This window comes from Lactobacillus hominis DSM 23910 = CRBIP 24.179 (assembly GCF_000296835.1).
Taxonomy (GTDB): domain Bacteria; phylum Bacillota; class Bacilli; order Lactobacillales; family Lactobacillaceae; genus Lactobacillus; species Lactobacillus hominis.
The window spans coordinates 1-57,671 of the sequence record NZ_CAKE01000002.1 but is presented as its reverse complement, the minus strand read 5'-3'; the positions used below and the strand labels follow the sequence as shown (position 1 = coordinate 57,671).

Genomic DNA, 57,671 nt, shown 5'->3' with positions numbered 1-57,671 from the left:
AGCGTAAGATTGTCGAAGCAAATGAAGATTTAATGAAAGCATTTGATAATCAAAAACTATCTAAAATGCCCCACTTTAAACGTCTACGTAAGTTATCACAATATGATACAGAAAATCCGTATCGCGTAAGATATTATGATCTGGACACAAACCATCATCTAACTAATAGTCGGTATTTTGATTGGATTATAGATAGTTTAGACCGCGACTTTTTAAATAGTCATGAACTTACTGCAATCAATATTACTTTTAAAAAGGAAGTAAAGTATGGTCAAATAGCTCAATCTAAGTTAAAATTAGATCAAGATAATTTGATTTCATATCATCTAATCTCGCACGAATCAGATATTTGTGCTTTGGCGGAATTAAAATGGAAGAATAAGTAATATAGCATGACTTGGGTCATGCTTTTTTAGAAAGTGTGATTCCAATGAGTGAAACTAAATTAAGATTAAATTTACAAGATTTAGTCATCCTTGCCTTATTAATTGCAATAAATATTGTTTTGCAAAAAATTCAATTTGGTCCCGCTTATTTAAAAGTGGGGCTTGGGTTTATTGGCTTAACTATGCTAGGCTATTATTTTGGCCCAGTCTGGGGCAGCATTGGAGCCGGCGTTAGCGACATTTTAATGTCGACAGCTTTTGGCGTTGAAGGGGGATTTTTCCCTGGCTTTACTCTTTCAGCAATGCTAGGAGCTTTAATTTACGGCATCTTTTTTTATAAACAACCAATTAAAATTTGGCGAATAATTGTTTCAACATTGCTAGTAACAGCATTAGTTAATGTCTTACTTAATACATACTGGCTTCATTTATTGTATGGATTAAATTTAAAAGCCGCCTTTTTATCTAGAATCTTAAAAGAATTAATTGTTCCCTGGATTCAGATGATTGTGATCTATATCGTCTTAAAAGCCTTACAACGTGTTAAAATAAAAAAGTAATTTTATTTGTAGAAGGAACATCTTAATGAAGATCTTAAGTATGACAACAGCAACTAATCATTTAAGTGTTGCTATCAGCGAAGATAATAAGTTAATCGCTGAAAAAAATGAGGAAGATCAAAGAAATCATAGCGAACATTTGGATCCTATGATTAGTCAAATTTTAAAAGATAATAATTTAACTTTAAACGATATTGATAGGTTTGCAGTAGCTCAAGGTCCAGGCTCGTATACTGGTTTAAGAATTGGAATTACAACTGCGAAGATGTTTAGTTCAATTTTAAATAAAGAATTAGTTGGCGTTTCTACTTTAGCAGCTTTAGCTCAAGGCGTACAGGCAGATGGCGTGATTGTTGCCGAATTAGATGCCAGAAATAAGAACTTCTTTGCTGGCATTTATGTTAAAGAAAACGGCGAAGTTAAGAATCTGGTTGAAGATGGTCACTATCATCTTGATGAACTAATTAAAAAAGCTAAGCAAGTAGCCTCCGTGCACAAGTTAATTTTTGTAGGTAGCGATATCGACAAATATCGTCAAGAAATCAGCGATTTGTTAGGAAACGATAATTTTATGCAGGCTAAAGATGTAAATCAAGTTAGTGCTAAAAATATCGGCTTATTAGCACTTGATGCTCAACCTATGGATCCTGATGAAATGATTCCAAAATATTTGCGCAGAACGCAAGCTGAGTTAGATTGGCATAAGAAGACAGGAAAAGCTTATGGACCTGATAGCGATTATGTGGAAGAAGTTTAGTTACTTTTTTCATCCAGATAAAATTGACTTATCTTTTTCACCATTTGCAATGAGGCTAAACGGTCAAACCTTGCAAGTGATGAAAGCAAGCGATGAAAATATTTCTGATTTGCTTGTTTTAGAGCAAGAAGTTTATTCAGGTAGAACCCCGTGGAATAAGTTTTCGTTTAAAAACGAATTGCAAAAACATACTAATTCGATTTATTTAGTGGTTTATGAAGGTTCTACTTTGGTAGCTTTTATTGGGATGCGCATGCAAGCTCAAGAAGGCCATATCACTAATATTGCAGTAAAGCCCGCTTATCAACATCAGGGTATTGGTACGTTTTTATTGAAGTTAATGATTGATTTAGCGCGAAAAAATAATGCTGTTCAAATGACATTAGAAGTACGTACTGATAATGAGCAAGCCAAGGGAGTTTATAAAAAATTGGGTTTTGAGCCTAATTTTGTAAGAAGAAATTATTATATCTCTGAACATGCGGATGCTTTAAGCATGATTTTGAAATTGTCCGATATTAAAAAGAAGGAAATTATAAAGTGACAAAAAAAGATATTCGAATTTTAGCTTTTGAAAGTTCATGTGACGAAACCTCAACTGCCGTCATTAAAAATGGACGTGAAATTGAAAGTTTAGTAGTAGCTACTCAAATCAAATCGCACCAACGCTTTGGTGGAGTAGTCCCAGAAGTAGCTAGTCGTCACCATATTGAAGTAATTACGCAAATTACTAAACAAGCTCTTGAGCAAGCCAAAGCAAGCTGGAAAGATATTGATGCCATTGCCGTAACTTATGGTCCAGGATTAGTTGGTGCGCTTTTAATTGGAGTTAGTGCTGCAAAAGCTGCTTCTATGGCAACAGGAATTCCTTTAATTGGAGTCGACCATATTATGGGCCATATTATGGCTGCCCAACTTAAAGATGAAATTGAATACCCAGCATTAGCTTTGCAAGTATCCGGTGGTCATACTGAAATTGTTTTAATGCATGATCCAATCCATTTTGAAATTATTGGCGATACTCGTGATGATGCTGCAGGAGAAGCTTATGATAAAATCGGCCGAGTACTAGGCGTTAATTATCCTGCTGGTAAGACCATTGATGAATGGGCACATAAGGGGAAGGATACTTTCCATTTTCCAAGAGCAATGATGGAAGATGATGACTATGACTTTTCATTTTCCGGATTAAAGAGTGCTTTTATCAACACTTGCCACCATGCAGATCAAATTCATGAAAAGCTGAATAAATATGATTTAGCTGCTAGTTTTCAAGCTTCTGTTGTTGATGTATTGAGTCATAAGACAATGAGAGCCATTAAGCAGTATAAGCCTAAGACCTTTATTTTAGGTGGTGGGGTAGCTGCTAACCATGGTTTGCGTGATCGTTTAGCTGAAGAAATTGAAAAATTGCCTTCTGACATTAAGCCAAAAGTAATTTTACCAGACTTAAAATTGTGTGGTGATAATGCAGCAATGATTGGTGCTGCCGCTTATAATTTGTATAATGCAGGCAAATTTAGCGATGAACATTTAAATGCAGATCCTTCGTTAGAATTACCTTATGCACAAAGTATGTTAAATTAAAAAATAAAGCTAGTATTCGCTAGCTTTATTTTTTCTCTGAGTGCTAATACTTATTGTTTACTTTGCTGGTTGGTATAATAAAGATGCATGTTACGAGACTAATGAGGAGGTAAGCAAAATGAAAGAATGTCCAAAGTGCGGGCAGAAAATGTCTGCAGATGCAAAGTTTTGTTCAAATTGTGGACAAGATGTAAGCGACGTTAGTTTAAATAAAGATGAGCAAGAGTCAATTGGTTATTGGAGATGGATCTACAGATCATGGCGTTATCCAATGAATAGTGAAGGTGGAGCTGCCCCATGGTATGGAATTGTAACTTTGCTTTGGGAAGACGCATTATTATTTATCGGAATGGCAATAGCGGGATCTTCTTTTGCAAATGCATTTTTTGGAATCCATCTATTTGGCTTGTTTGGTGCTCAAGTAACGAACTTGGTATTTGACTTAATTATTATCTTACTTTTATTCCAAGTAGTTACCATTTTATGTTCAATGGTCGGACATTTATTTATATTTGGTACAGTAAAAGGTTTCTGGCACTATGTAAATCGTGTTACTCAAGCAAGCAACTGCAATACTATAGTTGCTGTAATTGCCTTTATTTGCTTATTATTTACAGTAAATTCAGGAATTATTAGTGCTGGCTATAACTTATTCATTTTATTTGGTAGTTTATTTAGCTTAGGCTCATTTGTAGTAGCTTTACGTGGCAATCCTGATGACGAACCAGTAATGCACGATCCATTTTATGGTGCTGTTATTTACAGCGCAGCATTGGCAATTGCGTATGCATTGCTGTTTGCATTCTTTAGAGTTATTGCCAACTTTTAACTGAAATCAACAAAAAATCTCACTGCTTGAAAATTTGACAGTGAGATTTTTTGTTTATCTATTTATCGCCATCCATGATTGAGGATTTTACAATTACATAATCGACTAAACGAATTGCGTTTAAGTCTTTGCCTCCAGCGTAAGAAATTGAAGATTGTAAATCTTCTTGCATTTCTTGTAAGGTATCTTTAATAGAGCCACGATAAGGAACTAGCATTTGTTTTCCTTCAACGTTGCGATAAGCACCTTTTTGGACCTCAGAAGCAGAGCCCCAGTATTGTTTGTAAGTTTTACCGTCAATCTTGATAATATTGCCAGGAGATTCTTCATGACCAGCAAAAAGCGAGCCGATCATCACCATGCTTGCGCCAAATCGAACTGATTTAGCAATATCGCCATTATGACGAATTCCGCCATCAGCAATTAAAGGCTTGCTGGCTGCTTTGGAGCACATTCTTAAAGCTGCTAATTGCCAGCCACCAGTTCCAAAACCTGTTTTTAATTTAGTAATGCAAGCTCGGCCAGGTCCTACACCGACTTTGGTAGCATCGGCTCCAGCATTTTCTAATTCACGTACAGCTTCAGGAGTAGCAATATTACCTGCAGTTAAAAAGGAATCGGGTAATTTATCTTTAATGTATTTGATCATCTTAATTACAAAATTTGAATGACCGTGAGCCACATCAATTGTAATGTATTCAGGAACCAGGTTTTCTTTAGCTAGTTGGTCGATAAAATCGTATTCGCTATCTTTAATTCCCACGGAAATTGATGCAAATAAGCCTTTATCATGCATCATCTTGATAAAATTGGCTCTTTTTTCTGGATAAAAACGATGCATTACATAGTAATAATCATTTTCAGCAAGCCAAATAGCTAGCTTTTCATCAATAACGCTCTCCATATTTGCGGGAACAACAGGAATCTTAAATGTTCGGTTTCCAAATTTAACGCTTGTATCGGCTTCTTTACGGCTTTTAATGATACATTTGTTAGGAACTAATTGGATATCGTCGTAGTCAAATGCTTCCATACTAAAATAGTTACTCAAATTAAATACCTCGCTATTTGTAAATCACACAGGCTAATATACGGGTAAAAATATTAAAAGTCAAGATGAAAGTTGAACTTTATTTTGAATAAATATTTAAAACGTTCGGAAAACGATTGACTTAATTATTTTCGATTGTTAAACTAGATTTCGGTTTTGAGATTTTTAATTTTTTATGAGGTGAACTTAAATGACAGCAGTTGCAGTTGTAGGTAGCCAATGGGGCGACGAAGGTAAAGGAAAGATTACTGACTTTTTAAGTAAAGACGCTACTATGGCAGTCCGTTCAAATGGTGGGAATAACGCCGGACATACTATCGAAATTGATGGTAAAGATTTCAAGATGCGTTTAATTCCATCAGGTATTTTTGCTGCTTCCAAAGGTGCAGTTATTGGTAATGGTGTAGTTATCAATCCAGAAGTTATGTTTGAAGAATTAGATAACTTGGAAAAAAATGGTATTGATACTAGCAAGTTGAGAATTTCTAATCGTGCTCACATCATTATGCCTTATGATATCAAGCAAGATGAATATCAAGAAGAAGCTAAAGGTGCTAACAAGATTGGTACTACTAAGAATGGTATTGGACCAACTTATATGGATAAGGCTTCAAGAATTGGTATCCGCGTTTGCGATTTACTTGAAAAAGATACTTTTGAAGAAAAATTACGTGCTAATTTAAAAGTTAAAAACGAATTATTCACTAAGGTTTATGGTAAGCCTGCATTGAAGTTTGAAGATATTTTTGACAAGTATTATGAATACGGTCAAAAGATGAAGAAATACGTTACTGATACTTCTGTTTTAGTTAACGATGCTCTTGATAACGATGAAAAAGTATTGTTTGAAGGTGCTCAGGGCGTGATGCTTGATATTGACGAAGGAACTTATCCATTTGTTACCTCATCGAATACTATTTCTGGTGGTATTGCTTCTGGTATCGGTATGGGTGCTAATCGCTTGAATACTGTGATTGGCGTATGTAAAGCTTATACTACTCGCGTTGGTGCTGGTCCATTTCCTACTGAACTATTAGATGAAGTAGGCGATCGCATTCGTGAAACTGCTCATGAATATGGTACTGTAACTGGCCGTCCACGTAGAGTTGGCTGGTTTGACTCTGTTGCTTTACGTCATGCAAAACGCGTTGCTGGTATTAACGGCTTAAGTTTGAACTTGCTTGATATTTTCTCAGGCTTTGATTCAGTTAAGATTGCAACTGCTTATGAATTAGATGGCGAAAAGATCGATTATTACCCAGCTAGTTTGAAAGAATTATATCGCTGTAAGCCTGTTTATGAAGAATTACCAGCTTGGGATGAAGATATTACTCAAGTTAAGAAATATGAAGACTTGCCAGAAAATGCGAAAAAGTTTTTAGCTCGAATTGAAGAAGTGACAGGGCTTCCTTTGGTAACCGTTTCTGTAGGTCCTGATAGAGAGCAAACTATTGTTTTAAGAAATCCATGGGAAATGTAATTTATGTTAGAGCGTTATACTCGTCCAGAAATGGGCAAAGTTTGGACAGATGAAAATAAATATTCAGCTTGGTTGAAAGTTGAAATTGCAGCAACAAATGCTTGGGCAGAGCTTGGTGAAGTGCCAAAACAAGATGCTGAAAAAATTGCTAAAAATGCATCCTTTACTGCTGAGCGCGTAGCAGAACTTGAACAAGTAACGCACCATGATGTGGTTGCTTTTACACGGACTGTTTCTGAAAGTTTGGGCGAAGAAAAAAAGTGGGTTCACTTTGGTCTTACTTCAACAGATGTAGTTGATACTGCTCAAGGCGTATTGCTTAAGCAAGCCGATGAAATCATCAGAAAAGACTTGCATGAATTAAAAAAGACGATTGCCGAAAAAGCTAAGAAATATAAATATACGGTTGAAATGGGACGCACTCATGGCGTTCAAGCAGAACCAACTACTTTTGGCTTAAAGCTTGCTCGCTGGTATGCCGAAATTAACCGTGATATTGAACGTTTTGAACATGCTGCTAAAGGCGTTGAATCTGGTAAGATTTCCGGTGCCGTTGGAACGTTTGCCAATGTTCCACCAGCTGTTGAAACGAGCGTGATGAAACAATTAGGCTTAACTCAGCAGCCAATTACTAGTCAAGTTTTGCCTAGAGATTTGCATGCAGAATATATTGCGATGCTTGCTTTAATTGCAACTAGCATCGAAAATTGGGCAACAGAAATTCGAGGCCTGCAACGTAGTGAAATTCATGAAGTTGAAGAACACTTTAGAGCAGGTCAAAAAGGTTCATCTGCAATGCCGCACAAGCGTAATCCAATTGGATCAGAGAATTTATGCGGAATGGCTCGGGTAGTTCGCGGACATATTGTGACTGCTTATGAAGATGTTGCTTTATGGCATGAGCGCGATATTTCTCATTCAAGTGCTGAGCGTGTGATTTTGCCAGACACAACAATTGCAATTGATTATATGCTTCACCGCTTCAATCGAATTTTGACTAACTTAGATGTATTCCCAGAAACAATGCTCAAGAATATGGATCGGACTTATGGTTTGATTTATTCACAAAGAGTATTGCTTAAGTTAATTGATGAAGCAGGATTATCACGTGAAAAAGCATATGATATGGTGCAAAAGCTAACTGCTAAGTCTTGGAATGAACAAAAGCAATTCCGGCCACTTGTGGAAAATAGCGAAATTATGAATTATCTCTCTAAAGAAGATATTGATGATGCATTTGATTATCATTATCACTTGCGTCATGTGGATGATATTTTCAAAAAGTGTGGATTAGATTAAAAATTAAAGCTCCAGTGCTGATTTTGTTGGCACTGGAGTTTTTTGTATGAATTTGAATAGATAATTAACGAATTTGAAGTTAATGAAATAAGAAATCTAAAGCAGATATACTACTTACGAAATCAAAAATGGAGGTCGAACAAAATGATGATAGATTTAATTGTAATTGCCGCACTCATTATTATTGGATTATTGATAAGTAAAAATCATCCTGAAAGAATTTGGCTTGTTTTAGCAATTGCCTTTATGGGACTTGCCTTAATTAACTTTCTTTCGGTTTATTTATCAAAAGATAATTGGGATTTAGCGATGTATGCTGTAAGTTTTTATAGTCTTGTTTTGGGATTGATATTTTTGATTGTATTTTTAGTTAAGAAAAGGAAGTTAAAATAATGAAGATTAAAAAATATGTTTTACTTGGTGCTGCAACCTTAGCTTTTGCAATTATTAATGTAAACCATGTTCAAGCAGCAACGGTTCCACAATCTAGCCAACAAGTTAGTGATAATAGTTTATCGCAAAATGATATAAGTGAGATCGATCAATATGTTAATGTGAAAAATAATGAATTTGTTCTAAATATTCCAGAAAATACGAATATTTCAGTAAATAAAATCCGTTTAGCTCAACAATAAATTAAAAACATAAATAATGGAATTAAAAGTAATAATCTCCTAATTGATCCAGAAACTAAAGAAATTGTTCAATATAATCCGTATACTATGTTTATTCAAGGTGCATTTAGTATTAGACCAGGATTACAAGCTAAATGGTTCTGGTGGGGACAACGTTCATATTACAGTTCCAATGCAGCAGTAGCATATACCGTAAATAAATATAGTCATTATAATGATGTACTTGGTCTTATTAGTCATGTCACTAAATATAAAATTGCAACATTTGGTTCGTTGTATTATAAGGGGCTGGCCATGCAATTACAAAATTACAATAATACTCATAGAAATAAGAGAATATATATGGATATTAATTGGGCTTATGTTCCATCTTTTGGTACATGGTAAGATTAAAGAGGATGATTCACAATCATCCTCTTTTCTGTTGGCTTATTACATGGTATTCTAAGACTTATTTTAGAAAGCTAGGCTTAATAATGTTCGCAATTTTCAATTATCTAATGTATTTCTTTTTCGATGCATATCAATTATTACTTTTTTATAGATTAAACCAGCGTAAATTAAGTTTAAGAAAAGATCTCATCAAAATTATCATTGTTTTGGCAGCTAGTTTAGCCATCCCTGATTTTCTAATTAGTCAACTAGTCTTTTTGATAATAGTTATTTGCTTGTACAGTATGAAAAATAGGATAGTTACCACTATCAGCACTATTTTATTTGCAAACTTGTTCACTTATGCAGGAGATCTATTTTTAAGATTAATTGCAATGCTATTACCAGCACTTGCTGTATATATGGTCCCAATTGCTGTAATTTACTTTATCCTAGTTCTTGTCTCAATAGAAAAATTAAAACTTTATCAATTGTTTACTCGAGAAAACAATTATTTACTATTAGGGTTAATAGTTTATGCTTTTGCAGCCTTGCATGTAATTGGATTAATTATTATGCGAGCTGATCAAGATGTTTCTGGTATTTTAATTAGCAGTATGCTTTTATTTGTTCAATTCTTATTTATGATCTATGCTTTTTATGCTCAAAATAAAATATACAAGCGAAGCCTAAAAAATAAACTAAAACAAGAAAGAGAACAAAATCTTGAAGCCTATCTTAAAAATTTGGAATATAGTGAAGAAAAACTGCGTCGTTTCAAACATGATTATCAAAATATGCTTTTAAGTTTGCGGTCGCTGGCTTCACAAGAAGATAGTTCTAAGCTCTTAGAAAAATTAGACACTTATTCCAAAAAAGAGCTTGATCAGGGAAGTTTTGAAAAGTATAAGAATTTAACTCGAATTAAAGATCTACAAATGAAAAGTTTGCTCATTAGTAAAATAAATGAGATCGAAAAAAAGCACATCAAGTTTAGTTTTGAATGCAGTACTGTAATTGATAATTTGGATAAGTTCATTGATCCGTTTGATTTAAGTAGAATAATTGGAATTGTTTTTGACAATGCAATTGAAGCAAGTGAGAATAATTCTACTGCTGAAATAAAATCTTATATGTTCCAAAATAAGAACTCTTTTATTTTTGAAATTGAAAATAAGATGTCAAATGACATAGAAGTGTCTAAAATTCAACAAGCTGGATATTCCACTAAAAATAAGCATCAAGGATTGGGACTATCAAATATAAATCAGATTAGAGCAAAATATCCTAACTTATTTATTAATTATCAAGTGAAACAAGACTGGTTTATCTTTAAATTGAATATAATAGGGGATGAATAAGATGCGAACTTATAAAATAGCCATTTGCGAAGATGACGAAAATCAAAATGCTCATTTGGCTGAAATGATTCAAAAATCTTGCACTGTTTTGTCTGACGAAAATAGTAGGTATGAAATTACAGATAAGTTTTATTCTTATGATGATGCAATTAAAGCTCTTTCTTCGAATTGTGCTGATATTTATTTTTTAGACATTCAATTAAGCGATAATCCTGACGATGCCAATGGTATTGAACTTGCTAATTTTATTCGCAATCAACAAGAAAATGCTCAAATTATTTTTATGACAACGCATGATGAATTAGCATTGTTAACATTTGAACGTCAAATTGAGGCTCTTGATTATATTATTAAAAATGATAATGAAGAAAAAATTCAGGCAAAAATTAGTCGTGACTTAGAAAAAGCAAGTACTAAAATAACTGAATTTAGTCAAAGTCAAGCTGATCTATTTACTTACCAAGTAGGAAATGGTTTTTATCGAATAAACATTAATGATATTTATTACATTTCAACAACGCCTTTTCCACATAGATTAAAAATTGTGGCTAATAATGAAGTTGGAGAATTTACTGGCGATATTAAAAATGTCCAAGATGAAGTTCCTAAATTTATCAAAGTATCGCAATCATATTTAGTTAATATGGAGAATATTGCTCGTGTTGATTTGAAAAAAAGATTAATTATTTTTCCTTCAGGTGAAGAAATTCAATTTGCTTTTAGTGCGAAAAGAAAAATTAAACAATATTTTGAGAAGTAATGGAAGGTATATAATATAAGTGGAAAGTATATCATAGTTTGCTAGTCATTATGGAGGAAGACATTATATAATTTTTGGAATATTGATTTGGTTAATTGCACTATATTTAATTGTTAGTTTAGGGATGCTAATTTATGGAAAATTGAAAAGGATAAAATTGTCCTCCAGTAGTTATGAAAAATCTAATCTGGGAGTAGTAATTATTACCACAGCACTTTTGTTGATTACGTTGATAATATTTATAGAACCTAGCATTTTATCGTTTAAAACAATGTTTTTTCCAGAATTGTGCATGATTTTAGGGCAGTTGATAATAATTAAGAATAACGAAAAATAACGAGTAAAAAACCTCCAGCGCTGAGTAATATCAGTGCTGGAGGTTTCTTCTTTATTCAAAATTATCTAATTCATCAATTGCTTTTTCCCAAGCCGCATTAGCTTTATCTAGTTTTTCTTGAACTGCGGATAATTTTTCTTGCAAAGGCCCAAGTTTTTCAAAAGAAGCAGCAATATCTGGATTTGCCATTTCTTCTTGAATTTCTTTTTCTTGATTTTCAAGCTCTTCGATTTCTTTTTCGCTATCGCTAACTGCGCGTTCTAACTTACGCTTTTGAGAATCACGTGCTTTTTGTTCTTGATAAGAAAGCTTACCTTTATTTTCAACTGGATTAGAAGTTTGTGTAGTTTCAGTTTTCGCAACAGCTTCTTGAATCTGTGCTTGTTTAGTCTTTTCATCAAGATAGTAAGAATAATTACCTTCGTAGATCTTTGCTTTACCATCTTGAACAACCACGATCTTATTAGCTAGTTGGTTAATGAAGTAACGGTCGTGAGAAACAAAGAGCAAAGTGCCGTCATAATCTGATAAGGCATTTTCGAGTACTTCTTTAGCTTCAATGTCCAAGTGGTTGGTTGGCTCATCCATAAGCAAGAAGTTGTCGTGTTCTAATGATAAAACTGTTAAAGTTAAACGAGCTTTTTGACCACCAGAAAGTTGACCAACCGTTTTATCAATGTCTTTAGCAGTAAATAAGAAACTAGCTAAAATTGAACGCACGTCTTTTTCTGGCATTGTCTTGTGACGATCCCAAATTGTGTCTAAAACAGTCTTAGAGGGATCAAGTCCTTGTAATTCTTGGTCATAATAGCCAATCTCTAAGCTGGCACCATATTTAATAGAACCAGATTTGGGCTTAAGCTGCTTCATGACTGTCTTTAATAAGGTGGATTTACCAATACCATTTGGTCCAATGATAGCTACACGATCGTTTTTGTTAACTTGAAAGTCAATATCTGAAACCATCGTTTTATCTGGATAGCCGATAGTTAAGTCTTTTAGAATTAATACTTCTTTACCCGATGGGTGATCGCTTGAAAAATGAATTCTAACTTTTGACTTATGCTTAGGTGGTGTTAGACGTTCCATTTTTTCTAATCGTTTACGTCGACTTTGAGCACGCTTAGTTGTAGTAGCACGAACCAAATTCTTTTGGATGAATTCTTCATCTTTTTTGATTTGTTCTTGCTGTTTTTCATAAGCTGCTTCTTGTTGGGTGTTCATCAGTTCACGCTCTTTAGTGTATTGCGTGTAATTACCTTTAAAAGTAGTCAGCTTACCAAAATCTAATTCAAAAATTTGATTTGCTAAATGATCTAAGAAGTACTGGTCGTGTGAGACAGTAACAATTGCGCCTTGATAATTCTTCAAGAATGCTTCTAGCCAATCTAACGTATCTAAATCGAGATAGTTGGTTGGTTCGTCAAGTAAAAGCAATGGTGGCTTTTGCAAAAGCAGTTTTACAAAAGCCAGGCGTGTTTTTTCACCGCCGGACAAAGTACCGATTACTTTATGCCAGGTAGCTTCTTTAAAGTTAAAGCCGTTTAAAATGCTTTTAATTTCAGCTTGATAAGTAAAGCCACCTTCTTGCTCAAATTCATAAGACATTTGATCATAGCGCTTGAGCAAGGCTTGATCTTCAGGATGATCAGCAATTTCTTGCTGCAGAGCAGTAATCTTTTTATTTTTTTGAATTAAATCATTAAACACTGTCAGCATTTCATCCCAAATAGTCTTATTTTCATCCAGACCGTTTTCCTGAGCAATATAGCCGACTTTAATGCCTTTATTAATAGTAAATTCGCCATGGGTTGGTTCTTGTTGACCAGTCATGATTTTTAATAAGGTGGTCTTTCCGGCACCATTAGGCCCAACTAAACCAATTCTGGCGTTATCAGGAATAGAAAAACTAACTCCTGAAAAAATAGTATTTGCGCCGAAGCGTTGTTCTAGATTTTGTCCTTGTGCAATAATCATAATAATTTTCTCCTAGCAAATATTGTAACATAGGGCTTTTGTAGGCAAAATAACTTCTATATTGTGAAAAATAATAAAAAGCAGTCTAATTTTGAATATTTGTGAAAAATAATACTTGATTTTTCCTTAATGATACGCGTATTATTGATTTGATTAGTAAAGATTTCACATTCACAAGTGAGAAGGGGTATGTAGATGAACGAAGAAATAAAAATTCCCAAGGCAACTGCCAAAAGATTGCCACTATATTATCGGTATTTAATATTTTTAAATGATGAAGGTAAAGAAAAGGTTTCATCTACTGAATTATCAGAAGCTGTCCAAGTTGATTCAGCTTCAATTAGACGTGACTTTTCATATTTTGGTGCTTTGGGCAAGCGCGGCTATGGTTATGACGTTAAGAATTTGCTTAACTTTTTTAAAAAGATTTTGAATCAAGATACCTTAACTAACGTTGCCCTAGTTGGTGTTGGTAATATGGGACATGCGCTACTTAATTATAACTTCAAGAGAACTAATAATATCAGAATTTCAGCTGCTTTTGATATTAATCCTGAAATTACGGGGACTATTATGAGTGGAGTGCCTGTATATGATATGAGCGAAATGAAGAAACAATTGCAAGAACAGCAAATTACGATTGCTATTTTATCAGTTCCTCAAAGTGCTGCACAAAAGACAGCTGATGAAATGATTGAAGCAGGTATAAAGGGAATTATGAATTTCACACCACTGCGTTTATCAGCACCAGCAGATGTTCGGGTGCAAAATGTAGATTTAGCTACGGAATTACAGACGTTGATTTACTTCTTAGATTCAGATAAAGAAAAATAATTTATATATTTTTTTAAGGCCTCAGAGTTTTGCTCTGGGGCTTTTTTTGCCACTTGGAATAAATTTTTGACCACTTATTCAGTTTCACTAGATTTTAATTTAAATATCATGTTTAATATAAGCATCAAGTAATTGAGGAAGTGAAGATCGTGAAAGTTAATTTGGATTTAGATCCTGATCAAAATGATACTCAGATTACAATTCATGCAAAAAGTTTAACGCCTGAAGTTGAGCATTTATATCATTTGCTAACGCAAGAATCGAATCATCCTGATCAAATTGAAGGGTATATAGATGATAAAGCCTACTATTTGAACTTGAACGAGATTCTCTTTTTTGAAACTGACAGTAAGCAAGTAATGGCTCATACGAAAAGGCAGTCCTTTTTGGTTAAGCATAAATTATATGAATTAGAAAAATTGCTTGTGGGACAGTTTATGCGAGTATCAAAATCAACGATTTTGAATTTAGATCAGATTTACGCATTAACAAGGTCGATTTCAAATTGTCAGATTGAATTTTATGATTCTTATAAAACAGTCTATGTTTCAAGACGTTATTATCGTGAATTAAGACAAAAACTTGAAGAAAGAAGGCTTTCAAAATGAGTAGAACGCATAGTAAAAGAATTATTTTAGGCGTCGCATTATTATTAGCAGCTGTATTTTTAGTTTTAGATCAATTGCACTTAGTGGCATTGCATGTTGGTTTTTGGTCGGTTGTTTGGACAGTAGTTTTTGCAGTTGGCGCAATTTTTTCTTTAATGAATAAGAGTATTAGTGGAACAGTATTTTCGATAGCATTTTTGTTGATTATTTACGCTAAGCCACTTCATATCCAAGCAATTGTTCCTTGGACAGTGCTTGTAGCTGCAGCATTGATTTCTGTTGGGCTTAATATGCTTTTTAAAAGGAATTTTAAGCCAAATGTTGTAGTTAATGGCAAGAAAGTTAATGTTAACTGGTCGGATTTAAAGAATTTAAAATATGAAGTAAATAGTGATAAAAATGGAAAAAAGTCTCAAACTACAGTTGAGTCTAATGATGGAGAAAATGTAGTAATTTCTTCTAAAATGGGGGATGTATCACGTTTTATTCACTCTAAGAATCTACGCTCAGTCAGTGTAAATTCTTCGATGGGCGATGTGAAAGTTTACTTAGATGATGCCAAAGCAGCTGGTGATGTAGTTTATGCAAATATAAATGTTTCTTTGGGGGATGTCACTTTTTATCTGCCAGATAATTGGAAAGTTAGAAGCAATATTGACAGCGGTTTTGGCGAGATATCTATTCCAGATCGGCCAAAAAAAGATAGTGATGGTCCAACTTTAATTTTGCAAGGTAAGTCTAGTATGGGCGATCTTACGGTAAAATATATCTAGTACTAGATGAAAGAGGGTAATACGATGTCGAAGATGAGAATGTTTTTTAAAAATATGACAATTATCAGCTGGGGAATTGCCTTCATTAGCTTGATTGTTTATATCATTAGATATACAGCTTCTGGAGTTGGATTTTTATTTTCCTGGCAGCAGCCCTTTTTATGGGAGCTAGTTTTAGGACTTATCTTTTTATTATTATTTTTGTTTTGGCCCAAAGATAAGGAGAAAAAATGAGAATTAACGTTTTGCAGCACACTCCAAATGAAGGCCCCGGTTCAATTCAAACGTGGGCTCATGATAATCATCATGATATGTATATTTATCATCCGGCTCAATTTGGTAAATTACCAACTAGTTCTGAAACCGATATGTTAGTTATTTTAGGTGGACCGATGAGTCCTAATGATAATTTTGCATGGTTAGCTAAAGAGCGCAATTTAATCAATGAATTAATTAAGCAAGACAAGCCCATTATTGGTATTTGTCTAGGTGCCCAGCAAATTGCTAAGGCGTTGGGATATGAAGTTTTAGATGCACCGCATAAAGAAGTCGGCTGGGCACCAGTTTATTTAAAAAATAATCAAATTTTAGACATTCCTAAAGAAGTAGAAGTTCTTCATTGGCATCAGCAAATGGCGCAAATTCCTAGCCAAGCTAAGCTCTTATTTTCAAGCGATTTAGTTAAAAATCAGGGCTTTATTTTAGGTAAAAAAGTGATCGGCTTGCAGTTTCACTTTGAGCCGGAATTAGATAATTTAAGAGAAATTGTAGTCAACGACGGCTCTTATGCGCTTGATAATAATGATTTACATCAAACTCCACAAGAAATCTTAAATCATGGAGTCCCAGCGAAAAACAAAGAGATTATGTTTAGGCTGCTTGATTATATTAGTCAGTAAAATTAAATATTATGAAATTAGCACTTTTTTAAATAAAGTGCTAATTTTTGTGTGTAAATGCTTGCAATTATTTTGAAAACAAGTTACTATTTTAATTGTAAGTTAGCACTCAGCTTATGAAAGTGCTAAATATCAACATGATTATTAATAAATAGGAGGGACATAACGTGTTACAACCAATCGGTGATCGCGTGATCGTAAAAGTTAAAGACGAAGAAGAAGAAAAAGTTGGGGGCATTGTCCTGGCTTCTAACGCTAAAGAAAAGCCCCAAATGGGTGAAATTATTGCTGTCGGTGAAGGTAAGCGCAATGTGAATGGCGACTTAATTCCAATGTCAGTAGCAAAAGGTGAAACTGTATTTTTCGATAAATACTCTGGCACTAACTTGAAGTACGAAGGCGAAAAGTACTTAGTTCTTCGTGAAAGCGATTTGTTAGCAGTCGTTAAGTAATAAAAATAGATAAAAAGGTGGCATATAAATATGGCTAAAGAGATTAAATTTTCTGAAAATGCAAGACACTCATTATTAAAGGGTGTTGATAAGTTAGCAGATACTGTTAAGACTACACTTGGTCCTAAGGGTAGAAATGTTGTTTTGGAAAAGAGCTACGGTGCTCCTGACATTACTAACGACGGTGTAACTATTGCTAAAAACATTGAGTTAAAAGATCATTTTGAAAACTTGGGTGCAAAGCTTGTTGCTGAAGCTGCTCAAAAGACTAATGATATTGCTGGTGACGGTACTACTACTGCTACTGTTTTAACTCAAGCAATCGTTCGTGAAGGTATGAAGAACGTTACTGCTGGTGCAAACCCTGTAGGTATTCGTCGCGGTATTGAAACTGCTACTAAGGCAGCTGTTGATGAATTACATAAGATTAGTCACCAAGTAAGTACTAAAGACGAAATTGCTCAAGTTGCTTCAGTTTCATCAGCTTCTAAAGAAGTTGGTAACTTGATCGCTGACGCAATGGAAAAAGTTGGTCACGATGGTGTTATTACTATTGAAGAATCAAAGGGTATCGATACTGAATTATCAGTAGTTGAAGGTATGCAATTTGATCGTGGTTACTTATCACAATACATGGTAACTGACAACGACAAGATGGAAGCAGACTTAGACAACCCTTACATCTTAATCACTGACAAGAAGATTTCAAACATTCAAGATATCTTGCCATTACTTCAAGAAATCGTTCAACAAGGCAAGAGCTTGTTAATTATTGCTGATGATGTTGACGGTGAAGCTTTACCAACTCTTGTTTTGAACAAGATCCGTGGTACTTTCAATGTTGTAGCTGTTAAGGCTCCTGGCTTTGGTGATCGTCGTAAGGCAATGCTTGAAGATATTGCTATCTTAACGGGTGGTACTGTAATTTCTTCAGACTTAGGCCTTGAATTAAAGGACACTAAGATTGATCAATTAGGTAAAGCTGGTAAGGTTACTGTAACTAAGGACTCAACTACTATTGTTGAAGGTGCCGGCTCTAAAGAAGCTATCGCAGAACGTGTAGATCAAATCAAGAAGCAAATTGCTGAAGCTGATTCAGACTTTGATCGTGAAAAATTACAAGAACGTCTTGCTAAGCTTGCTGGTGGTGTTGCTGTAATCAAGGTTGGTGCTGCTACTGAAACTGAATTGAAAGAAAGAAAGTACAGAATCGAAGATGCCTTGAACGCAACCCGTGCCGCTGTTGAAGAAGGTTACGTTGCTGGTGGTGGTACTGCATTAGTTGACGTTATGAAGTCCATCCAAGGTCACGTGGAAGGCGACAGTCAAGATGCACAAACTGGTGTAAACATTGTTATGAAAGCTTTAGGCGCACCTGTACGTCAAATTGCTGAAAACGCTGGTAAAGACGGCTCAGTTATCTTAGATCACTTAGAACATGAAGACCCAGAAGTTGGTTACAATGCTGCAACTGACAAATGGGAAAACATGGTTAAAGCTGGTATCATCGACCCAACTAAGGTAACTCGTTCAGCTCTTCAAAATGCTGCTTCAATTGCTGCATTGTTATTAACTACTGAAGCTGTTGTTGCTGATGAACCAGAAGATAACAAGAATGCTGCTCCAGCTGCTCCAAACCCAGGTATGGGAATGGGAATGTAATTTAAGATTAATTGCATTAACTAATTTAAGCGAATTTAAAACACTCCATGATACACTTCATGGAGTGTTTTTGTGTAAAAGATAAAAATGATTTAATCAAAATTTTATTTAATGTGATATAATTTAATAAAATTATTAACCAAGGAGGATTAAAGGTATGCCAACGGTAGTATTAAACGCTCATCAAGATGAACAAATTACTAGATAATAGATGGGCGGAAAATAACTAAAATTCATTTTGTTAAATCCGTTCATTAAGGAGATTAGACAAAATGAAACATTTACAAAAATTTACTCAATATTTCAAAGAATTAATTCAAACTTATCGTTTATTCTTTAAATCAGCTCCTTTAGTTGCAACATTTGTTTTATTATTAACACCACTTCAAGCAGTAATTCCATTAATGGCTGTGGCTGCTGGTCAAAAGGTAATTGATCAAGTTACTAATCATTCTCCGTTTATGGAAATGATAGTTGTCTGGATTGTTGCTACTGCATTTCAACAATTTTTACCATCCCTTTCAACTATGGTTCAGGGAGTTCTAACAGATAAGTTAACAGGCTTCATCAATATTACCTTGATGAAAAAATCAGCAGACTTACAATCAATCAGTATTTTTGATGACAGTAAGTATTTTGACGATTTACAAATGCTCAGAGATGATGCAAGCTGGCGTCCAGTTAATTTAATTGTTTTTGGTGTATCGGTTTTGCAATCATTTCTAACGCTAGCTTTTATGTTAATTTATCTGGCACGATACAATTGGTGGCTAGCTTTGCTTTTATTAGTAGTCATGGTACCACAAAGTATTTCTTACTATCGTATCCAACAACAGTCATTTGAAACAATGGTTGAAAGAAGCAAGAACGCTAGGTATTTGCACTACTACAGTGGACTATTGCTTGATCGCAGGGATGCTAAAGAAGTTAGACTTTTTAATATGTTTCCTAAAATTATTGAAAAGTATACGACTTTATTTAAACAGACTAAAAGGGATGTTAATCAAATTCGTAAAAAGCAACTTGCGACTAGTTCACTGTTTGTTGTATTAACTGTCGGAGTGTTTGGCTATGGTTTTTATTGGTTTACTAATTCAGTAAGAACAGGTGCATTAGAAGTTGGCGTCTTATTGATGTTTGTTTCAGTGATCGGCTATATTTCTACTAGCATGGCGCGAGTAGTGGAAGACAGTAGTTTGCTATATGACTCATTGTTGTGGATTGAAAAATACTTTAATTTTCTTGGATATCAAGATGACTTTAAGAATGGTACGCAAAGTTTCCCCGATGATTTTAATGATATTAATGTTAAGAATCTGTCTTTTACATATCCATTTTCTGATACTGAGGTTTTGCACAATGTTAGTTTCTCAGTTAAAAGTGGAGAAAAGATTGCAGTTGTTGGAGAAAATGGGTCGGGAAAGTCTACTTTGGTAAAATTATTAATGCGTTTTTATGACCCGACTAATGGAAAAATTTCTGTTGATAACTATGATTTAAAAGACATTAATATCTTTGACTTACATAAAAATTTATCAGCTACTTTTCAAGACTTTTCTCGCTTTAAATTAACTCTTAAAGAAAACGTGATTACCGGATATTCATTCAATAAAGATAGGGTAAATAATGTTCTTAAAGCAGCTGGATTGGGTGATTTATTAGTTAATGATCATCTTAATCTGAATACGATGCTGGCTAAGGATTTTGAAAATGGAACTGATTTGTCGGGCGGTCAATGGCAAAAAGTAGCTTTAGCACGAGACTTATATGCTGATGGTAAGATTGAATTTTTAGATGAACCAACGGCAGCCTTAGATGCAAAAAGTGAATCAGAAATTTATCAACGCTTTTTGAAAGAAAATGATAAAAAGACAATTTTCTTTGTTACTCACCGATTGTCAGCAGTGAGGTTTGCTGATAAAGTACTATTTTTAGATCGTGGAAAAATTAGTGGTTTTGATACGCATGCTAAATTGTTGCAGACTAATCCAAAGTATAAGGAAATGTATGATTTACAAAAGAATGCATATCTGTAAGGTTAAATTTTGATAGATAATTAAATTCTTCATGCAAGTAAGCATGGAGAATTTTTTGCGTTTTAACAGTTAAGATTTTTTATCAGTTTTTACGTTATAATAGAACATAGGTTTTTGTAAGAAAGGATATTTGGTAACGTATGGCAGCAAAAGATACAACACCAATGATGAAGCAATATTATGAAATTAAGCAGCAGTATCCTGATGCATTTTTGTTTTATCGTGTCGGTGACTTTTATGAATTGTTTGAAGATGATGCAGTAAAAGGCGCACAGATACTTGAATTGACTTTAACTCATCGTTCAAATAAAACCAAAAATCCCATCCCTATGGCCGGAGTACCTCACTTAGCTGTGGATACTTATGTGAATACTTTGGTTGAAAAAGGCTATAAAGTAGCGCTTTGTGAACAACTAGAAGATCCTAAAAAAGCTAAAGGCATGGTCAAACGGGGAATTATTCAATTAGTTACTCCAGGAACGATGATGGAGCAGCGTCCTGATCAAGCTAAAGATACTAACTATCTAACTTCAGTTGTTTCCACAGCTAGTGGATTTGGATTCGCTTATAGTGATTTATCTACAGGTGAAACTTTTGCTACGCATCTAAAGGACTGGGAAGCAGTGGCTAATGAGTTGCTATCGCTGCAAACTCGCGAAGTTGTTTTTGACGGACCATTATCTGTGCAAAATAAGGACTTTTTGCAAAAGGCCAATATTACTGTTTCTAATCCAGTAAAATTAGATGAAGAACACGCTGAAATTTCTTACGTTGTGCAAAAGTTGTCCAATTCTGCCGAAGTTAAAGCAGCTAAGCAATTAGTTTCTTATCTTTTATCCACACAAAAGCGTAGCTTAGCTCACTTACAAGTAGCACAAAGTTATGAACCAACGCAATACTTGCAAATGTCGCACGTTGTGCAAACCAACTTAGAATTAATTAAAAATGCTAAAACTGGCAAGAAGATGGGTTCGCTATTTTGGCTATTAGATAAGACTTCAACTGCTATGGGCGGACGTTTATTGAAGTCTTGGATTGAGCGACCATTACTTTCAAGCAGTGAAATTAAAAAACGTCAAGATATGGTTCAAGCCTTATTTGACGATTATTTCACGCGGGAAAATGTTATTGATAGTTTAAAGGGCGTTTATGATTTAGAAAGATTAACGGGGCGTATTGCATTTGGATCTGTGAATGCGCGCGAAATGCTGCAATTAGCTCATTCACTGGCAGCTGTGCCGGTAATTTTAGATTCATTGAAGCAATCTAATAATGAGCACTTAGTTGATTTTGCTAAAAATATTGATCCATTGTCTGGCGTACAAGATTTAATTGAAAAAACAATTGTGGATAATCCACCGCTTTTAACCACTGAAGGCGGAATTATTCGTGAGGGTGTTGACGAGCAATTGGATCGTTATCGCGATGCTATGACGAACGGTAAAAAGTGGATTTCAGAAATGGAAGCTAGCGAGCGGGCTAAGACTGGCATCAATAATTTAAAAGTTGGCTTTAACAAAGTTTTTGGCTACTATATTGAAGTTACTAACTCAAATAAGACTAAAGTGCCAACGGATCGTTATACTCGAAAGCAGACTTTAACTAATGCCGAACGCTATATTACGCCAGAACTTAAAGAACACGAAGCTTTAATTTTGGAAGCCGAATCGCGTTCGACTGATTTAGAATATGATATTTTCGTAAAATTAAGAGAAGATGTTAAAAAATATATTCCTGCACTGCAAAAATTAGCTAAACAAATTGCCAGCTTAGACGTATTAACAGCCTTTTCAACAGTCAGCGAACAAAATAATTATGTGCGTCCAACAATGACTAGCGATGATAATGAAATAAATGTTGTGAATGGTCGTCACCCGGTAGTTGAGCAAGTAATGTCTGCAGGCAGTTTTATTCCAAATGACATCAAAATGACCAAAGGAACGGATATCTTTTTGATTACCGGTCCTAACATGTCTGGTAAATCCACTTATATGCGTCAGATGGCGCTGATTGCGATTATGGCACAAGTGGGCTGCTTTGTTCCAGCCGATAGTGCGACTTTGCCAATTTTTGATCAGATCTTTACCCGTATTGGAGCAGCTGATGATTTGATTTCTGGTCAAAGTACTTTCATGGTGGAAATGAGCGAAGCTAACGAAGCACTCCAGCATGCTACCAAGCGTTCTTTAGTTTTATTTGATGAAATTGGACGAGGCACGGCTACTTATGATGGGATGGCCTTAGCTGGCGCAATCGTGAAATACTTGCATGATAAAGTTGGCGCAAAAACTTTATTTGCGACTCACTATCATGAATTGACTGATTTGGACCAGACTTTAGAGCATTTAGAAAATATCCATGTTGGTGCTACTGAAGAAAATGGCAAGTTGATTTTCTTACATAAGATATTGCCAGGACCAGCTGATCAATCTTATGGTATTCACGTAGCCCAATTAGCAGGTTTGCCAAGAAAAGTATTGCGTGAAGCAAACACTATGCTGCATCGTTTAGAAAAACAAGGCGCAGGTAGTTTGCAGCCAGCAAGCGAGCAATTAGATCTATTTAACGAACCAGAAGTTGCGGACAGTGAACAAGATAGCATTTCAAGCGATGAAAAAGATGTCTTAGATGCAATTCAAAATCTTTACTTAGCTGATAAAACGCCATTGCAGATTATGCAGCTGGTAGCTGATTGGCAAGATGAATTGAAGGATAAAGATTAATGGCTAAAATTCATGAATTATCTGCTGAATTAACAAATCAAATTGCAGCTGGTGAAGTTATTGAAAGACCTGCTAGCGTTGTTAAAGAATTATGTGAAAACTCAATTGATGCCGGCGCAACGCGCATTAGAGTTAACTTTATCAATGCAGGCCTTCAAGAAATTAGCGTTCAAGATAATGGAAGCGGGATTGCCAAAGATCAATTAGATCTAGCTTTTACGCGCCATGCAACTAGTAAGATTTCAACTCAGCGCGATCTTTTCAACATATCCACATTAGGCTTTAGAGGAGAAGCGCTAGCTTCAATTGCAGCTGTTGCACATGTGGAAATTTTGACGAATACTAGCGGTGCAAATGGCGTTAGTGCAAAATTTGCTGCTGGTAAAAAATTGGGTCAAGAAGATGCAGCAGCTCCGCAAGGCACTAAGATCGTTGTGCGCGACTTGTTTTACAATACTCCAGCGCGTTTAAAATATTTGCGTTCAGAAAGAACTGAAATTTTAAAGATTGTGGATATTGTTGACCGTCTAGCTTTAGGTCACCCTGAGATAAGTTTTACTTTGACTAATAACAATAAGCCAATTTTGAAAACTGTTGGTCGCGATGATTTACGCTTAGATATTGCTAATATTTATGGGCGTCATTTAGCTGAAAAAATGATTAAAATTCAAGGTCAGACGCCTGATTTTAAAATTTCGGGTTTAATTTCAAGTGCGCAAGATACGCGTTCAACAAGAAACTTTATTTCATTTTTATTAAATGGACGCTATGTTAAAAATTATCAGCTTACTCAAAGTTTAATCAGCGGCTACGGCAGTAAAATTGCGGCCAAACGCTATCCGATTGCGGTGATCAATATTGAACTTGATCCATTGCTGGTTGATGTTAACGTCCATCCCACAAAACAAGAAGTCCGTTTATCAAAAGAGAAAGAGTTAGAGCGCTTAATTACGCAGACAATTACTGATACTTTGTTAAAAAATGAAACAGTCAGTTCTGGTGTAGATAATTTATTTAAACCAGCTAAAGATATGCCTGTTGATCAATTAAAATTTAACTTGAATAAAAATGTCGTTGATACTAAACGACCGGTAATTTTTACACCTGAAAAAGAGGAAAAAGATTTAGAGGTCCATGATCCTGAAAATGATTTTGTTAGTTTAGATAAACCGCGGAATGACGATCAATATGTCATTACTGCTACTTGGACTAAAAATGTTGAAGATCAAACAAAGCTTACGCCATTTTCAGATAATAGCATTTTTAATACGGTAACTTCTCAAGGTCAAGAAAATGTGAATTATCGTTTGCCAGAATTGAAGTTAATTGGCAAGATTAACACTTATATTTTGGCTAGTCATGAAAATGATCTATATTTAATAGATGAATTAAGTGCGCAAAGACGAATTCGCTTTGATGAAATTTTAAGTCAGCTGCAAAAACAAAAAAGCGACCAACAGGGCTTGTTGGAACCGTTAATGCTCGATTTTTCAAATGTAGATTATTTAAAAATTAAGCAAGATCTAGAATTTATCCAAAAGTTAGGCATTTTCTTAGAAGATTTTGGTCAAAATACTTTTATTTTAAGAACTTATCCGGTATGGTTGAGAAATAATGTTGAATCTGGCGTCCGTGAGATTTTAGATTTATTTTTAAACACTAAAAATCATGATTTAGACCAAACCAAAATGCAGCTAGCTAAGATTTTAGTAAATAAAGATGTTGTGCGCAGGAAAAAATTATCTAATATTGAGATGCAAGATTTACTAGATAAGATTATGCTAAGTTCAGATCCTTATAATGATCCATCAGGACGCGTCACGATTGTTAGAATTAGCGCTAATGATTTAAATAAAATGTTTAAAAAGAATGAGTAGGGTATATGTTTGAATATCTAAAAGGAAAAATCACTCTAATTGAACCAAGTTATATAGTTGTTGATGTTAACGGTGTAGGCTACAAGCTTTTTTGTCCGTCTCCTTATAGCTACAGCGAAAATGAAACAGCAAAGGTATATGTGGAACAGATTGTGCGCGATACCGGGATTACTTTATATGGTTTTTTAACTAAAGAAGATAAGGCGTTCTTTTTAAAGTTGCTCTCTGTTTCTGGTATTGGACCAAAATCCGCTTTAGCAATTATGGCAGCTGAAGATAGCGATTCTTTAGCTAGTGCTATTGAAAAAGGCGAAGTAAAATATTTAACCCGATTTCCTGGCGTAGGCAAAAAGACAGCTTCGCAAATTGTGTTAGATTTGAAAGGAAAATTAGGCGACTATGTTAAGCAAAATAGCGTTAATAAAGATTTATCGCCAAGTTTGCAAGATGCTTTAATGGCCTTAGTTGCTTTAGGCTATACCCAAAAAGAAGTCGATCGCATTACGCCTAAGTTAGTTGAGTTAGAGGAAAATACTGCTGATGGCTATATTAAACAAGCACTAGCTTTACTATTAAAGAAATAAATTTTGAGTATAAGTTTAAATATTAATCAAGGAAGTGAAGTTTTGTGTCAGATGAAGAAAGAATTGTAGATAGCAAGAGTAATTCCGAAGATCAAGAAATGGAATTGTCGTTACGTCCGCAATATTTGTCTCAATATATTGGTCAAGATAAAGTTAAATCCGAAATGAAAGTTTATATTAAAGCAGCTCTGCAGCGTGATGAAGCTTTGGACCATGTTTTACTTTACGGACCTCCTGGTTTAGGTAAGACCACGCTAGCTTTTGTAATTGCTAATGAAATGCACGTACATTTAAAAAGTACGTCAGGTCCGGCAATTGAAAAGGCAGGAGATTTGGTAGCACTGTTATCTGAATTAGATCCCGGAGATGTTTTATTCATTGACGAAATTCATCGCCTAGCTAAGCCTGTAGAAGAAGTTCTATATTCTGCAATGGAAGACTACTATATTGATATTGTTGTCGGCGAAGGTCAAACTACGCATGCTGTCCATGTACCACTACCGCCTTTTACTTTAATTGGGGCCACTACTAGAGCAGGACAATTATCAGCTCCTTTGAGAGATCGCTTTGGAATTATTGAACATATGCAATATTATGAAGAAGAAGATCTAGAGAAAATTATTCAAAGATCAAGCGAAGTTTTTAAGACTAAAATTGATCCAGAAGCAAGTATCGAATTAGCTAGACGCTCGCGTGGGACGCCGAGAATTGCCAATCGTTTGCTAAAAAGAGTGCGCGATTTTGCTGAAGTTAAAGGTGAAGAATCAATTTCTTTGGCGACGACTCAGCATGCCTTAACGCAATTGGAAGTTGATGATGAAGGGCTGGATCAAACTGACCGCAAGATTTTACGGGTAATGATTGAAGGCTATAATGGTGGTCCTGTTGGAATTAAAACAATCAGCGCAAATATTGGAGAAGATACCGATACTATTGAAGAAGTTTATGAGCCATATTTACTGCAAAAAGGTTTTATTACTCGAACTCAGCGCGGAAGAACAGTAACGCAAAAAGCTTATTTGCAATTAGGTTTAAAGCCCAAGGACAATAACTGAAAGTTTTAATAATTTAATGTATAATAATACTATTGTATATTTGGTTAAAAAGTAACAATATTTTATATTTATGAGGTGGAAACTTTGAATTTTATTTATTTAGCTCAAAATGCAGCCGCTGGTGGCAATAATATATTTATGATCGTTGTTTTTATTGCTTTACTTGCTTTTATGTATTTCTTTGTAATGCGTCCACAAAAAAAGCAACAACAAGCACGTATGCAAATGATGTCTAAATTGCAAAAAGGCGATTGCGTTGTGATGATGAGTGGCCTTCACGGAAAAATTGACTCTATCAACAAAGAAGATAACACTGTTGTTATTGACGCAGATGGAATTTACTTAACTTTCGCTAGAATGGCTATTCGTCAAGTTTTGCCATCTAACTCAGTTTCACAAAAAGACGTTGAAAGCAATGAAGCTAAAGAAGAGAAAGTAGAAAAGACTGAAAAAGAGCAAGCAACTCAAGATGTTGCTAGTGAAAAGCCTACAAGCGATGAAGCAAAAACTACTGAAGAAAACAAAACAGAAGATAAATAATTTATCAAAATAAAAGCACCTCAGGTGCTTTTATTTTTTTCACTAATTTAAGGCGGTATTGTAAAATATTTAATGAAAGTGAATTAAGAAAGGCCAAGGTAATTTACAATGAATAATATTCCGGTAGTATTAATTTTATTTGGTGGATCCGGCGATTTAGCACACAGAAAGTTATACCCAGCTTTATATAATTTGTATCACAAAAACTTGATTCATGATCATTTTGGCGTAATTGCCACAGCACGTCGTCCTTGGAGTCATGACTATTTGCGTCAGCAAGTTACCCAGGCAGTTTTTGAAAATAACGATGATGTTGATGAACAAGAAGTTAAAGAATTTGCATCGCATTTTTACTACCAATCTCATGATGTAACTCATGTAGATCACTATATTGCTTTAAAAGACTTAGCTAGTGAACTTGATGAAAAATATCAAGCTCAAGGCAACCGTATTTTCTACATGGCAATGGCACCACGCTTTTTCGGTACAATTGCAACGCACATTCATGACCAAAACTTAACTGGTAGTGGCTTTAATAGACTAGTTGTTGAAAAGCCATTTGGACGTGATTTAAAGTCGGCTGAAGAATTAAATAAAGAAATTAGAGCCAGCTTTGATGAAGATTCTATTTACCGCATTGACCACTATCTTGGTAAAGAAATGGTCCAAAATATTATGCCGCTGCGCATGACTAATCCCATTGTTAAAAATATCTGGAATAATAATTTTGTTCAAAATGTTCAAGTAACCTTGGCTGAAAGTCTAGGCGTGGGGACGCGTGGTGGTTATTATGAAACGTCTGGGGCTTTAAGAGATATGGTGCAAAACCATATTTTCCAAATTATTACTTTACTAGCTATGCCTGAGCCAGAAAATTTAACAGCTGATGCAATCCATAAAGCTAAGCAAGATTTATTAGCTAGTTTGCAAATTCCAGGCTTAGACGATATAAAAAAACACTTTGCCCGCGGTCAATATTGCGCTGGAGCTACAACGCCAGCTTACTTGGAAGAAGACCAAGTTGATCCTAACTCTACTGTAGAAACCTTTGCTGCAGGCCAAGTTAAATTTAATGCTGGTCCTTTAGCAGGAGTGCCAATTTACTTTAGAACTGGTAAGGAAATGAAAGAAAAAATTTCTCGCATTGATATCGTTTTAAAACATATGAATAACCTCTATGGTACAGCTCATTCAAATAATATTTCGATTATCATTGATCCAACTAGTGAGATTTACTTCACAATTAATGGTAAAAAGATTTCTACTGATGGCTTGAGACGTGAAATTTTAGATTATACTTTTTCTAAACAAGAAATGGGCCAAGTTCCAGATGGCTATGAAAGATTGCTGCATGATGTCTTTGTTGCTGATAGCACCAACTTTACTCACTGGGCAGAATTAAAGCGCTACTGGGAATTTGTCGATGCTGTAGAAGATGGCTGGCGTAAGCTCGATGGTGAAGGTGATAAACCTGAATCATATGCCCCAATGGCTTTCGGTCCCAAGAGTGCGAATGACATCTTTGATAATCCTAAAGAGCACTGGATTTACCGCTAATGGATCGCCTGCTTCCTAAAAATAATACTCAAAGAAAAATTATTCACTTGGACATGGATGCCTTTTATGCATCAGTTGAAATGCGTGATAATCCCGCTTTAGCAAATAAAGCTTTAATTATTGGGCAAGATCCACGACAAACTAATGGGCATGGCGTGGTAGCTACTGCCAATTATGTTGCTCGCCAATATGGCGTGCATTCAGCGATGTCAACCATGAAAGCTTTAAAATTAGTTCCTGAATCTGAGATTGAGTTTGTTAAGCCAAATTTTGAAAAATATCGGGTAATTTCAGCGCAAATTCATGAATTGATGTATGAATTAACTGATCAAGTTGAATCAGTAGCACTTGATGAAGCTTATCTTGATGTAACTAAGAATAAACTAGGCAGTTATTCAGCTCTAGAATTAGCTATTAAACTACAAAAAAATATCTTTAAAAAAGTGCATTTGAATTCTTCTTTTGGGATCAGTTATAATAAACTACTTGCCAAAATGGGGTCAGAATATGCTAAACCTTTTGGCAGAACGATAATTTTGCCTCAGGAAGCAAAAGACTTCTTAGCTTTACGCAAAATTAGCGATTTTCCTGGTATTGGAAAAAAGACGCAAGAGCAGCTTCATAGTTTTAGCGTTGAAACAGGAGCCGATTTACAAAAATTAGAAGTCGATTTTTTGATAAAGCATTTCAAAAAGATGGGTTATGTAATTGCCCAGCATGCTCATGGGATTGATTTAAGGCCAGTAGCATCTCAGCGTAAGCGTAAATCGATTGGAGTTGAGCGAACTTTTGAACCTAATATTTATAATCAAGATCAGGCTTTGACCTTGATTAGAAATTATAGCAATCAATTAGTTGAAAAGTTAGTTGAAAAAAACTTTAGTGCTCAGACTGTGGTAATTAAAATTAGAAATAATAATTTTGAGACGGTTACCAGGCGAATGAAATTAAAAAAAGCCAGTCGCGATCCAATTGAGTTTTTCCAAAGTGCCAAAGCATTGTTTACACCGCTCGAATACTTTTTAAAAGATGGAATTCGTTTGCTAGGTTTAACTGTGACTGATTTAACCGATACTAACTATGAAGAAGTAAAGCTTGATTTATTTAAAACTAGGTAAAAATAATTTAATTTAATATTTAAGGAGAATTTTTAATGGCAACTTTTGATGAAATATACGAAAAGATAAAACAATATCCAACAATCATTTTGCACAGACACACTAGTCCAGATCCAGATGCTTTAGGTTCTCAAGCAGGTCTTGCTCGGGCGTTAAAAGCGACTTTTCCTGAAAAAAGAATCTTATGTGCTGGTGAAAACGACGAAGGCGATTTAGCTTGGATTAATACTATGGATGAAGTAACTAAAGACGATTACAAAGGCGCTTTAGTTATTACTACTGATACTGCTAATACGCCAAGAATTTCTAATAAGTTATATGATCAAGGCGATTTTTTAATTAAAATCGACCACCATCCAGACGTAGATCCATACGCTGATATGAGTTATGTAGATCCTGACGCACCTGCAGCATCGCAAATTATTGCTGACTTTTTAAATGCAGAAAATATTGAGATTACTCCAGATATTGCTTATGCATTATATGCTGGAATGGTCGGCGATACTGGTCGCTTTATGTACCCTGAAACTTCAGCTCATACCTTTGAAATTGCTAGTCAATTGGCTAAAACTGGCATTAATATTACTGAAATTGCTAGAAATATCAGCGATGTAACTTTAAATCAAGCTAAGTTGCAAGCGATGGTTTTAGATTATATGACTGTGGATCCAAGTGGTGCTGCATACGCAGTGCTTACCCAAGAAGACTTGAAAAAATATGACATTACCGATGATCAAGCTTCTGTGACTGTTTCTACTCCAGGTAGAATTAAAGATATTATTGCTTGGAATGTTTTTGTCGAAAAGCCAGATGGTACTTTTAGAGTTCATTATCGTTCAAAAGGCCCTGTAATTAACGAGTTAGCAGCTAAACATGATGGTGGTGGACATGCATTAGCTAGTGGTGCAAATGCCAAAGATATGGCTGAAGTTAAGCAAATTTTTAACGAAGTCGTTGAAGTAACAAAGAAATACCGTGAAGACCATGACGCAAAATAATATTTTTGAAAATGAAAAATTAAGACCACAAGTCCGTCAAGCACTTGAAAAGATTAACTTTAAAACGCCAACTAAGGTGCAAGAAAAAGTTATTCCTGAATTATTAAATGGCAAAAATGTGGTAGTCCAAGCTGCTACTGGTTCTGGTAAAACGCATGCTTATTTGATTCCTATTTTTAATGAAATAGACGAAAATGTTTCTGTTACTCAAGCAGTAGTCACTGCCCCAAGTAGAGAATTAGGCAATCAATTATATAAAGTTGCTCAGCAATTAAAGAAGGCCTCTGGCTTAAATATCTCTATTGAATATTTAGGTGGCGGAAACGATCGCGATCGTCAAATCAAAAAAGCTGAAAATAAGGCTCCGCAATTGATCATTGCCACTCCAGGGCGTTTGCATGATTTTGCATCTAAAAAAATAATTAATTTAGACAATGTCAAAACTTTTGTGATTGATGAAGCTGATATGACGCTTGATATGGGATTTTTATCTCAGATGAATGAAGTTATCTCTAAGCTTTCGACAACGCAATTAGCTGCTTTTTCTGCTACTATTCCAGTAAAATTGGAGAACTTTTTACGCAAGTATATGGAAAAGCCGGAATTCATTGTTATTGATAATCCGAGTGTAATTGCACCAACTATCCAAAATGATTTGATCGATGTTGGATCTAAGGATAAAAAGGCAATTTTGTATAAGCTTTTGACAATGGGGCAGCCATATTTGGCTTTAGTTTTTGCTAATACCAAGCAAAAAGTCGACGAATTAAGTGATTATTTAGAAGAGCAAGGTCTTAAAGTAGCCAAAATCCATGGTGGAATTACTGAAAGAGAAAGAAAACGTACTATTCGCCAAGTTCGCGAAGGTCAATACCAATATGTTGTAGCCAGCGATTTAGCTGCACGTGGAATTGATATTGATGGGGTCAGTTTAGTAATCAACTATGAAATTCCGAAGGATTTAGAGTTTGTAATTCATAGAATTGGTAGAACTGGTAGAAATAATTTGCCTGGCCATGCTATTACTTTAATATACGATGACGAGATGTCTGATATTGAAGATTTAGAAAAGTTAGGGATGCATTTTGACTTTAAAGAGCTAAAAAATGGCGAATTAGTTGAAAGAACTCACTATCACCGTCGCGATAATCGCAAAGTGCGCAATCACAAACTTGATAATCGCCTAGTAGGGATGGTTAAGAAGGCCAAGAAAAAACGCAAGCCCGGCTATAAAAAGAAGATTCAAAAAGCTATTGCTGATGATCGGCGTCAAAAACGCAAACTTGAAGAGCGTCACGAAATGCGTAAAGCTAAGCGTCGCAGAAAGCGTGAACGTGAAAGAAGTCGCAACGATTTTGACAACTAAAAATTTTGTAGTAAAATAAACGGAGCTTAGGATATATTTTTAAAGTTATTTTTTCAAAGAGAAGATCGTATGGTGAGAAGGTCTAAAAGTGCTTTAAAGATGCTACCTATCCAATAATTAACGATAACAATATTAAGAGGTAACAAACACTGTTGCAATCAAGGTGGTACCGCGCTAGAGGCGTCCTTGTTTATGCAAGAGTGTTTTTTGCATTATTTAGGAGATAACTTTTATGAAGCAATTGACTAGTTCTCAAGTTCGTCAAATGTTCCTTGATTTCTTCAAAGAACACGGACACATGGTAATGAAGAGTGCACCATTAATTCCACAAGATGATCCAACTTTATTGTGGATTAATTCCGGTGTTGCTACTATGAAGAAATATTTTGATGGTTCAGTTGTACCAAAGAATCACCGAATTACTTCCTCACAAAAGTCAATCAGAACTAATGATATCGAAAACGTTGGTAAGACTGCTCGTCACCAAACTTTCTTTGAAATGCTTGGTAACTTTTCAGTTGGTGATTACTTTAAAAAAGAGGTCATTCCATGGGCTTGGGAATTTTTAACTAGTCCTAAATGGCTTGGTCTTGATCCAAATAAGTTATATGTAACTGTTTATCCAAAAGATACTGATGCATATCATATGTGGCATGATGTTGTTGGCTTGCCAGATGATCACATTGTTAAGTTAGAAGATAACTTCTGGGATATTGGTGAAGGTCCTTGTGGTCCTGACTCAGAAATTTTCTATGACCGTGGTCAAGAAAATAATGACGTAGCAGAAGATGATCCAGAAAACTATCCTGGCGGTGAAAATGCCCGTTATCTGGAAATTTGGAACATTGTGTTCTCACAATTTAACCACTTACCAAACGGTAAATATGTTGACCAACCACATAAAAACATTGATACCGGTATGGGATTAGAACGTGTTGTATCAATTATTCAAGATGCACCAACTAACTTTGAAACAGATTTGTTTTTGCCAATTATTCACGCTACTGAAAAATTGAGCAATGGTAAAGTTTATGGCAAAAATAAAGAAGACGATGTGGCATTCAAGATTATTGCTGACCACGTTCGTGCTGTAAGTTTTGCTATTGGTGATGGCGCACTTCCATCAAACTCAGGTCGCGGTTATGTTTTACGTCGTTTGATTAGACGTGCTGACTTAAATGGTCAACGTTTGGGTATTAAGGGAGCATTTTTATACAAGTTAGTTCCTGTAGTTGGCGAGATCATGAAGACCCACTATCCTGAAGTTATTGATCAACAAGCCTTCATTCAAAAAGTTATTAAAAACGAAGAAGAAAGATTCCAAGTTACTCTTTCTTCAGGTCTTAACTTACTTGACAGTATTATTGAGGATGCTAAAAACAGCAAAGATAGGACTGTTTCAGGCAAAGATGCCTTTAAGTTGTTTGATACTTATGGCTTCCCATATGAATTAACTTTTGAAGCTGCTCAAGACGCTGGCTTAAAGGTTGATAAAGACGGCTTTGATAAGGAAATGCAAGCACAAAAAGAACGTGCTCGTAAGGCTCGTGGTAACTTGCAATCAATGGGTTCACAAGATGTAACTTTGATGAACATCAAAGACAAGAGTGAATTTGAATATGGCGTCTTAGAAGAAAAACACGCAAAATTAATTGATATTGTGGTTGACGATAAGTTAGTTGATAAGGCTGATGGCGAAAGTGCTGCTTTGATTTTTAATAAGACTCCATTTTACGCAGAACGTGGTGGACAAGTTGCCGATCACGGTGAAATCTTGAATCAAGATGGTGAATTGGTAGCCAAGGTTGTTGATGTACAACATGCACCTAATGATCAAAACTTGCATTTTGTAGATATTATTTTGCCACTTGAAAAAGGACAAGAATATGTCTTAAAAGTTGATCAAAAACGTCGTCGTGGACTTAAGCACAATCATACTGCTACTCACTTGCTCCATGCGGCCCTTCGCGAAGTTTTAGGTCATCACACTCACCAAGCTGGTTCATTAGTTGAACCTGACTACTTGAGATTCGACTTCACTAGTTTAGAGCCAATGACTAAGAAAGAAATTGCTAACGTTGAAAAGATCGTTAACGAAAAGATCTGGGAAGAAATTCCAGTTAAGACTACTGTAACTGATCCAGATACTGGTCTTAAGATGGGTGCTTTAGCTTTATTTGGCGAAAAATACGGCGATAAAGTTCGTGTTGTCCAAATCGATGACTTCTCAACTGAATTTTGTGGCGGTACTCACTGTGAAAATACTGATCAAATCGGAATGCTCAAGATTGTTTCTGAATCAGCAGTTGGTGCAGGTACCCGTAGAATTGTTGCTGTAACCGGTCCACAAGCTTATGACTACGTAACTAAACGTGACGACATCTTGAAAGAAATTCAAGAAGATGTAAAAGCTACTAAGGTTGAAGACGTTCAAAACAAGATTGGCTCAATCGAAGAAAACTTACGTGCCAGTCAAAAAGAAGTTGAACAACTTAAAGCTCAAATTAACAAAGCAAAAGCTGGCGACTTATTCAGCGACATTAAACAAGTTAAAGATTTACGCGTAATTGCTACTATGGCAAATGTTGAATCAATGAATGACTTGCGTGAATTAGCTGATAACTGGAAGAATTCTGGTAAATCAGATGTTTTAGTTTTAGCTGCAAAAGTTGGCGATAAGGCTAACATGGTTATTAGCTTAAATGATACTGCTATTAAGGCAGGTTTAAAGGCTGGTGACTTGATTAAAGCAGTTGCTCCAACATTTGGTGGTGGCGGCGGCGGTCGTCCAAACATGGCTCAAGCCGGTGGTAAGAATCCAGCAGGTTTAGACGATGCTTTGAAACAAGTATTAAAAGAAATTGAAGAAAAACAAAATTAATTGTCTTATGTTCTAATTTCAAGTAAAATTGAGTGGATGGGAGGAATTGAATATGAGTTCGCTAGATAAAACAATGCATTTTGACTTTAACCAAAATAAAGGCAAGAATGTTTACGATACCTTACAAGATGTTTATGCTGCTTTGGAAGAAAAAGGCTACAATCCTATTAATCAAATTGTAGGATACTTACTTTCAGGCGACCCTGCATATATTCCTCGTCATAATGATGCACGTAATTTAATCTTGAAGCATGAACGTGATGAAATTATTGAGGAACTAGTTAAAAGCTATTTAGGTAAAAATAAATAATGCGCCTTCTGGGATTAGATGTAGGTAGTAAAACCGTAGGAGTTGCGGTAAGTGACCCGCTAGGTATTACTGCACAAGAAGTCGAGACAATTCCCATTGATGAAAGTAAGTTTAATTTTGGGATTAAAAGAATTAAACGTCTTGTACGTGAATATGAAATAGATGGTTTTGTTTTAGGATTACCTAAAAATATGGATGGTTCAGATGGTCCGTCAGTAGCCAGAAGTAAAAGCTATGGCGAAAGACTAACTAAGAAGTTTAGTTTACCCGTTTACTATAATGATGAACGACTCACGACAAAACAAGCTGATCGTTTGCTGATTCAAGAAGCTGGTATTCATGATCGCACTAAGCGTAAGAAGGTAATTGACCAAATGGCTGCCGTTTTAATCCTACAAAATTATTTAGACAAAACCAGAAAGGATTAATTATGAGTGAAAAAATAAATGGTCAAAATAGTGATCAAAAAATCACTTTAGTTGATGATCAAGGCAATGAAGAATTATTTGAAGTATTATTTACTTTTACTTCAGATGATTACAACAAATCATATGTTCTACTTTATCCTGCAGCTGTTGGCGAAGATGAAGATGTAGAAGTTCAAGCATTTTCGTATGATGCAGATGAAGATGGTGAAGTAACGAGTTCAGATCTTCATGAAATAACTGATGATGATGAATGGAATATGGTTCAAGGAGTCTTGAATACTTTTCTGTCAGATGATCGTTTAAGTGGGGAATAACCGCTAGAAAAGACTGGCTTTGCTGGTCTTTTTTGGTTAAAGGGGAATTATGTTTTCTTTTCTAATTATCTTAATTTTCATATATTGTTGCTATGTTGGATATAGACGAGGCCTTGTATTGGAAGGCTTGGTTGGTGTTGGCTATATTATCAGTTTATTAGTAGCCACTTTATTTTATAAGCCTTTAAGCAATTTAATAAATTTATGGGTGCCATATCCTTCTGCTAACGATAAAAGTACATTTGCTTTTTTTGATAAAACAACCGGTTTGACATTGGACCAGTCTTTTTATGCTGCAGTGTCATTCGTGATTATTTTGCTTGTAGCTTTTTGTATTTGGCGTTTAATTTTATCAGGATTTAACCGCTTAAAATACGTAGACATTAATGCAAGTATTAATGCCTGGGGTGGAATTTTAATTTCTTTGATTATTACTCAAATTAGCTTATTCTTGCTTTTGTTTATTTTAGCTACAATTGCTGAACCTGGTTTGCAACGCAGTTTAGGAAAGTCTATTTTAGCAAGCAGCATTTTACGTTATTCACCTGGTATTTCGCATTTATTTATTAATTTGTTTGTTACTTCGGTTTAAATTAGGTCCCATCAGGGACCTTTTTAGTAGGAAAAATTATGAATCCAAAAATATTAGAAAAACTAGAATATGAAAGAATCACTAACCGCTTGGCAGATTTTGCTATTACTGGTCCTGCCAAAAAACAAGCACGTAATTTAAAGCCTAGTTCAGATTTTGAAAAAGTGAAACATAATATTGATCAAACGCGTGCTATTTCAAATATTATGCGCTTAAAAGGACCGCTTCCTTTGACTGATTTTGCTGATGTAGCGCCAGCTTTAAAACGGTTGAAAGTGAAGGCAAATTTGAATGGACCAGAAATTGGCAATATTTTCTTGGTTTTAAGTTTGGCAAAAGAGATTAATCATTTTACGCAAGATTTTGAAGATAGAGAAATTGATACTACTTCAATTGATGAGTATTTAGATGATTTACAAGTTGATGATGATTTGTTTAATGCATTAAAACGGGCAATTGAATTTGATGGTAGTGTTTTAGATACCGCTTCAGAAAAATTAGCACGTCTACGCCATGATATTAATGCTAATGAAATCGATATTAAGAATCATATGCAGCGCTACGTGAAGGGAAATTCTACTAAATATCTTTCTGAAGGAATTATCACTATTCGCGATGGCCGTTATGTAGTCCCTGTAAAGCAAGAATATAAAAATAAATTCGGTGGCGTAGTGCATGATCAAAGTGCCAGCGGTCAAACTTTATTCATTGAGCCAGAAGCTGTATTAAACCTAAATAACCGTCAGCAAGATCTGCTTGCTCAAGAAAGACAAGAAGTACGCGCAATTTTAGATCATTTGTCTAGATTGATTACTCAATATCTTGATGAAGTTTCGGCCAATGCCAAAGCTTTGATGCAGCTAGATTTTTTGAGTGCTAAGAGCAAATTGGCTAAGGATATGCATGCAACAGAACCAATTTTGACAAAAGATCAAGTTGTCGAATTAAAAAAAGCGCGCCATCCTTTGATTGATCCCAAAAAAGTTGTGGCCAATGACATTGAATTAGGCAAGTCTTTTGATACGATGCTGATTACGGGACCAAATACGGGTGGTAAGACGATTACCTTAAAAACATTAGGTTTATTGCAATTAATGGCGCAATCAGGGCTTTTTATTACAGCAAATGAAGAAAGTAAAGTTGGCGTATTTCAAGAGATATATGCTGATATTGGCGATGAGCAGTCAATTGAACAATCTTTGAGTACTTTTTCTTCTCATATGGATCAAATTATTAAAATTATGAGAAATGTAACTAATCAAGATTTAGTTTTAATTGATGAATTAGGTGCCGGAACTGATCCTGAAGAAGGTGCTAGTTTGGCCATTGCTATTTTGGATTATTTGCAAGCTAAAGATTGCAAGATTGTAATTACAACTCACTATCCAGAATTGAAACTTTATGGCTATAACCGCGTCAAAACAACGAATGCTTCAATGGAATTCGATATTAAGACTCTTTCTCCAACTTATAAATTAAGGATTGGGATTCCAGGTCAAAGTAATGCCTTTGCAATTGCTAGCCATTTAGGGATGGATAAAACGGTAGTTGATGCAGCACGTAGCTTGGTTAAAGACGAAGATAGCGATATTAATCGAATGATTGAGCGCTTAAGCGACCAAACTAAGAAAGCTGAGAGTTTGCGTCAGACTTTAGAAAAAAAGGTTGATCAAAGCATTGAATTACAACGCAAATTGCAAGATGGTTTAGATTGGTATAATCAACAAGTAAATCGCCAGTTAGAAAAAGCACAAGAAAAAGCTAACGAAATTATTGCTAAAAAGCGCGAAAAAGCGGATAAGATTATTGCAGACTTAGAAAATCAAAGACGCTCTGGCGCTCAAATTAAAACTAATAAGATCATTGACGCTAAAGGAGCACTTAATAGTTTAGAAAAGGAGAGCAACAATTTGGCAAATAATCGCGTTTTGCAGCGAGAAAAGCGACGCCATGATGTTAAAGTTGGCGATACTGTAAAGGTTTTATCATACGGTCAAATGGGGCATATTACGAAAAAGCTTAGTGAACATGAGTATGAAGTGCAAATTGGAATTTTGAAAGTAAAGGCCTCAGATCGTGATATTGAAAAAACTAGTTTGCCAAAACCTAAAAAGTCTGAACAAATTGTACGTTCAAGCAAAGGTTTAAGATCGCAAAATGTTCGTGCCGAACTTGACTTACGAGGCCAGCGTTATGAAGAAGCTATGACCAATTTGGATCGCTATATCGATGCCGCATTATTGAGTGGCTTAAACACTGTAACTATTATCCATGGTATTGGTACTGGAGCTATTAGAAACGGTGTTAACCAATATCTTAAACGCAATCGTCATGTTAAAGACTTTGGTTATGCTCCAGCTAACGAAGGTGGAACGGGAGCTACGATTGTTCATTTTAAATAAGCATTATACTTGCAAAAAGTAAGTATAATGGATAAAATCATAGTGTAATCTTTTAAACGGAGGATATTATTATGGTTGATGAAATTACAGATGCAACTTTTGAAGAAGAAACTAGTGAAGGCGTTGTATTAACAGATTTTTGGGCAACCTGGTGTGGTCCATGTAAGATGCAATCACCTGTGATTGATGAACTTTCACAAGAAATGGATGACGTTAAATTTACTAAAATGGATGTCGACCAAAACCAAGAAACGGCCAAGAATCTAGGTATTATGGCAATTCCAACTCTTTTAATTAAAAAAGATGGTAAGATTGTCGATCGTTTAACTGGTTTTACACCTAAAGAAAAATTAGAATCTATTTTAGATCAATACACCGACTAAATAAAAAAGGCCTCAACTTGAGGTCTTTTTTGATAGATTTAATCTGATTGAGCAGTGATTTGTACTGTGTGATTCTTCGGATTGATCGTTGCAGAAGCCTCTGTCGGGGTCTGTGTCTGTCTTTCAATGCATTCAGCTATAATTCCACTTTCAAGTGAAAATTCTTCGCTACCGCTATCTAAACGGTCGCTGACGGTTTGTCCTGAAAGTTCAAATAAGGCAGAATGCTTTTTTTGTTTGAGAATCTTTAAAGTACCGAATTCTGCCATATCAAAAAATTCAGGCAACTCATCAATATCTGATAAGTCATATTGCCGACTGACGTGCTTACCTGCCCAATATAAAATATCTTGGTCGTCAGTCCCAAGAATTTGGGGTAAAATACAATCACGATAAAGTGAATTTAAAAAGTAAAGATGTTCTTGATTGTCTTTCATAATTTCATTTCCTTTTGTCTTCTTTTGTATTTTAACCTAAAATGGGTACAGGAGAAAAGGGATTTATTATCAACATCAATAATTAAAGGAGAAATTTTTATGGATAACCGTCCAATTGGGGTATTAGACTCAGGTTTAGGAGGATTAACAGTTTTAAAAAAAGTTATTGCTAAATTACCTGAAGAGTCCACGGTGTTTATCGGTGATCAAGCTAATATGCCTTATGGTGATCGCTCAAAAGAAGAAATTATTGAATTAACACGCGCCAGCGTAAAATTTTTACTAAAAAAGAATGTTAAAACAATTATCTTTGGCTGCAATACTGCAACGGCTGCTGCGATGCCTACTATTCAAAAAGAAGTCTCGCAACAAATTATCGGTGTCATTCAGTCCGGAGCTTTAGCTGCTTCTAAGCAAACTAAAAATAATAAAGTAGCTGTAATTGGAACAACTGCAACAACTTTGAGTCATGCTTACCGCGATGAAATTCATTTTAGAAATGGAGATATTGAGGTGCAAGAATTTGCGCAGCCGCTTTTAGCGCCACTAGCAGAAGAAGACCCTGATGAAGATACAAAGTTAAAGGTGGTTAGCCAAAGTTTGGCGCCATTAAAAGAAGCTGATTTTGATACTCTAATTTTGGGCTGTACCCATTATCCTTTACTCTTAAATGAAATTCAGGCTTGCATTTCGTCAAATAAGTTTATCTTGGATCCAGCCGATCAAGTTGCACAGTATACTTATAATGTCTTAAAGCGAGATCAAATGCTTGCAAAGGGACCAGCTAAGCATGAATACTATACTACAGGTAATGCAAGAAAGTTTACTGAAATTGCTCGACAATGGATGAATGACCCATCCCTTGTCGCTGAGCATGTACAAGATTAATGAAGAAGGACAAAATTATGGATACTTTGTTGTTTGCAACTAGTAATAAAAATAAGGCTAAGGAAGTACAAGAAGCACTAGCTAAAGCCAATTTTCCTTTGCATGTGATTACTAATCAAGATCTGGATAATCCACCTGAGGTTGTAGAAACTGGCACTACTTTTTTAGCTAATGCTAAGTTAAAGGCGCATAAATTAGCTGAATTTAGTAATTTACCTACTTTAGCAGATGATTCAGGCTTGTCGGTAGATAAGTTAAATGGAGCTCCTGGCGTGTTTTCAGCGCGTTTTAGCGGAGAGGATCATAATGATGCACGAAATAATGCTAAACTTTTAGCTGAATTAGGTGGAGTACCTAAAAACGAACGAAGCGCAACTTTTCATACAACGATGGTTTTATCTTGGCCGGGAAAATTTGAAGATGATTTAATTGCTCAAGGTGAAATCAAAGGTGAAATTTTAACTAGTCCGCAAGGCAAAGGGACCTTTGGCTATGATCCATTATTTTTTGTTCCTGAAAAAGGAAAAACATTTGCTGAAATGACTACTGATGAAAAGAATGCTATTTCTCACCGGGGACAGGCTTTAAGAAAATTATTGCAAGAATTGCCTGATTGGTGGAAGAAAATGGAAAATAGTAAATGATCATAAAAAGACGGAATTGCTTATCTTAGTTTGTGATAAGTAACTTCCGTCTTTTTAGCTAAATTTGATATTATTATTTTTTAAAGCTTCAATATAGTGGCTAAAATAAGCATTGCGCACGTTAGCCTCGCTACCAGGCATAACTTGAAAATGAACTTCATAAGTTAAAGTACTACCATTTTGAGTAGTTACGCCAATTATAGTAGGGCCTTTTTTAATTTGAGTCATGAATTTAGGTTTAAGAATATGATTTGCACTTTCGATAGATTGTTTAACTACTTTTAGATCGCTGGTTGAATTAATTTGCAAAACAATGTCTAATCCAACGCCACCACGTGTTATGTTTTCTACAACGCTAATATTATGATTAGGGATGTAGGTTATTGTACCATCATTACTCTTTAATCTTGTTGTGCGTAAGCCAAGCTGTACGACAGTACCAGTGTAATTGCCGATTTTAACAGTATCACCAACATCGAATTGTGCTTCGCTTAAAAGATTGATGCCATTGACAACGTCGCTTACAAAGCCCTGAGCGCCCATTCCAAGAGCTAGAGAGACAATTCCAGCACTTGCTAGCAAAGTGCCAACAGGAAGCCCTAAAATGCTGAGTGCGCCATATAAATAGAAAAATAAAAGCGTGTATTGGAAAATATTGATTGATAATTCTGAAAGCGTTCGAGTTCTTCCAGAAGCTTTGGTTTGTAAAAGTTTATTATTAATTACGTACTTATTGATTAATCTTTTGCCAATCCGCCAGATTATAAAAAAGATTAATGTAGTAATGATTAGGTGGATGGTTTTTCCAAGTAGATTATGGGCAACGTCGCCCCAGTCAATAAGCGGCGTTGTCGAACTTTTATTGATACTTTTAGATAAAAGTGAAGAAATATTCATATAAAACTCCTTTAGTATTATGATTGTAGTATATCAAAATCTCGAGGAGTATTCATTGCTTGCTACAGCAATTAATGCTAGACTTTTTATTGAGTAGTAAAGTAACTTTATGGAGGAAAGAAAATGACAATTTCTTTTGGCGCATTAGCCGGCTTAATTGCGGCAATTGCATTTTTAATCTTAGTTTTGTTCACATTGCCTTTACTTGTTAAAGCTGCAAAAACTATGAAAAAAGTGGATTCTACTTTAGATAGTGTCAACCAAACAATTGATGATTTAAATGCACAAGCAAATGTTTTAATGAAGCAAACAGAAGATTTAATGGACAAGAGCAATGTTTTATTATCTGATGTCAACAAGAAGATGGACGAATTAGATCCTGTCGTTAAAGCAGCTGCTGATTTAGGAGAGAGCGTTTCTGATATTAACGATTCTTCTAAAAAAATGATCCGTAAGTTTTCTAATTTTGGCATTGGCAGTGCAAGTATTGGCATCTTTTCATCTCTAGCTAGTCGCATGTTTGCCCGTCGCAGACGTCGCAGAGGTCAAGATTAATTTGTTTTAAAAAAGGAGTGTTTAATTATGAGTAAAGTAGGTAGTTTTATTTTAGGTAGCGTTATTGGTTTAGGAGCTGGCTTAGTTGCAGCTTCAATGCTTTTGCCTGATGATGCTCAAGATGAATTAAAGAAAAAAATTGCTGAAAATGACAAACTTCAAGATTTAAAGGAAAAGTATGACAAGGGTACTGAAACTATCAAAACTCAATTGAAGTCATTTCCTAAGAGCGTCGAAGATGATTCAGAATTAAAAGATTTTGATGATATTGTAATCGACGATACCTCTAAAGATTTGGGTGAAGATGACAAGACTGATAAAGATGCAGTTTCTGATTTAAATAATGCAGAAAACGCATCTAACTAAATATAAAAATTAATAGTAAAAAATAAGCAGGCTTTATGCCTGCTTATTTTTAATCTCTAACTGGGATGTATTTTAATTCTTTACCAGTATGAGTGAAAGTTTCAAAGCCATGGTCAGTTACCACGCCACAGTCTTCAATTCTTACGCCACCTAAGCCAGGGATGTAGATACCGGGTTCGATAGAAAAACACATACCTTCTTGAAGAACAACGTCATTACCTTCCATAATTTGGGGAAATTCATGAACATTTAAACCAATTCCGTGTCCTAAACGGTGAATAAAGTATTCGCCATAGCCGGCTTTTTTAATTACGTTTCTAGCAACTGCATCTAATTCGCTAGCAGTAATGCCTGGTTTTGCTGCATCGATTGCAGCTTGTTGAGCTTCGCGGTCAACTTCATAGATTTCTTTTTCTTTAGCACTTGGTTCACCATATGCTACAGTTCTACTTGAATCTGAAGCATAACCGTTGTGCATAGTTCCTAGATCAAATAAAACTAACTCATTAGGTTCAACCTTATTCATTGTTGGACCTAAGTGTGGATTAGCGGCATTTTTACCAGCTTGAACAATAGTTTCAAAACTAGTGTGCATTACACCTTTTTTAAGCTTTAATTGGTAGTCAATTTGACCTGCAACATATCTTTCAGTCACGCCATTTCTTAAAGCATCAAAACCAACAGTAAATGCAAAGTCAGCTTCTTGGCCTGCAGCCTTTAATTGGGCAATTTCGTCTTCAGTCTTAATTAAACGAGATTCAGCAATAAAAGGAGAAAGATCGTTAGTAAAAATAGAGTTAGGAAAAGCAATTTTTAATTTTTCTAATCTATCAACGCTTAAATGACTCTTTTCTACGACAATATTTAATGGATTGTCAACTCGTTTTTTAACTAAGTCTGCGATCATTTGCCAAGGATTTTCGTGGTCTAAATAGCCGTAAACTTCGCCATTCCAAGCAGAATTTTTAGCTTCTTCCACATTTAAGGCAGGCGCAAAAACAAAAGCAGGCGCATCTTTAAATGCTAATAATGCAAAAATTCTTTCATGCGGATCCATGTTATATCCGGTAAAATAATTAATGCTAATTGGATCCGAAACGTATGCAACATCGTTATTAGTATCAATTAGCCATTGTTGTAATTTGTCTAAATTCATATTTTTAAACTCCTTTAAAATATTTAACTTTGTATCGTGAGTATATCATAATTTTAGCTTAATAAGCGTAAATTATGGGTAAACGCTTGCAATGACGGGTTTTTCTTGATAAGTTAGATAAGAAAGAATTGGAGCGTGAGATCAATGCAAAAACAAGAAGTAACAATTTATGATGTAGCACGGGAAGCTAAAGTTTCTATGGCTACTGTTTCTAGAGTAGTGAATGGAAATAATAATGTACGAAAAGAAACGCGAGACCGTGTTTTAGCTGTTATCGATCGTTTGCACTATCAACCAAATGCTGTAGCACAAGGACTAGCCTCAAAAAAGACTACTACTGTAGGCTTAATAGTTCCAGGCTTTACCAACTTACACTTTGCCGAATTATCGCAAGGTATTGATGATATTGCGACGATGTATAAATATAATATTCTTTTATCTAGTGTAGAAAATAAATTACTCGAAGACGATCAAGTTATTCAAAACTTATTGAATAAACAAGTTGATGGTGTAATTTATATGTCTAATCAAATGTCTGAAAAAGCTCGTAATGCTTTGATTAGAACTAATACACCAGTAGTTTTAGCTGGAACTATGGATTCAAATCCTGATTTTGGTAGTGTAGCTATCGATTATGAAGAAGCTGAACGTACTGCTTTAAACATTTTATATCAAGATGGTAAACGCAATTTGGCTTTAGTGCTTAATGATGAAAGAGCATATGTCAATGATGCGCACCGTGTAAAAGCTTATAAAGAATTCATCGCAGAACATAATTTAAATTCGCACATTTATCCTCAAGTTAAGTCTTATGAAGATGGCTATAAAGTCTTTGAACAGATGCATGAAGATAAAATCGATGGTGCAATTGCTACACGTGATATGACTGCTGCAGGAATTTTAAATGCTGCACAAGATGCAGGCGTTAAAATTCCTGAAGAGTTGGAACTTATTTCTGCTGCTTCCACTATGGTTGCTGAAATTGTTAGACCCAAAATGACTACTATTCGTCAACCACTTTACGATATTGGTGCCGTAGCTATGAGAATGTTAACTAAGATGATGAACAATGAAGAAGTAGATGATCTTCATATTACTTTGCCATTAGAAGTAATTGAAGCTAACACTACTTTGAACAAATAGCATTTAATATTTATTGACAGTACAAAAAAGAGAAAGAATTGAAATTCTTTCTCTTTTTTGTTGCTATTGATTTGGTTGAGCATTATTTTCGTTAGGATTGCCACTATCAATATTAGAATTTGCTTCATTTGTATTTGTAGGATTTGCATTGCTGTTTGATCCATTAGCATTATTAGCAGTTTGGTTATTGTTGTTACCGTTATTGGCAGCATTATTATTGCCACCTTGACCTGAACGAGCCTGTTGATCATTTGCTCTAACTTGCCGTTCAGTGTTAGATGACTCACGTGAATTTACGTTAGTTCTGCGGCCATAATATTCTTCGTTATTAGTTGATGTACCGTCGGCTGCACTAAACAAGTCGCTTAGTTTATGTTTTTTTGAAATGGTCTTACCGCTGTAAATTAAGGTATGGCCATAATCATTGCTTTCGCCATTTTCATGATCATAGAATAATTGGTAATCGCTATGCGTTGCGCCGATTCCAAATTCAGCTGATGCTCTTGGAGCAGGACGCAAACTTAAAGCAGTAGTTTCTTTACCAGTAAGATCAATATCTTCGCCGTCGAAATTAACTGTTCCAGGGAGTGTACCCGTCTTAGATAATACCTTGAATTTATGTACTGAAGCAGGGCGTTCAATTGTATTTTCTAGCTTAAACATTGATGGATCTTCATCGTAAAGTGCATTAGCAATCTGCGACCACAGAGCCAGATTAGTTTCACTGGCATTAGATTCAAGGTTATAAGAGTGACCATAGAAATTGTCATAACCCATCCAACTTGAAATTGTAATACCAGGAGTAGAACCATTGAACCAAATATCACGATAATCGTTACTGGTTCCAGTTTTACCAATCAAAGTGGAATCATCAAATTGCAAAGTGCCGTTTAAACTTGATGCGGTACCATTTTTTACGACTTGATGAAGCATCTTTTGCATAATGTAGGAAGTACCTTCAGAAAAGACCTTGTAGCTTCTTTGCTTATGCTTATAAACTATTTGACCAGTTGGAGCTGTTATTTCATCAATATAGTAAGGATCTTGACGTTTTCCATCATTGTAAAAGTTAGAAAAGGCACTAGCATTATCTGCTACAGAAAATCCGTAATCAGTACCACCTAAGGCTAAACCAAGGTTTTTATATTCGCTCTTACTTAAATCAAGACCTAACTTCTTCATGTCTGATCTAAGATTGATGTTACTATGAAGCAACTTGCTGTATAAGTTAACAGCAGGTAAGTTATAAGACTTAGCTAAAGCTTCTTGAGCTGGGAAGAATCTATTTTCAATAGTGGAGTTATAGTCAGTAGGGATGTAGTTGCCAAAGTTCTTTGGAAAGTCCGCTAGGGCAGTTTTGCTTGAAATAATTCCATGTTCAATTGCCGGGCCGTAAACTAAATATGGCTTAATTGAAGAACCTGGCGAACGGTAAGTATCAAAGGCGTGGTTAACTTGAGAATTCTTAAAGTCAACACCACCAGAAAAGGCAAGAATTTTACCAGTAGTGTTATCAATCACTACACTACCATTTTCAACGTGCTCAGTAGTATTAACCCAGCGGTTGGTTGCTTGGTCAAAATCGCGACTTGTCTTATCTTGACCTAAAGTAGCTTGCTTAACAACGCGCTGCATTCTTGTATATAAAGGTTTTCTGATAGTTGAGTGAATTTTGTAACCTTTTTGATGCAATAAATCGCTCGCATTTGAAAGATATTGGTTGTACCGGTTGGTATCTTTCTTAATCTCTTTAACATCTAAACCATCTTGCTCAATTAATTTGGTGGCAATTAACTCAGAGCCCTTATTCATAAGTAAGTTGTAAAGATAAGAATTTTGCTTTTTAGGCGGAGTAACTTTCTTAGGTTCAAGAAAATCAGCCTTTAGATCATATTTTTTAGCATCATTGTATTGTTTTTTGGTGATGTCGCCATTGCGGTACATTCTAAATAAAACAATATCTTTACGTCTCATCCCTAAAGAAATGTCTTTTTTAACTTCTCCTTTAGAATTATATGGCGTATAAATGGAAGGAGACTGCGGAAGTCCTGCAATAAAGGCTACTTGAGCTAAATTAAGTTGTGAGATGCTTTTACCAAAAATACCCTGTGCAGCCGTTTTTATACCGTTAATATTTTCACCGCTATTGTTTTTACCATAAGGTGCGGCATTGAGGTAAGCTCGTAAAATATCTTCTTTAGAGAAGTTTTGTTCTATTTTATGAGCATAAAACATTTCGGTAACTTTTCTTCTCCAGGTAGTCTGGCTAGTTAAAAATTGCATTTTAACTAATTGCTGAGTTAAAGTTGATCCTCCAGTTTGAACACCAATTCCTGTTAATTCAGAAATAACCGCCCGCACTAATGATTTAGGCAAAACACCATGGTGGGTGTAAAAATTTTCATCTTCAGTAGCGGTAACAGCTTTTTTGACTAAAGGAGTTATTTCACTGTCGCTAGCTTTGTCTATTTTGACATCAGAATTAACTTTGGTTAGCTTTACATTATTTGCGTAATATAAAGTGGCAGAGTTTTGTGAATGGTTGATTTGCTGATTTAATTCACTGACAGTTGGCACAGATTGCTGACGTACAATTCCTAAGGCGTAGCCTCCACCAAAACCAACTAATAAAAATAAGACAAAGGCCGCAATTACAATAGCGTAATGAAAGATGCGATGAAGGGTTAAATAAATAACTCCACAATAAAAGGTAAATGGACTTTCATCAGACTTTTCAGCTAAATCGCTGACCTTTGATCCTGAGGTTAAAAAATCGTAGATTTTGTTTTTTAAATTCTTCACTAATAAGATCCCTTTATTCTTTAGCTTTTGTCTTATTATAGCAAAAAAAGGGCGGTAGCAGACCGTCCTTTTAAGATTTAGTAATTTATTTACTTAATTCGTAAATAGCTTCAGCATAGATTGCAATGGAATTAATTAGGTCATCAACTGTCATGTATTCATTTGGTTGGTGCATTACAAGTGGGGCACCTTCAGCTTGGGCACCAAAGGCTACGCCATGTTTAAATAAGCGACCGTAGGTACCACCACCGATGATAACTTCGTGCCCCTTTTTACCAGTTTGTTTTTCGTATACAGAAAGCAAAGTTTTAACGATTGGATCGTCGCCTGGTACGTAGTGAGGCTCTTCAGCGCTGCCTTCAATGCGAGCAACTAAAATGTTGCCGAATTTCGCATTGATTTGGTCAATCATCTTTTCAGGATCCGTGCCTTGAGGATAGCGAACATTGTTTAGAATGTAAGCATTTTGACCTTCAACTTTAAAAATTGCTGGTGAGCTGGTAAGATCGCCCATTAAGTCATCATGGTGAGCTATACCTAATTTTTCACCATGGAAGTCTTTGTGTTCTACAGTGGCGATAAAGTGTAAAAAGTTCTTTACTTGTCCACCGAAGTCAAATGAATCTAAGAAAAGAGCTAAGTAAGTAGCAGCGTTGCGTCCAGTTTCTGGAGCAGAAGCGTGAGCTCCGTGGCCAGTTAAAGTAAGTTGAGCGCGACCGCTGAGCATTTCGAATTTACCTTCAAGATTATGTTCTTTCAAAAAGGCTTCATATTTAGGCTTAATATCTTCAAGATTGTCACCTTCTAATTGAGCAGTTGCTGTTTGAGGGATGACGTTTGCTGCAATACCGGCATTAAATGTCCATAATTTAACGTTGCCTTGGTTAAAGTCATCTTTAAAGTCAAGTTTAAGAGTAACAATACCTTGCTCGCCGTTAATGATTGGGAATTCCGCATCTGGAGAAAAGGCAACATCTGGAGCGGGTTGATGCTTAAGGTAGTAATCAATTCCTACCCAATTGGTTTCTTCATTGGTTCCTAAAACAAAGTCGATCTTCTTTTTAGGTTTAAAGCCATTTTCTTTTAAAATAAGCATTCCGTAATATGCTGCTAAAGATGGACCTTTATCGTCAGCGCTTCCGCGACCATAAATTTTGCCATCTTTAATAGTCATCTTGAATGGGTCAGTTTTCCAGCCATCGCCAGCAGGGACAACATCCATATGTCCAATTACGCCAACACGTTTTTGACCTTCACCGAAGTTGATACGACCAGCATAGTTATCGAAGTTTTCTGTATCAAAGCCATCGCGCTGAGCAAATGAAAGAAACTTCTTCATTGCCTTAACAGGACCTGGTCCTACAGGATATTCCTTACTTGTGTTATTGAGATCTTCAGCTGAATTAATGGCGATTAATTCTCTAAGATCGTTTAAGATGGCATCCTTTTTTTCTGCAGCTAATTTTTTGTAATCTAATTCCATAATTAACTCCTTTATTTATTCTTCTAATTAAATATTACAGCATTTACGCTCTTATAATGCTTCCAAAAGTTTATTTTTTGATTTTTGTTAGCAAAATTAGTATACGGCAAAACGATATTAGTAGCCTTAGAACTTGGTTTAAGAGCTGCGTATTGCTTAAAGGCAATAGAATTTTGGTTAAACAAGCCGTAATACAAAATGTCTTTTGCCTTTACCCATCCGTCACTAGTATAGATCCAACTAGGCTGACTACCACCATTGACACCTAAAATTTGATATTTTTTATTAGCATTTAAATAACCAGTTTTAGTTGCATTATTTTGTGGCTCGCTATAAGTTGCAATGGCAGGGTATTTAGAAATAATTTTCAAGTTCCAATAAGGCATCAACCATTCAGGCTGCAAATCAAAACTAATTAAATCTGCAGGAACGAAAGCCTTATTTCCAATTTGATAGAAAGTTTTACCTTGGGAAATTACTGCATTGGAAACATGGACTTTTTCTAAGAATTTGATATTAGTCTTAGTACTAATTTGTAAATAAGGGTTTTCCATAGCAGTTGTCGGCATTCTACCATAATAGTAGCCATCTTTATCAACAGAATATTTTTTCGTACCGGCTTTTGCTAATTTATATTTATATCCGGTTGCCGGAAAGTTGGTTACGACACCATCAATATCATTATTAATTAGCCAATTCCAAAGTTTAGGCGATTCAGTCATTTCAGCCCAAACAAAAACTTTTTGATGCAAAGCATGAAGCTGTTTAATCAGTAGAGGATTTTGTGTGATTAAGTCGGATGAAATATTGATTCCATTCACATAAGATAGAACTTCAAAGTTAATGCGCTTTAATGATCCAACAATAAAAATGCGGGGGACATCTGGAAGTAATTTGCTCATAGTTTTTAAACTATCAGCTGAAAAACTATGAATCATTACTCTATTTTGCATATTATATTTTTTGATGCTATTTGCTAATAAATACTCCATATTTTTAGGATTATTATGCTTAGTTTTTTTGGTTTCTAATAAAAACTTGGTATTAGGCTTATCTTTATAATATTCAAATAATTGATCTAATGAAATTATTGGTTCTCCATTGGGTTGTCTCAGGCTATGAAGATAGGAAAAATTGTTTTGTGATACAATAACCGATGAGCCGATAACCCGCGCTAAGTCGCGATCATGAGAGACAACTAAGACATTATCTTTTGAAACATGTAAATCTAATTCTACATAATCAGCTCCATCGTTAAAAGCGGAATTATCGCTTTGGATAGTTTCTTCGGGATACTTTGAAGGATTACCACGATGGCCGACAACCAAAAAGCCGGAATTAAAAATAAAAATTAGACTTAAAATAAAGACTAAAAAACCAGATTTATTAATCTTCATGCATCCACCTCTATTTCTTGTTTTAACAATAGCATGCTTGTGCATTTTTTGCTAGAAGATTAAGATTTATTATTATATTTTTAGAATTGAGTTGAAAATATGGCTAGTAAATATCAACAATTAAATTTAATAGAAGAAGTTACTCGTAATGATGGAAGCAAGTATTATGAGATTTCTAATGTTGATCAAAATGGAATTGCTGAATTAGCAGTTGATCGTGGCAAAATCAAAAGAGTTAGAATTTTGCAGTTAAATTTGGCTCGCACCAAAGCATTAGAGACTTACGAACAATATATTAATGAAACTTATGATCTTGAAACTTTATTAAATGAAGATGATTGGAAAAATCCTGATTGGGTAGAGTGGGAAAAGCCTAAAGGTAAAGTCCTTGATGCCTATCAAGCAATTTTAAAAGCAAATAGAATTGGGTAAAAAATGGAAAAAATCAGAATTTTACATACTAACGATTTACACTCGCATTTTGAAACCTTTCCCAAAATAGAGCGTTTTTTAAAAAAAGCACAAAAAGATCAAACTGTTGATGAAGTTTTTACTTTTGATGCTGGAGATTTTATGGATCGTTCCCATCCTTTGTCAGAAGCAACTAAGGGTCAAGCTAATATTGAATTAATGAATCGCTTCAATTATAATGCGATCACAATTGGAAATAATGAAGGAATTTCTAATTCTCATACAGTTTTAGAAGGACTGTTTGATCATGCCAATTTTCCTGTAGTGTTAGCCAATCTTAGAGAAAAAGATAATAGCATGCCTAGATGGTGCACGCCTTATAAGATTTTTATTACTAAGCAAAATACGCGTATTGCCGTAGTTGGCTTGACCGCAGCTTATCCGATGACATACGGTCCAAATGGCTGGAATGTTAAATTAATTGCCAATACAATGGATAATTTATTACCTCAATTAGAGGATAAATATGACATGTTAATTGTTGTAAGTCATATTGGCTTAACAATGGATCGTTTTTTAGCGCAAAATTATCCACAGATTAATCTAATTGTTGGCGGCCATAGCCATGACTTACTAGAAAATGGCGAAAAAGTAAATAAAACATGGATTACTCAAACTGGTAAGTGGGGAAAGTATGTGGGAGATATCCATGTTAATTTAAAAGATCACCATGTTGTCGAAATAAAGCCGACTACCCACCCAACTAGCAAGATGGAAGAACTTAAAGACGATGAAAAATATATTAGCTCCTTAAGACAAAAAGGAATTGATATTTTAACTAAAGAAAAGATAGCAGACCTACCTGCAGAATTTGACAATAATAAAATGCGGGCAATTGAAGCGAGTTTAGATGCAATTACGGATTTTGCTAAAACAGATATCGGAATGCTCAGTACAGGTTTATTTTTAAAGCCATTTAATTCAGGCGTTTTTACTGAGGCTGATCTTCAGCAAGCTTTGCCACATCCGATGCACGTTGTCAGATCCACTTTAAAAGGTGAGGATCTGTGGCGTTTGGTAATGGAAGTTGAAAAAAATAGACATTATTTAAAGAAGTTTCACTTAGTAGGGATGAGTTTTCGTGGCAAGATTTTTGGCGAAATTGTCTATAAAGGAATAACAGTTGACCCTGAATCAAGAACTGTTTATGTAAATAGCAAAGAAATAGAGCCAGAAAAATTCTATACAATTGCAGTGCTGGATCATTATGTCTTAATTCCTTTCTTTCCGACTTTGGCAATTGTGGGACAGAACGAATTTTTATTCCCACAATATTTAAGAACCGTTGTTGGAGATTATTTAGCTAAAAAATATCCACTTAAAGAAAATAGGTAAAATGAAAGATAAACAAAAAGAAAAAAACGAAAAAGAGCAAGTCGTGATCCGACATCCGCTAGCTCATGTAGTATTAGGCGAAAATGTCTTATTAATTGATGGGCGAAAGTATGAAATCTTAGCTAATGTACGAAATGGCCTAGATTTAGAATTGCTACGGCAAAAATATGATCCTTTTCTTAATCAATATGACTATATTGTCGGGGATGTATCTAGCGATCATTTACGCTTAAAGGGTTTTTATGATGAAAATGAACATGTTTCAATAGATAAAAAAGCAACTACGATTAATGATTATTTGGAAGAATATTGTAATCCAGGGAGTGCTTATTTTGTTATCCATTTATTTGGCGATAATCCTGTAAAACGAATCGTTTTAGGGAGAAAGAACAAACGTAAGAGAAGTCGCTTTAACAAAAAACAAAACTTTACTGAAAGAAGAGTGCGCAAAACTAAAATTAAGTCTAACCGCTCTGTTGCAATAAAAAGTCGTCATAAAGGGCATAAAAATAAGAGTTTTGTAATAAAGAAAAGAAAGGACAAAATGTGAAAAAGTATAGTTGCTATTTAATTGACCTTGATGGAACAATTTATCGCGGAAAAGAAACGATTGAATCAGGCGTAGAATTCGTCCATCGCTTAGATGAAACGAAAATTCCATATTTATTTTTGACAAATAATACAACACGCACGCCAGAAATGGTTGTAGCTAAATTGCAAGATCATGGCGTAAAAACCGATGTCAGTCATATCTATACGCCAGTAATGGCGACAGCTTCATATTTGAAAGATAAACATCCTAGAAATACTCCAATTAGAATTTATGTTATTGGGCAAATTGGTGTAAGGAAAGGATTATTTTCAGATCCACGTTTTGTTTTAGATGATCAAAATCCAGAATATGTAATTGTAGGGATGGATACAGATTTAACTTATCATAAAATACGCACAGCTTGTCGCTGCATTCGAAATGGAGCCACTTTTATTGCAACAAATGCTGATAAAGTTTTACCTGCAAACGGTGAACTACTACCAGGAAATGGGTCACAGTGTGCGATGATTGCGACTGCAAGCGGTCAAGAGCCTCTTTTTATTGGTAAACCTGCCAAGCCAATAATTGATTATGCTTTAAAAAAGATAAATAAAACTAAAGCTGAAACGTTGATTGTCGGAGATTATTATCAAACGGATATTTGTGCTGGAATCAATTCTCATATTGATACATTGTTAACTTTAACAGGTGTAACTAAAAAAACTGATTTGCAATCTGTAGATGTTCAACCAACTTATGTGGTAAATAATTTGAATGAGTGGCAATTATGAAGAAAAAACCAATAAGTTCTATTCTGTATAATTTTTTTATGGCGCTTTCCAGTGCGACTGTGGGGGCCTTGATTTTTAGTTGGCCACTTTTAGCCTTATTTGTTAAACTGCAAAAAACTGATCAGATAGTAAAGCAACCATTATCGGTAATTATGCATAACTATAATCAACTGATGTTTTATTTGCTGTGGCCTTTAAAAAATAAACTTCAAATGTCCAATTTTCCAACCTCTGTAAATGCTGCCGAACATTTTTATGAATGCAAATTGATGTTTCAACTAGCGCTCATTGTATTTATTGTCGGCATTATTATTTACTTCTTTTTAAAAGCGCGAAAGAAAACAGCTTACTTAGTTTTGACACCTACAATTGCCTTAATCTTTATGGTAATTCCAGTGGTGATTTTGCCTTTTGCTGTCACTAATTTTGATGGTTTCTTTATGCAATTTCATCATATTTTGTTCAATAATAGCAATTGGCTATTTGATCCAGCTACAGATCCAATAATTAATGTTTTAACTGAAGGATTTTTTGCGGCATGTTTTGCTGTAGCTGGCATAATTTATGAATTATATTTTGCAAAATTTATTTTAAAGCATTAAAAAAAAGAGCTCCATGATATGAAACTCAGATGAGGTTATATCATTAACGAAGCTCTTTTTTTAGTATTATTTTTTTCTTTAACCAGATAATCAGCATTGGAACCACTGAGATGAGGATGATTGCAATTACGATTAATGAGAAATGAGCCTGCACTACTGGGATGTTGCCGAAGAAAAATCCCAATGCTGAAAATAGACTAACCCATAAAAAGCCACCCACAAGGTTGTATTTAATAAAAGTTGGATAATGCATTTTGCTTGCACCAGAAACAAATGGAACAAAGGTTCTAATAAATGGTATAAAGCGACCTAGAACAATTGTGATTCCGCCATGGCGGTCAAAAAAGTTTTGGGCGGCTTTTTTCTTATTTTCATCAATTAATTTATTAAACCAGGAATGTTGAGCTCCTTTTGCTTCAGACCAGCGACCGATTTCATAATTCACTGTATCGCCTGCAATAGCAGCTACAAGAAAAATTAGGTAGCATAGCCAAAATGGAAGATTATATTTTGGCGAAGCAGCCATTGCGCAGCAAGCAAAAATTAAAGAGTCACCTGGCAAAAATGGAAAAACCACTAAACCAGTTTCAATAAAAATAATTGCAAATAGAATTAAATAGGTCCAATTTCCGCATGAATTGACTATAGTTACCAAATGATCATCGATGTGCAAAATAAAATCTATCAGATTCATTTATAAAACCTTTCGTAATTTTAGATACTTGTAGAATGTAAAGTTATCTTTTTTTCAGGGAATAATTTAGCCATAATATTTGAAATAGCAACTTGTGCTTCGCCAAATCCTAAAGCAATCATCGGCACGCGTCCAGGATAGCTGACGCAATCGCCGGCTGCATAGATTCCGGGAATATTCGTAGCCATAGTGGTGTCTACGACAACCCCCTCAGAATCTAAATCTAATTGCCATTTTCTTAATAAATGAGTATCAGATTTATAGCCGTAAGCAACGAAAATATTGTCAATTTCTATATTTTGTGTTTCACTATTTCCTACGCTGCGTAATTGCAACTGTAGTAAATTATCTTGTAGATTGATATCTTGGGGAAGATAAGGCGTTAATATTTTTACATTTTTTAAACTTCGCAATTTTTCTAAAGTACTTTCTAATCCGCGAAATTCATTGCGACGGTGAATTAAACTAACATTGCAGTTAGCGTTAGCTAATTCGAAAGCCCAATCTAATGCACTGTCGCCACCACCTAAAATAGCAACTGTTTTGCCCTTATATTTTTGAGAATCAGTCATGAAGTAATGAACTCTTGGATTATCAAATTTAGAAGGTAATTTTTTGGGATGAAAAGCTCCAAGTCCGCTAGTAAGTAGAATAGTTTTGGCTTGGTAAGTTTCATTTAACAAGAAATAATCTTCTTTTCGTTCAATAGATTGAATTTTAGTATTAGCAACTATTGAATTAGAAATATCGCTTTTTAAATTTTTTATTAATTGTTTGCCTTTTATTGTAGAAAATGCAGGGACATCTTTGATATTTTTGTTAGGAAAAAGCATTTGCACTTGTCCGCCGACAGTGTCTAAAGCTTCAAAAGTAACTACTTTTAAATTATGCAGGTTTCCAAAAGTAGTGGCAAAAAGTCCAACTGGACCTGCGCCAATTATGGCAAGATCGTACATATTTATCTTATTCTCCTTTCAAATACACAAAAAATATTATACAAAATAAATCACTAGTTTAGTATTTAGTAAGAGAAAGCTTTAAAATGATTTAATAGAGAAAAGAAGTGAATGACAATGAAATATAAAATCGGCGATATTTTAGATGGAATTATTAATGGCATTCAGCAATATGGAATTTTCGTAAAGCTAGATGAAGATACGGAAGGATTGATTCATATCTCTGAAATTCAAGCAGGTTTTGTAAGTAATATTGGCGATACTTATAAAGTAGGCGAAAAAATTAGGGTAATGGTTTTAGATATCGATCCTTATTCGAATCAGATCAGTTTATCGCATCGAGCAGTAACTAACCATGTGCTAGAAAATAGAAAGCAACAAGTTCATTTTTGGACTTCATTGAATGTTAAAACTGGCTTTAGGCCTTTAAAGCAGGCGTTGTCGGAGCAACTTGATGAAGCATATAAAAGATATTTTTAAAAAAGTACTTGCATTGAATTGGTGATTCATGTAATATACTTATTGCGCCTGTGAGACAGGTAACTAAGTTTTAAAAAGAATGAAAAAAGTTCTTGCAAAAATAAAAGTTTTAATGTAACATATTTAATTGTGTTTGAGAGAAAGCAACTAAGGACAAACATCGGAATAAAAAAGATGAAAAAATTAGTTGACAAAGCAAACGCAAGATGATATATTTTAAAAGCTGCTTTTGAGAAAGCGGAGCTTGAGAAAAAAATAT

Annotated in this window: 58 protein-coding genes (1 of these 58 running past the window's edge); 48 read left to right on the top strand and 10 right to left on the bottom strand. The window is 35.0% G+C overall.

Going from position 1 to position 57,671, the window contains the following annotated elements; genetic code table 11:
• The 6 genes from BN55_RS01370 to BN55_RS01345 all read left to right on the top strand — a co-directional run.
• Positions 1 to 386, top strand: the 3' portion of a protein-coding gene (locus BN55_RS01370) for an acyl-[acyl-carrier-protein] thioesterase (RefSeq protein ID WP_008469795.1). Its footprint begins 346 nt before the window's first position; 386 of the gene's 732 nt are visible here — the last part of the coding sequence; its start codon lies beyond the left edge, outside the window; its stop codon occupies positions 384 to 386.
• Between the two features lie 44 nt (positions 387 to 430).
• The gene (locus BN55_RS01365) at positions 431 to 946 is read left to right on the top strand and encodes a folate family ECF transporter S component (protein WP_040469153.1); all 516 of its coding nucleotides are present in this window, start codon (positions 431 to 433) and stop codon (positions 944 to 946) included.
• A gap of 25 nt (positions 947 to 971) precedes the next feature.
• The gene (tsaB, locus tag BN55_RS01360; RefSeq protein WP_008469793.1) at positions 972 to 1,703 is read left to right on the top strand and encodes a tRNA (adenosine(37)-N6)-threonylcarbamoyltransferase complex dimerization subunit type 1 TsaB; all 732 of its coding nucleotides are present in this window, start codon (positions 972 to 974) and stop codon (positions 1,701 to 1,703) included.
• Positions 1,687 to 2,247, top strand: a complete 561-nt coding sequence (gene rimI, locus BN55_RS01355) for a ribosomal protein S18-alanine N-acetyltransferase (protein WP_040469108.1) — start codon at positions 1,687 to 1,689, stop codon at positions 2,245 to 2,247. The genes tsaB and rimI overlap by 17 nt, the downstream gene beginning before the upstream one ends.
• Positions 2,244 to 3,290 (top strand): tRNA (adenosine(37)-N6)-threonylcarbamoyltransferase complex transferase subunit TsaD, encoded by a 1,047-nt coding sequence (gene tsaD / locus BN55_RS01350; protein WP_008469790.1) that lies wholly within the window; start codon positions 2,244 to 2,246, stop codon positions 3,288 to 3,290. The genes rimI and tsaD overlap by 4 nt, the downstream gene beginning before the upstream one ends.
• Before the next feature lie 118 nt (positions 3,291 to 3,408).
• Positions 3,409 to 4,119 (top strand): zinc-ribbon domain-containing protein, encoded by a 711-nt coding sequence (locus tag BN55_RS01345; protein ID WP_008469789.1) that lies wholly within the window; start codon positions 3,409 to 3,411, stop codon positions 4,117 to 4,119.
• A 58-nt stretch (positions 4,120 to 4,177) separates the two neighbouring features.
• Here BN55_RS01345 and BN55_RS01340 read toward each other — a convergent pair whose 3' ends face one another.
• Positions 4,178 to 5,170 carry a GMP reductase gene (locus BN55_RS01340; RefSeq protein ID WP_008469787.1) on the bottom strand — a complete coding sequence of 331 codons (993 nt, stop codon included), beginning with the start codon at positions 5,168 to 5,170 and terminating at the stop codon, positions 4,178 to 4,180.
• A gap of 190 nt (positions 5,171 to 5,360) precedes the next feature.
• Here BN55_RS01340 and BN55_RS01335 point away from each other — a divergent pair, with 190 nt between their 5' ends.
• The 7 genes from BN55_RS01335 (at position 5,361) to BN55_RS01305 (ending at position 11,077) form a co-directional block, all read left to right on the top strand.
• The gene (locus BN55_RS01335; RefSeq protein WP_008469785.1) at positions 5,361 to 6,650 is read left to right on the top strand and encodes an adenylosuccinate synthase; all 1,290 of its coding nucleotides are present in this window, start codon (positions 5,361 to 5,363) and stop codon (positions 6,648 to 6,650) included.
• A gap of 3 nt (positions 6,651 to 6,653) precedes the next feature.
• Entirely contained in the window at positions 6,654 to 7,949 is a 1,296-nt protein-coding gene (purB, locus tag BN55_RS01330; RefSeq protein ID WP_008469784.1) for an adenylosuccinate lyase, read from the top strand.
• Between the two features lie 144 nt (positions 7,950 to 8,093).
• Positions 8,094 to 8,342 carry a hypothetical protein gene (locus tag BN55_RS01325; RefSeq protein WP_008469783.1) on the top strand — a complete coding sequence of 83 codons (249 nt, stop codon included), beginning with the start codon at positions 8,094 to 8,096 and terminating at the stop codon, positions 8,340 to 8,342.
• The gene (locus BN55_RS01320) at positions 8,342 to 8,584 is read left to right on the top strand and encodes a hypothetical protein (protein WP_008469782.1); all 243 of its coding nucleotides are present in this window, start codon (positions 8,342 to 8,344) and stop codon (positions 8,582 to 8,584) included. Before BN55_RS01325 ends, BN55_RS01320 begins: the two co-directional genes overlap by 1 nt.
• An 87-nt stretch (positions 8,585 to 8,671) precedes the next feature.
• A complete protein-coding gene (locus BN55_RS01315; protein WP_008469781.1) occupies positions 8,672 to 8,971 on the top strand; it encodes a hypothetical protein in 300 nt (99 codons plus the stop codon).
• Positions 8,972 to 9,060: 89 nt separating this feature from the next.
• Positions 9,061 to 10,317 carry a sensor histidine kinase gene (locus BN55_RS01310; protein ID WP_040469150.1) on the top strand — a complete coding sequence of 419 codons (1,257 nt, stop codon included), beginning with the start codon at positions 9,061 to 9,063 and terminating at the stop codon, positions 10,315 to 10,317.
• A gap of 1 nt (position 10,318) precedes the next feature.
• Positions 10,319 to 11,077 carry a LytR/AlgR family response regulator transcription factor gene (locus BN55_RS01305; RefSeq protein WP_040469106.1) on the top strand — a complete coding sequence of 253 codons (759 nt, stop codon included), beginning with the start codon at positions 10,319 to 10,321 and terminating at the stop codon, positions 11,075 to 11,077.
• Positions 11,078 to 11,465: 388 nt separating this feature from the next.
• Here the strand turns inward: BN55_RS01305 and BN55_RS01300 are convergent, their stop codons facing one another.
• Positions 11,466 to 13,391 (bottom strand): ABC-F family ATP-binding cassette domain-containing protein, encoded by a 1,926-nt coding sequence (locus BN55_RS01300; protein WP_008469777.1) that lies wholly within the window; start codon positions 13,389 to 13,391, stop codon positions 11,466 to 11,468.
• A gap of 195 nt (positions 13,392 to 13,586) precedes the next feature.
• Here BN55_RS01300 and BN55_RS01295 point away from each other — a divergent pair, with 195 nt between their 5' ends.
• From BN55_RS01295 to trxA, 24 genes are all read left to right on the top strand, one after another.
• A complete protein-coding gene (locus tag BN55_RS01295) occupies positions 13,587 to 14,225 on the top strand; it encodes a redox-sensing transcriptional repressor Rex (protein ID WP_008469775.1) in 639 nt (212 codons plus the stop codon).
• Between the two features lie 149 nt (positions 14,226 to 14,374).
• Positions 14,375 to 14,833: a LytTR family DNA-binding domain-containing protein gene (locus BN55_RS01290; protein WP_008469773.1), complete on the top strand. Its 459-nt coding sequence runs from the start codon at positions 14,375 to 14,377 to the stop codon at positions 14,831 to 14,833.
• Positions 14,830 to 15,606, top strand: a complete 777-nt coding sequence (locus tag BN55_RS01285) for a LiaF transmembrane domain-containing protein (protein ID WP_008469772.1) — start codon at positions 14,830 to 14,832, stop codon at positions 15,604 to 15,606. The genes BN55_RS01290 and BN55_RS01285 overlap by 4 nt, the downstream gene beginning before the upstream one ends.
• A 24-nt stretch (positions 15,607 to 15,630) precedes the next feature.
• A complete protein-coding gene (locus tag BN55_RS01280; RefSeq protein ID WP_008469771.1) occupies positions 15,631 to 15,840 on the top strand; it encodes a hypothetical protein in 210 nt (69 codons plus the stop codon).
• A complete protein-coding gene (locus BN55_RS01275) occupies positions 15,837 to 16,505 on the top strand; it encodes a type 1 glutamine amidotransferase (protein WP_008469770.1) in 669 nt (222 codons plus the stop codon). Before BN55_RS01280 ends, BN55_RS01275 begins: the two co-directional genes overlap by 4 nt.
• Before the next feature lie 167 nt (positions 16,506 to 16,672).
• Positions 16,673 to 16,957: a co-chaperone GroES gene (gene groES, locus BN55_RS01270; RefSeq protein WP_008469769.1), complete on the top strand. Its 285-nt coding sequence runs from the start codon at positions 16,673 to 16,675 to the stop codon at positions 16,955 to 16,957.
• A gap of 30 nt (positions 16,958 to 16,987) precedes the next feature.
• Positions 16,988 to 18,619: a chaperonin GroEL gene (groL, locus tag BN55_RS01265; protein WP_008469768.1), complete on the top strand. Its 1,632-nt coding sequence runs from the start codon at positions 16,988 to 16,990 to the stop codon at positions 18,617 to 18,619.
• 272 nt (positions 18,620 to 18,891) lie between these two features.
• Complete coding sequence (locus BN55_RS01260) at positions 18,892 to 20,655, top strand: ABC transporter ATP-binding protein (protein WP_008469767.1); 1,764 nt, start codon at positions 18,892 to 18,894, stop codon at positions 20,653 to 20,655.
• A gap of 140 nt (positions 20,656 to 20,795) precedes the next feature.
• Complete coding sequence (gene mutS / locus BN55_RS01255) at positions 20,796 to 23,378, top strand: DNA mismatch repair protein MutS (RefSeq protein WP_008469765.1); 2,583 nt, start codon at positions 20,796 to 20,798, stop codon at positions 23,376 to 23,378.
• Entirely contained in the window at positions 23,378 to 25,255 is a 1,878-nt protein-coding gene (gene mutL / locus BN55_RS01250) for a DNA mismatch repair endonuclease MutL (RefSeq protein WP_008469764.1), read from the top strand. The genes mutS and mutL overlap by 1 nt, the downstream gene beginning before the upstream one ends.
• A gap of 5 nt (positions 25,256 to 25,260) precedes the next feature.
• Positions 25,261 to 25,839, top strand: a complete 579-nt coding sequence (gene ruvA, locus BN55_RS01245; RefSeq protein ID WP_008469762.1) for a Holliday junction branch migration protein RuvA — start codon at positions 25,261 to 25,263, stop codon at positions 25,837 to 25,839.
• 44 nt (positions 25,840 to 25,883) lie between these two features.
• Complete coding sequence (gene ruvB, locus BN55_RS01240) at positions 25,884 to 26,894, top strand: Holliday junction branch migration DNA helicase RuvB (protein ID WP_008469761.1); 1,011 nt, start codon at positions 25,884 to 25,886, stop codon at positions 26,892 to 26,894.
• An 84-nt stretch (positions 26,895 to 26,978) separates the two neighbouring features.
• Entirely contained in the window at positions 26,979 to 27,434 is a 456-nt protein-coding gene (gene yajC / locus BN55_RS01235; RefSeq protein ID WP_008469760.1) for a preprotein translocase subunit YajC, read from the top strand.
• A gap of 108 nt (positions 27,435 to 27,542) precedes the next feature.
• Positions 27,543 to 28,991 carry a glucose-6-phosphate dehydrogenase gene (gene zwf, locus BN55_RS01230; RefSeq protein ID WP_008469759.1) on the top strand — a complete coding sequence of 483 codons (1,449 nt, stop codon included), beginning with the start codon at positions 27,543 to 27,545 and terminating at the stop codon, positions 28,989 to 28,991.
• The gene (gene dinB, locus BN55_RS01225) at positions 28,991 to 30,109 is read left to right on the top strand and encodes a DNA polymerase IV (RefSeq protein ID WP_008469758.1); all 1,119 of its coding nucleotides are present in this window, start codon (positions 28,991 to 28,993) and stop codon (positions 30,107 to 30,109) included. Before zwf ends, dinB begins: the two co-directional genes overlap by 1 nt.
• 35 nt (positions 30,110 to 30,144) lie before the next feature.
• A complete protein-coding gene (locus tag BN55_RS01220) occupies positions 30,145 to 31,107 on the top strand; it encodes a DHH family phosphoesterase (RefSeq protein ID WP_008469757.1) in 963 nt (320 codons plus the stop codon).
• Positions 31,094 to 32,473, top strand: coding sequence for a DEAD/DEAH box helicase (locus tag BN55_RS01215; protein WP_008469755.1), 1,380 nt, complete (start codon positions 31,094 to 31,096; stop codon positions 32,471 to 32,473). Before BN55_RS01220 ends, BN55_RS01215 begins: the two co-directional genes overlap by 14 nt.
• Before the next feature lie 232 nt (positions 32,474 to 32,705).
• Positions 32,706 to 35,354 carry an alanine--tRNA ligase gene (alaS, locus tag BN55_RS01210; RefSeq protein WP_008469753.1) on the top strand — a complete coding sequence of 883 codons (2,649 nt, stop codon included), beginning with the start codon at positions 32,706 to 32,708 and terminating at the stop codon, positions 35,352 to 35,354.
• Between the two features lie 52 nt (positions 35,355 to 35,406).
• Positions 35,407 to 35,664 carry an IreB family regulatory phosphoprotein gene (locus tag BN55_RS01205; protein WP_008469751.1) on the top strand — a complete coding sequence of 86 codons (258 nt, stop codon included), beginning with the start codon at positions 35,407 to 35,409 and terminating at the stop codon, positions 35,662 to 35,664.
• Complete coding sequence (ruvX, locus tag BN55_RS01200) at positions 35,664 to 36,092, top strand: Holliday junction resolvase RuvX (RefSeq protein WP_008469750.1); 429 nt, start codon at positions 35,664 to 35,666, stop codon at positions 36,090 to 36,092. The genes BN55_RS01205 and ruvX overlap by 1 nt, the downstream gene beginning before the upstream one ends.
• Before the next feature lie 2 nt (positions 36,093 to 36,094).
• The gene (locus BN55_RS01195; protein ID WP_008469749.1) at positions 36,095 to 36,406 is read left to right on the top strand and encodes a DUF1292 domain-containing protein; all 312 of its coding nucleotides are present in this window, start codon (positions 36,095 to 36,097) and stop codon (positions 36,404 to 36,406) included.
• A gap of 49 nt (positions 36,407 to 36,455) precedes the next feature.
• Complete coding sequence (locus BN55_RS01190) at positions 36,456 to 36,998, top strand: CvpA family protein (RefSeq protein ID WP_008469748.1); 543 nt, start codon at positions 36,456 to 36,458, stop codon at positions 36,996 to 36,998.
• A gap of 38 nt (positions 36,999 to 37,036) precedes the next feature.
• Positions 37,037 to 39,400, top strand: a complete 2,364-nt coding sequence (locus BN55_RS01185) for an endonuclease MutS2 (RefSeq protein ID WP_008469747.1) — start codon at positions 37,037 to 37,039, stop codon at positions 39,398 to 39,400.
• Positions 39,401 to 39,471: 71 nt separating this feature from the next.
• The gene (trxA, locus tag BN55_RS01180; RefSeq protein WP_008469746.1) at positions 39,472 to 39,783 is read left to right on the top strand and encodes a thioredoxin; all 312 of its coding nucleotides are present in this window, start codon (positions 39,472 to 39,474) and stop codon (positions 39,781 to 39,783) included.
• Between the two features lie 38 nt (positions 39,784 to 39,821).
• On the opposite strand, the gene BN55_RS01175 is transcribed toward trxA, so the two are convergent.
• On the bottom strand, positions 39,822 to 40,220 hold the full coding sequence (locus tag BN55_RS01175; protein WP_008469744.1) for a YslB family protein: 399 nt from the start codon (positions 40,218 to 40,220) through the stop codon (positions 39,822 to 39,824).
• Positions 40,221 to 40,319: 99 nt separating this feature from the next.
• Here BN55_RS01175 and murI point away from each other — a divergent pair, with 99 nt between their 5' ends.
• Both murI and BN55_RS01165 read left to right on the top strand, forming a co-directional pair.
• The gene (gene murI / locus BN55_RS01170; protein ID WP_008469743.1) at positions 40,320 to 41,108 is read left to right on the top strand and encodes a glutamate racemase; all 789 of its coding nucleotides are present in this window, start codon (positions 40,320 to 40,322) and stop codon (positions 41,106 to 41,108) included.
• A 17-nt stretch (positions 41,109 to 41,125) separates the two neighbouring features.
• A complete protein-coding gene (locus tag BN55_RS01165; RefSeq protein ID WP_008469741.1) occupies positions 41,126 to 41,752 on the top strand; it encodes an XTP/dITP diphosphatase in 627 nt (208 codons plus the stop codon).
• Positions 41,753 to 41,806: 54 nt separating this feature from the next.
• Here BN55_RS01165 and BN55_RS01160 read toward each other — a convergent pair whose 3' ends face one another.
• The gene (locus BN55_RS01160; protein WP_008469739.1) at positions 41,807 to 42,649 is read right to left on the bottom strand and encodes a mechanosensitive ion channel family protein; all 843 of its coding nucleotides are present in this window, start codon (positions 42,647 to 42,649) and stop codon (positions 41,807 to 41,809) included.
• A 123-nt stretch (positions 42,650 to 42,772) separates the two neighbouring features.
• Between BN55_RS01160 and BN55_RS01155 the strand changes: the two genes are divergently transcribed.
• Positions 42,773 to 43,204: a DUF948 domain-containing protein gene (locus BN55_RS01155; RefSeq protein WP_008469737.1), complete on the top strand. Its 432-nt coding sequence runs from the start codon at positions 42,773 to 42,775 to the stop codon at positions 43,202 to 43,204.
• A 27-nt stretch (positions 43,205 to 43,231) separates the two neighbouring features.
• On the top strand, positions 43,232 to 43,570 hold the full coding sequence (locus tag BN55_RS01150) for a hypothetical protein (RefSeq protein WP_008469736.1): 339 nt from the start codon (positions 43,232 to 43,234) through the stop codon (positions 43,568 to 43,570).
• A 49-nt stretch (positions 43,571 to 43,619) separates the two neighbouring features.
• On the opposite strand, the gene BN55_RS01145 is transcribed toward BN55_RS01150, so the two are convergent.
• Positions 43,620 to 44,726 carry a M24 family metallopeptidase gene (locus tag BN55_RS01145; protein ID WP_008469735.1) on the bottom strand — a complete coding sequence of 369 codons (1,107 nt, stop codon included), beginning with the start codon at positions 44,724 to 44,726 and terminating at the stop codon, positions 43,620 to 43,622.
• A gap of 144 nt (positions 44,727 to 44,870) precedes the next feature.
• Between BN55_RS01145 and BN55_RS01140 the strand changes: the two genes are divergently transcribed.
• Positions 44,871 to 45,869 carry a substrate-binding domain-containing protein gene (locus tag BN55_RS01140; RefSeq protein ID WP_008469734.1) on the top strand — a complete coding sequence of 333 codons (999 nt, stop codon included), beginning with the start codon at positions 44,871 to 44,873 and terminating at the stop codon, positions 45,867 to 45,869.
• Positions 45,870 to 45,932: 63 nt separating this feature from the next.
• On the opposite strand, the gene BN55_RS01135 is transcribed toward BN55_RS01140, so the two are convergent.
• From BN55_RS01135 to BN55_RS01125, 3 genes are all read right to left on the bottom strand, one after another.
• The gene (locus BN55_RS01135) at positions 45,933 to 48,671 is read right to left on the bottom strand and encodes a transglycosylase domain-containing protein (protein WP_008469733.1); all 2,739 of its coding nucleotides are present in this window, start codon (positions 48,669 to 48,671) and stop codon (positions 45,933 to 45,935) included.
• 85 nt (positions 48,672 to 48,756) lie between these two features.
• A complete protein-coding gene (pepV, locus tag BN55_RS01130; RefSeq protein ID WP_008469732.1) occupies positions 48,757 to 50,154 on the bottom strand; it encodes a dipeptidase PepV in 1,398 nt (465 codons plus the stop codon).
• 23 nt (positions 50,155 to 50,177) lie between these two features.
• Positions 50,178 to 51,551 (bottom strand): glycerophosphodiester phosphodiesterase, encoded by a 1,374-nt coding sequence (locus BN55_RS01125; RefSeq protein WP_008469731.1) that lies wholly within the window; start codon positions 51,549 to 51,551, stop codon positions 50,178 to 50,180.
• A gap of 99 nt (positions 51,552 to 51,650) precedes the next feature.
• On the opposite strand from BN55_RS01125, the gene BN55_RS01120 reads away from it, so the two are divergent.
• The 5 genes from BN55_RS01120 to BN55_RS01100 are packed head-to-tail and all read left to right on the top strand — an operon-like array spanning position 51,651 to position 55,282.
• On the top strand, positions 51,651 to 51,983 hold the full coding sequence (locus BN55_RS01120; protein WP_008469730.1) for a hypothetical protein: 333 nt from the start codon (positions 51,651 to 51,653) through the stop codon (positions 51,981 to 51,983).
• 3 nt (positions 51,984 to 51,986) lie between these two features.
• A complete protein-coding gene (locus tag BN55_RS01115; protein ID WP_008469729.1) occupies positions 51,987 to 53,357 on the top strand; it encodes a bifunctional metallophosphatase/5'-nucleotidase in 1,371 nt (456 codons plus the stop codon).
• A gap of 1 nt (position 53,358) precedes the next feature.
• Entirely contained in the window at positions 53,359 to 53,907 is a 549-nt protein-coding gene (locus BN55_RS01110) for a YutD family protein (protein WP_008469727.1), read from the top strand.
• Positions 53,904 to 54,680 (top strand): TIGR01457 family HAD-type hydrolase, encoded by a 777-nt coding sequence (locus tag BN55_RS01105; RefSeq protein WP_008469725.1) that lies wholly within the window; start codon positions 53,904 to 53,906, stop codon positions 54,678 to 54,680. The genes BN55_RS01110 and BN55_RS01105 overlap by 4 nt, the downstream gene beginning before the upstream one ends.
• A complete protein-coding gene (locus BN55_RS01100; RefSeq protein ID WP_008469723.1) occupies positions 54,677 to 55,282 on the top strand; it encodes a TIGR01906 family membrane protein in 606 nt (201 codons plus the stop codon). Before BN55_RS01105 ends, BN55_RS01100 begins: the two co-directional genes overlap by 4 nt.
• 43 nt (positions 55,283 to 55,325) lie before the next feature.
• On the opposite strand, the gene BN55_RS01095 is transcribed toward BN55_RS01100, so the two are convergent.
• Positions 55,326 to 55,976 (bottom strand): VTT domain-containing protein, encoded by a 651-nt coding sequence (locus BN55_RS01095; RefSeq protein ID WP_008469722.1) that lies wholly within the window; start codon positions 55,974 to 55,976, stop codon positions 55,326 to 55,328.
• Positions 55,977 to 55,996: 20 nt separating this feature from the next.
• Positions 55,997 to 56,938, bottom strand: coding sequence for an NAD(P)/FAD-dependent oxidoreductase (locus tag BN55_RS01090; RefSeq protein WP_147614505.1), 942 nt, complete (start codon positions 56,936 to 56,938; stop codon positions 55,997 to 55,999).
• A 111-nt stretch (positions 56,939 to 57,049) separates the two neighbouring features.
• Here BN55_RS01090 and BN55_RS01085 point away from each other — a divergent pair, with 111 nt between their 5' ends.
• On the top strand, positions 57,050 to 57,412 hold the full coding sequence (locus BN55_RS01085; RefSeq protein ID WP_008469720.1) for a CvfD/Ygs/GSP13 family RNA-binding post-transcriptional regulator: 363 nt from the start codon (positions 57,050 to 57,052) through the stop codon (positions 57,410 to 57,412).
• The last annotated feature ends 259 nt before the right edge of the window (positions 57,413 to 57,671 follow it).

Coding starts and splice junctions, on each gene's coding strand:
- BN55_RS01365 (WP_040469153.1), top strand. CDS start 431: ATGAGTGAAACTAAATTAAGATTAAATTTACAAGATTTAGTCATCCTT.
- tsaB (WP_008469793.1), top strand. CDS start 972: ATGAAGATCTTAAGTATGACAACAGCAACTAATCATTTAAGTGTTGCT.
- rimI (WP_040469108.1), top strand. CDS start 1,687: ATGTGGAAGAAGTTTAGTTACTTTTTTCATCCAGATAAAATTGACTTA.
- BN55_RS01345 (WP_008469789.1), top strand. CDS start 3,409: ATGAAAGAATGTCCAAAGTGCGGGCAGAAAATGTCTGCAGATGCAAAG.
- BN55_RS01335 (WP_008469785.1), top strand. CDS start 5,361: ATGACAGCAGTTGCAGTTGTAGGTAGCCAATGGGGCGACGAAGGTAAA.
- purB (WP_008469784.1), top strand. CDS start 6,654: ATGTTAGAGCGTTATACTCGTCCAGAAATGGGCAAAGTTTGGACAGAT.
- BN55_RS01325 (WP_008469783.1), top strand. CDS start 8,094: ATGATGATAGATTTAATTGTAATTGCCGCACTCATTATTATTGGATTA.
- BN55_RS01320 (WP_008469782.1), top strand. CDS start 8,342: ATGAAGATTAAAAAATATGTTTTACTTGGTGCTGCAACCTTAGCTTTT.
- BN55_RS01315 (WP_008469781.1), top strand. CDS start 8,672: ATGTTTATTCAAGGTGCATTTAGTATTAGACCAGGATTACAAGCTAAA.
- BN55_RS01310 (WP_040469150.1), top strand. CDS start 9,061: ATGTTCGCAATTTTCAATTATCTAATGTATTTCTTTTTCGATGCATAT.
- BN55_RS01305 (WP_040469106.1), top strand. CDS start 10,319: ATGCGAACTTATAAAATAGCCATTTGCGAAGATGACGAAAATCAAAAT.
- BN55_RS01300 (WP_008469777.1), bottom strand. CDS start 13,391: ATGATTATTGCACAAGGACAAAATCTAGAACAACGCTTCGGCGCAAAT.
- BN55_RS01295 (WP_008469775.1), top strand. CDS start 13,587: ATGAACGAAGAAATAAAAATTCCCAAGGCAACTGCCAAAAGATTGCCA.
- BN55_RS01285 (WP_008469772.1), top strand. CDS start 14,830: ATGAGTAGAACGCATAGTAAAAGAATTATTTTAGGCGTCGCATTATTA.
- BN55_RS01280 (WP_008469771.1), top strand. CDS start 15,631: ATGTCGAAGATGAGAATGTTTTTTAAAAATATGACAATTATCAGCTGG.
- BN55_RS01275 (WP_008469770.1), top strand. CDS start 15,837: ATGAGAATTAACGTTTTGCAGCACACTCCAAATGAAGGCCCCGGTTCA.
- groL (WP_008469768.1), top strand. CDS start 16,988: ATGGCTAAAGAGATTAAATTTTCTGAAAATGCAAGACACTCATTATTA.
- BN55_RS01260 (WP_008469767.1), top strand. CDS start 18,892: ATGAAACATTTACAAAAATTTACTCAATATTTCAAAGAATTAATTCAA.
- mutS (WP_008469765.1), top strand. CDS start 20,796: ATGGCAGCAAAAGATACAACACCAATGATGAAGCAATATTATGAAATT.
- mutL (WP_008469764.1), top strand. CDS start 23,378: ATGGCTAAAATTCATGAATTATCTGCTGAATTAACAAATCAAATTGCA.
- ruvA (WP_008469762.1), top strand. CDS start 25,261: ATGTTTGAATATCTAAAAGGAAAAATCACTCTAATTGAACCAAGTTAT.
- zwf (WP_008469759.1), top strand. CDS start 27,543: ATGAATAATATTCCGGTAGTATTAATTTTATTTGGTGGATCCGGCGAT.
- dinB (WP_008469758.1), top strand. CDS start 28,991: ATGGATCGCCTGCTTCCTAAAAATAATACTCAAAGAAAAATTATTCAC.
- BN55_RS01220 (WP_008469757.1), top strand. CDS start 30,145: ATGGCAACTTTTGATGAAATATACGAAAAGATAAAACAATATCCAACA.
- BN55_RS01215 (WP_008469755.1), top strand. CDS start 31,094: ATGACGCAAAATAATATTTTTGAAAATGAAAAATTAAGACCACAAGTC.
- alaS (WP_008469753.1), top strand. CDS start 32,706: ATGAAGCAATTGACTAGTTCTCAAGTTCGTCAAATGTTCCTTGATTTC.
- BN55_RS01205 (WP_008469751.1), top strand. CDS start 35,407: ATGAGTTCGCTAGATAAAACAATGCATTTTGACTTTAACCAAAATAAA.
- ruvX (WP_008469750.1), top strand. CDS start 35,664: ATGCGCCTTCTGGGATTAGATGTAGGTAGTAAAACCGTAGGAGTTGCG.
- BN55_RS01195 (WP_008469749.1), top strand. CDS start 36,095: ATGAGTGAAAAAATAAATGGTCAAAATAGTGATCAAAAAATCACTTTA.
- BN55_RS01190 (WP_008469748.1), top strand. CDS start 36,456: ATGTTTTCTTTTCTAATTATCTTAATTTTCATATATTGTTGCTATGTT.
- BN55_RS01185 (WP_008469747.1), top strand. CDS start 37,037: ATGAATCCAAAAATATTAGAAAAACTAGAATATGAAAGAATCACTAAC.
- trxA (WP_008469746.1), top strand. CDS start 39,472: ATGGTTGATGAAATTACAGATGCAACTTTTGAAGAAGAAACTAGTGAA.
- BN55_RS01175 (WP_008469744.1), bottom strand. CDS start 40,220: ATGAAAGACAATCAAGAACATCTTTACTTTTTAAATTCACTTTATCGT.
- murI (WP_008469743.1), top strand. CDS start 40,320: ATGGATAACCGTCCAATTGGGGTATTAGACTCAGGTTTAGGAGGATTA.
- BN55_RS01165 (WP_008469741.1), top strand. CDS start 41,126: ATGGATACTTTGTTGTTTGCAACTAGTAATAAAAATAAGGCTAAGGAA.
- BN55_RS01160 (WP_008469739.1), bottom strand. CDS start 42,649: ATGAATATTTCTTCACTTTTATCTAAAAGTATCAATAAAAGTTCGACA.
- BN55_RS01155 (WP_008469737.1), top strand. CDS start 42,773: ATGACAATTTCTTTTGGCGCATTAGCCGGCTTAATTGCGGCAATTGCA.
- BN55_RS01150 (WP_008469736.1), top strand. CDS start 43,232: ATGAGTAAAGTAGGTAGTTTTATTTTAGGTAGCGTTATTGGTTTAGGA.
- BN55_RS01145 (WP_008469735.1), bottom strand. CDS start 44,726: ATGAATTTAGACAAATTACAACAATGGCTAATTGATACTAATAACGAT.
- BN55_RS01140 (WP_008469734.1), top strand. CDS start 44,871: ATGCAAAAACAAGAAGTAACAATTTATGATGTAGCACGGGAAGCTAAA.
- pepV (WP_008469732.1), bottom strand. CDS start 50,154: ATGGAATTAGATTACAAAAAATTAGCTGCAGAAAAAAAGGATGCCATC.
- BN55_RS01125 (WP_008469731.1), bottom strand. CDS start 51,551: ATGAAGATTAATAAATCTGGTTTTTTAGTCTTTATTTTAAGTCTAATT.
- BN55_RS01120 (WP_008469730.1), top strand. CDS start 51,651: ATGGCTAGTAAATATCAACAATTAAATTTAATAGAAGAAGTTACTCGT.
- BN55_RS01115 (WP_008469729.1), top strand. CDS start 51,987: ATGGAAAAAATCAGAATTTTACATACTAACGATTTACACTCGCATTTT.
- BN55_RS01110 (WP_008469727.1), top strand. CDS start 53,359: ATGAAAGATAAACAAAAAGAAAAAAACGAAAAAGAGCAAGTCGTGATC.
- BN55_RS01100 (WP_008469723.1), top strand. CDS start 54,677: ATGAAGAAAAAACCAATAAGTTCTATTCTGTATAATTTTTTTATGGCG.
- BN55_RS01095 (WP_008469722.1), bottom strand. CDS start 55,976: ATGAATCTGATAGATTTTATTTTGCACATCGATGATCATTTGGTAACT.
- BN55_RS01085 (WP_008469720.1), top strand. CDS start 57,050: ATGAAATATAAAATCGGCGATATTTTAGATGGAATTATTAATGGCATT.